The organism is Pseudomonas sp. BP8 (assembly GCF_017875955.1).
In the GTDB taxonomy this organism is placed as follows: Bacteria; Pseudomonadota; Gammaproteobacteria; order Pseudomonadales; family Pseudomonadaceae; genus Aquipseudomonas.
In genome coordinates this window covers 4,747,245-4,804,915 of sequence record NZ_JAGINK010000001.1, presented here as the reverse complement: position 1 = coordinate 4,804,915, position 57,671 = coordinate 4,747,245, and the positions used below count along the sequence as shown (strand labels likewise).

The following is a 57,671-nucleotide window of genomic DNA, read 5'->3' as shown; positions in this document are numbered from 1 at the left end:
CGCAACAGGTTGCGCGGGTCGTAGGTCGGAATTTCGCCGTCGGCGTCAGGCACCTTGGCTTCGCGGCCAATGGCATTGAGCCGTGGCACGGTGCCAAACAGCGCCAGGCACAGGGCGTCGAGCAGGGTGCTCTTGCCCGCGCCGGTGGGGCCGGTGATGGCGAACAGGCCGGCACTGGCCAGCGGTTCGGCGGTGAAGTCGATGTCGATCGGGCCGGCCAGCGAGGCAAGGTTTTTCAGGCGAATGGCGAGAATCTTCATGGCTGCTCCTCCTCCTGCTGGACATCCTGCAAGAGCAGGGCGAAGTCGCTCAGGGTCTGCGCGTCGACCGGGTTGCCGTAGGCCTGCTCCCAGACACGGCTGAACAGGTCCTGCGGGGTCATCTGGCTGAGCTCGACGAATTCCAGCTGGTCATCGTCGACACTGCCCCGGCCGGCATATTCGGCGCTGATCCGCACCAGGCGCACAGCCTTGCCGTGCAGCGCGGTCTCGATCTGCTGGCGCAGGTCGGGCTGCGGCTCGTCGAGGTGTACGCGCACCTCCAGCCAGGGTTGGCGGTTGGGGTCTTCAAGCAGGTCGACCACCGGCAGTTCGCTGAGTTGTTCGAGCAGTTCGGCCAGCGGTGCCGGGCCCATCCGCTGCAAGGCGACAGCACGCGGTACCAGGCGCGCTTCAACGCTGACCAGCTCGGCGCCGTCCAGCTCGACTTCGAGCACTTGATGCGGGTAGCCGATTTCGGCGAACGACAGCGGGATCGGCGAGCCACTGTAGCGGATGCGTTCTTCGCGATTGACCTTCTGCGGTTTGTGCAGGTGACCGAGGGCGACGTAGCTGATGGCCTTGTCGAACAGCTTGGCCGGCAGGGCCTCGGCGTTGCCGATGATCAGGCTGCGCTCGGAGTCTTCGGAGATCGAGCCGCCGGCCATGTGCGCATGGCTGATGGCGATCAACGCCTGGTCCTTCTTGCGCTTGGCCTGACCGGCGGTGATCAGTTGCTGGTGGACCTGGGTAATGCCTTGCAGGTAATCGTCGCCCAGCTGCGGGCCGGTGACTTCCGCTGGCCGCAGGAAGGGCAGGGCCAGGCACCAGGCGCTGACCTTGCCGCGCGCGTTGGTCAGGGGGATCAGCAGCCGTTCGGCGTCCAGCTGGCCCTCGTCGAGCCAGTGCACCCGGCCCAGGGCGTGGGTGCGCAGGCGGCGCATGAGGGCGGCGGGCAGTTCGATGCGCGAGCCGGAGTCATGGTTGCCGGCGATCATCACGATGTCCAGCTTGGGCTGTTGCTCGTGGGCCTGAACGATGAACTCGTAGAGCCGCTCCTGGGCTTTGACCGGTGGGTTGACCGTGTCGAAGATGTCGCCAGCGATCAACAGCGCGTCGGGCTGACGCAGTTTCAGTTGAGCCAGTAGCCAGTCGAGGAAGCAGGCGTGTTCGAAGTCGCGCTCCTGGCCGTGCAGGCTTTGGCCCAGGTGCCAGTCGGAGGTGTGAAACAGACGCATGAGGGACCTGTTGAGGTAGAATCAGGAAATTTTTTGCTTCACGTTTGATGAGCGTCACGCGGACGAGCCGCGTATGGTAACCCAACTTGCAGGGCTACGCCGTGAGTGGAGCAGGAGGGCGATCTACGGGGCGCGCGTACATTCAGATTTTGCTTTCGTCGTTGAAGGGGAAGGAGCTCGAACGTGTCAAAAATCAGGGCGTTATATACGGTTGTGTCGGTGCTCGGGCTGGTGCTTGCGTTCATTTACTACCCAAAGATAGTGGCGGAAAATACGGCGTTTAATACATTTTCCTATGTGGGTGGGGTGGCCACCTTTATCGGGTTGTTTATCGCGATCGCTGAGATATTCAATGAGTTGTGGCGTGCTCGCTCGATTCAGGAAGAAGCAGTGCGTTTGTTGGAGCGTGTTAAAAACATTGATCATGTCGCCGCGATCAGTCACTGCCTTTCTACGCTGGATGAAGTGGTTGTATGCTTTGAGCGTGAGGACTACCACGGCGCGTTAAAGAGTTTTCGTTATTTTCGGCGAATGGTCATTTCGCTCTACAAGCGGTTTGGCGTGCAACCGGATGACGTGAGAGTAGCGGCTTCGAAAAAAATGGGTGTGCTGGGCGAGCTGGAGGCCTTGCTCTCGTCTGCGACCCACACAACCGAAAAGGCTCCGCTGGGCAATGCACAAAGAATACTCTTCCGTCGGGACATGTTGCAGATAAAGCATCAAATTGAGACTCATATGCATGTAGAAGGTGAGAAATATGCTGCCTAGAAATGTCTATTCTATGCTGAGAACGTTGCTTGATCAGACCGAGGCTGGGCAGCTGAAGTGGGATTATGATGATGAGCGAGATCTTGTTTCAGTAGAGACAAGTAATGCCAGGATTTCGATATGTTACTCCTTTAATCCGATGGAGGATGTGGGTGAGTTTAAACTGCACTATTATGACAAGCTTGCAGGTAAGCAACATAGTTTCGTGACGAATCAGTTATACAATGATTATGAACAGGTACGCATTGTCTACGACTCGGCCCAGGCATCAAAGATGCAGTTCAGGCTTTGAAGTCATTCAGCGCCTGAATTGCGCGCATAGCCTCTGTGTTAGCTGGGGCTCTGCTATTTAGGGTAAAGCGGCGGTAGGCTGCTGCTATCACTGGTTGTTGTCAGTAACCTCTCTGCCGGCGGTATTGCGCCAATCGCGCGCCACAGGTCGTCGCCCTGCCAATACTGGCCAGTCTCGCTATACAAGGCGCCATTGAGCCCATCCAGCGCGTCGGACAACGGCACGAACCGCGCCGCCATCTCGGCCAAGGTTTCTGGTTGCTGGCGCGCCCAGGCATCCAGCGCCTGGCGTGTGGCGTGCGGGTCGTTGGCCTGGCACGCGCGCTTCAGATCATCCAGCAAGGTCCGCGGGCTCGGCCCGTTTTGCGCGGCGCGCAACACCGCCGGCTGCGAGCGTGCCCGCCACCACAGGGTGAAGCCGAGCACGGTGGTCAGGGCCAGGACCAGCGTCGCCAGCTGCCAGGGCCAGAGCACAGTGCTGGCCGAGCTGCTGTCGCCGACCGGTGTTTCCGCGCTCAACGCCGGGTTGTCCTGCACCTCGAGGCTGCGTGCCGGCAGGCTGCTCTGCTCCAGATGATCCTCGCGGGTGTTCCACCAGGTGACCTCCAGCGCCGGCAGGGTCAGCGCACCGCTGTGGGTCGGGACCAGCGCTTCGCGCTCTTCACGGTTGGCCGTCATGCCCCGCTCGTTGATCTCGTTACGCAGCAGCGGTTGGTCGGGGTAGCGGCGCAGGCCGAGGATTTCGGTGGCCGGCAGCGGCGGCAGCTGGGTGCTGGACAGGCCGTCCGCACGCAGGCTGACACTGCGCGTCAGCGAGTCACCAATCTGTACGCTCTGCTGGCTCGGCTCGGGGCTCCAATGCTCCTCCAGGGTCAGGCTGCGGGCCGGCAGCCAGGGCGTGCCCGGCGGGTAGTTGGCCGGGATCGGCCGCACCGCCAGGCGCAACGGCAGCGAGCTGACCTGTACCTGGCGACCCGCCCGGGTAGTACCGGGCAGTTGTTCGGCGGTGTCGGCGGCAGTCGCGGTGAAGGTCAGGGTAGGGATGTTCAGCTCGCCGCTGAGCTGCGGATAGAGCGCGTAGCGGGTTTCGATCACGCCGTGGCGCACACCGTTGATTTCTTTTTCATAGGTGCGCGACTCGCCCAGCGGCTCGACCTTGGCGTTGTCCAGCTGCAAGGCGCTGAGGCTGCTGTCGTCATACAGCGATACCGAGTGATAGATACGCACGGTCAGTACGGCCTGGGCCTGGACATAGACCTCGGGGCTGTCCAGGGTGGCTTCGATGAACACCTGCGAGGCGCTGTTCGGGCGGCTGGCGTCGGCTTGCAGTACTTGCACCTCGATCGGCTGGCTGCGTGACTGGCCGAGCTGCAGTTCGGGGATGTTCAGGCTGCCGCTGCGCCGCGGCAACAGGGTGATGATCCAGCGGGTGCTGGCGCGGGTCTCGCCGTCGAGGGTATGCAGGCTGTTCAGCTGGCGGGTGCCGCGCACTTCAAAGTCGGCGTCGAGGGCGCGCAGGTCAGGTTTGCCGAACTGGGTGACGTCCTGGCTTTCGAGGACCAGCTCGAGGGTTTCTCCAGCTTCCAGGCGCGTGCGATCGACGCTGGCTTGCAGGGTCGGTTGGGCCTGGACCTGGACGATCCACAGCAGGGTGAGAAGCAAGACGCCGAAGCGACTCATCGTGGGTTTTCCTGATGCAATTGCTGTTCATACCAGAATTTGCGCCGCAACAGCTGCGCCGGGTTGTCCGGGATCTCCCGTAGCCATTGTTCCAGCGCCTGGCGCTGTTCGGCATCCAGACTGGTAGAGGTCGGCCGTTGCGGCGGCTGGGTGAGGCTGTCGTCATCGCCTGCCTGGTTGCCGCCCGGGGGCTGGCCGCTGCTGGCACTGTCGCCCTGCTCTTGGCCGGCGCTCTGTTCATCGTTGCCAGGCGTGCCTTGCGCCTGGTTGGCAGCCGAGCTGCTGTTGCCCTCGGTTTCATTGCCAGGGGTGCCTTGGGCATCACTATTGGCTTGTTGTTCCTCGGCCTTGGCCTGACGTTGCAGCAACAGTTGCTGGACCAGCGCCTGGTTGTCCAGCGCCGGCTGCAGGTCAGGCTGACGTTCCAGTGCCTGTTCATAGGCGTCCAGCGCGGCTTCCAATTGATCGGCGCGGGCCAGCGCATTGCCTCGATTGTAGTGCGCCGCCGCGCTGCTGACTTGCGCGAAGGCCTTGGCGGCGCCTTCGTAATCGGCCGCCTGGTACAGCGCCATGCCGCGCCACTGCGGGTCTTCGAAGTGGCTGGCAGCCTCGGCGGGTCGCTGCTGTTCGAGCAGGCGCTGGCCTTGCTGGTCGGGACGCAGCCACAGGTCGTTGAACTCGAAGGCCTGGCTTGGCTGCGGCACGGCCAGCAGCAGCGGCAGGCAGAACAGCCAGCCGCGGCGCCCGGCGCAGGCCGCCAGCAGCAACAGTGGCAGCAGCAACCAGTAACCCTGGTCGGCCCAGCTGTCCAGCTGCACGGTCTGGCCGTCATTGCGCACGCCGCGCGGGTTGTCGAACAGGCCCAGGCCGCGCAGGTCGAGGTCGTCGATGCGGGCATGGCGGTAGCGCCCGCCGGTGCTGCTGATGAAGCGCTTGAGGCTGGCGTTGTCCAGGCGCGGCACGAGGATGCCACCCTGCTCGTCCTTGAGAAACTCGCCATTGGCCTGGCGTACCGGCGCGCCCTCGCTGCTGCCGACGCCGAGCATCAACAGGCTCGGCCCCTGGCGCCCGAGGGCGCGCAGGATGCCGTCGCGCTCAGGGTTGCTCAGGGCCGAGCCGATCAGCAGCAGGCGGCCCTGGCCGAGGCCGCTCTGGGCGAGCAGGGCGAGGCCTTTCTGTACGGCCAGGTCGGCGCGTTGGCCAACCTGCGGCATGATCGACGGGTCGATCGCCTCGAGCAGGTTGCGGGTGGTGCCGAGGTCGTCTGACAGCGGCACCAGGGTGTGCGCGCTGCCGGCGTAGACGATCAGCGCGGTCTGGCTGTCGCGGCGGTGCTCAAGCAGGTCGAGAACTTTGCGCCGGGCCTGCTCCAGGCGATTCGGCGGGCTGTCTTCGGCAAGCATCTGCGGGGTCAGCTCAAGCATGATCACCAGCGGATCGGCTGGCCGCTGGCGGGTTTCCTCGACCCGCTGCCAGCTGGTCCCGAGCAGCGCCAGGACGATCAGCAGCCAGGCCAGACCGAGGCTGATCCATGGCAGTTTGCTGTTGCTGCCACTGCCGCCGCCGAGGAGCACGGCATGAAACTGTGGCGGCAGGATCATCTGCCAGCGCCCGGCGCGTTTTTGCCGGTGCCAGAGCTTGAACAGCAACCAGCCGAGCAGCGGTACGACCAGCAGCCAGAGGGGGCGTAGCCAATGCGGCCAGAGATCGATCATCGCCGTTTCCTCAGGCGCAGGCGCTTCAGACGCTGGCGCCATTCCGGGTGCGGCTGGAGGAAGCCTGGCCGGCGCAGCACGCGCTGCAACAGGTTGTCTGGCCACTGCGTGCTGATCACCAGCAACACACTGAGCAGCAGTGCCAGGGCCAGCGGCCATGCATACAGCTCCTTGGCCGTGCGGGCCTGGGTCGGTTGCTGAGCCACCGGTTCGAGCTGGTCGAGGGTATCGCCGATCGCGCCGAGCTCGGCACCATCGTGGGCGCGGAAGTAGGCGCCACGGGTCAGGTCGGCGATTTCGCGCAGGGAGGCTTCGTCGAGGTCCAGGCTCGGGTTCAGCCCAAGCAGGCCGGGCGTGCCGCTGGCCTCGGGGTTGGCGCCGATGCCGATGGTGTAGATGCGCACGCCCTCCTGGGCGGCCAGGCGGGCTGCAGTCAGCGGGTGGATCTGCCCACCATTGTTGGCGCCGTCGGTAATCAGCACCAGTACGCGGCTCTGCGACGGGCGCTGGCGCAGGCGTTTCACCGCCAGGCCAATGGCGTCGCCGATGGCGGTATTCTTGCCGGCGATGCCGATCTGCGCCTCGTCGAGGAAGGTGCGCACGGTCCGTCGGTCGAAGGTCAGTGGTGCCTGCAGGTAGGCTTCGCTGCCAAACAGGATCAGCCCGACCCGGTCGCCTTCGCGGTCCTGTAGAAAATCGCCCATGAGCGCCTTGACCAGGTCCAGCCGGCTGATCTCGTCATCCTTCCACTGCATGTCGGGGAAGTCCATCGAGCCGGACACGTCGACTGCCACCAGCAGGTCTCGCCCGCTGGCTTCGTCCGGCACCGGATCACCCAGCCATTGCGGGCGGGCGGCGCCAATGAGCAACAACAGCCAGATCAGCACGTAGGGGGCCTGCTGGCGCCAGGTCGGCAGGTTGAGGCGGGCGCGCCGCCCGGCCAGGCCTTCCAGTTCGTCGAGAAAGCCGACCTTGAGCACCGGCTCGCCGCTGTCTGCGGCAGGCAGTACCAGGCGTGCCAGCCACGGCAGCGGCAACAGCGCGAAGATCCACGGCCAGGCCAGCTCAAACATGCTTGCGGATCCAGGTTTCGACCGCCTGGCTGAGCCCGGCGATCGCTTTGTCGTCGAGCTTGCACTCGGGTTTGTAAGTGCCTTCGACCAGCACCATCCAGCGCGTCAGGCCGGCGGCCGGGCAACGGTTGTCGAGAAATGCCAGCCACTGGCGACCACTGAGGGTATGGCTGTTGGCGCCCGGGTAATGGTTGCGGCACAGGCGTTTGAGCAAGGCGTTGATCTGCTGCAGCCAGGCCCCGGCCGGCGCCCCGTCATAGGGGCGCGGCAGGCGTGCGAGCTCGGCCAGGGCTTCCTGGCGGACCGGATCGAGCGGCTGCTCGGCGCGCACGATGCGCTGCTTGCCCGGGCGCCAGCGGCGCAGCCGCCACAGGCCCCAGCCGAGCACCGGCATCAGTCCGAGCACTACCCACCAGCCGGGCGCGGGTGGCCACCAAGCGATTGGCGCGGGAGCGAGCAAGGGCTGTAGCGAGTCCAGCGGGTTCATTTGGCGTGCCCCGGCCGCTGGGCATTGAGGTACTCGCGCAGTTGCTCGACCATCTCGCTCTGGGTACTCAGTGGCATCAGCACCACGCGCAGTTTTTGCGCAAGCAACTCCCAGCGTTCGATGCGCGCTTCGGCTTTTTGCCGGTAGGCCTGGCGCAGGTTGGCGTCCAGCGTGTCGAGTTCCAGCTGCGCGCCGCGCTGGGCGAAACGCAACAGGCCGGCGGCGGGCAGGGCATGGTCGAGTGGGTCGGAGACCGGCATCAACAGCACGTCGCAATGGCGCGAGAGCATCGACAGGTGCTGTTCGACGCCCTCGCTGAGGGCGCGCTCGTCACAGATGACGATCGCCAGGCTACCCGGGCGCAGCACCTCACGGGCCCGGCGCAGGGCCAGGGCCAGGCTGTCGGTCTGCGGCACGGCTTCGGTGTGCAGCGACTGGTTGATCTTGGCCAGGCGGTTGAGCAATTGCAGCAGGCTCTGCTTGCTGCGCCGCGGCTTGACCTCGTGGTGTTCGTTGTCGCCAAACACCAGGCCGCCGATACGGTCGTTATGGCCCAGCGCCGCCCAGCCGAACAGGGCGGCGGCTTGCGCTGCCAGTACCGACTTGAACATCAGCCCGGAGCTGAAGAACAGCCGCTGGCTCTGCTCGACCATGATGAAAATCGGCCGTTCGCGTTCTTCATGGAACAGCTTGGTATGCGGCTCCTGGGTCCGCGCGGTCACCCGCCAGTCGATGTTGCGCACATCATCGCCGGCCTGATAGACCCGCACCTGGTCGAAATCGACCCCGCGGCCACGCAGTTTCGAGTGATGCAGGCCGACCAGCGGGCTGCGCTGGCCGGGCCGTGCAAACAGCTGGATCTCGCGCACGCGGTGGCGCATGTCGATCAGCTCGCTCAGGCTGGTGCGGATGCCGGGCTCGGCCAACGAGGCAGTGGGCATGGGCTCAGGCGACTGCGACGACGTCGAGGATGCGCTGGACCACGCGGTCCTGGTCGACCCCGGCGGCTTCAGCCTCGAACGACAGGATTACCCGGTGGCGCAGCACGTCGAACAGCACCGCCTGGATATCCTCGGGGCTGACGAAGTCGCGTCCGGCCAGCCAGGCATGGGCGCGTGCGCAGCGGTCGAGGGCGATCGAGCCGCGCGGGCTGGCGCCGTAGGCAATCCAGTCGGCCAGCTCACTGTCGAACTTGGCCGGGGTGCGCGTCGCCATGACCAGTTGCACCAGGTATTCCTCCACCGCGTCGGCCATGTACAGGCCGAGGATTTCTTTGCGGGCGGCGAAAATCGCCTGCTGGCTGACCCGCCGCTCAGGTTTGGTCTCACCGTTGAGCGCTTCGCCGCGCGCCTGCTGAAGGATCCGTCGCTCGACGGCGGCATCCGGGAAGCCGATCTTGACGTGCATCAGGAAGCGGTCGAGCTGCGCTTCGGGCAGCGGGTAGGTGCCTTCCTGCTCGATCGGGTTCTGCGTCGCCATGACCAGAAACAGCGGCGACAGGTCGTAGGTGCTGCGCCCCACGCTGACCTGGCGCTCGGCCATGGCCTCGAGCAGTGCCGACTGCACCTTGGCGGGTGCGCGGTTGATTTCGTCGGCCAGGACCAGATTGTGGAAGATCGGCCCTTGCTGGAAGACGAAGCTGCCGGTCTCCGGGCGATAGATCTCGGTCCCGGTGATGTCGGCCGGGAGCAGGTCAGGGGTGAACTGGATGCGATGAAATTGCGCTTCGACGCCTTCCGCCAGTTCCTTGATGGCCTTGGTCTTGGCCAGCCCCGGCGCGCCTTCGACCAGCATGTGGCCATCGGCGAGGAGAACGATCAGCAGGCGTTCGACCAGCTTTTCCTGGCCCAGGATCTGGGTGGAAAGAAAGGTGCGCAGCGCGATCAGCGCTTCACGGTGTTCCATCAGTGGCGGTTCCTGGAAAGGGGCCGGGAGCGCTGCAAGCGTGTCGCCCGGGCAAGGGCTGATACTTTAATCCATCCGGCCCCATGCCGACTAATGGCGGCATGCAAATTTATCCGGTGTGCTTCGCCGAGGTCTGTAGCAATTTCCGGCAAACAACTGAAAAACCCCTGATATTCGTCTCGGCGCTCGCTGCCTTTACATGGTCGACTTTCGACCTCCAAGGTGAGCCAGATGAAAGATACATCCTCCGCAACCCTGCCAATCCTGCGAATCGGCGTGTTCTTCGACGGTACCGGCAACAATCGCCACAACAGCGCTCATGCGGGACCATCGGCGAGTGGCAGCTACGCCAACGCGCCGAGCAATATTGCCCTGTTGCACGACCTCTATCCCCAAGGGCCGGCTGAATTGCCAGACGGCTCGGCACGCACCTTCATCAAGCTGTACGTGGCAGGTATCGGTACTGCCGAAGGCGAATCAGACGCGACCTATGAGCAGATGACCGGGCGTGGCGCCACTGGCGTCGCGGCGCGCGCAGCACAGGCGCAGCAGGCCATCGCCGAGCACTTGCACAGTTGGCGCGAGGTCAATCCAGAGGCCAGCATGCTCACCCTGGAATTTGACCTGTTCGGCTTCAGCCGTGGCGCAGCGGCGGCCAGGCACCTGGCCAATGCGCTCTGCAGCGAAGGCCAGGGCAGGCTGAACTTCATCGGCCTGTTCGATACCGTAGCGGCCATTGTGGCCCCGTTGGAGGGCAATTTCAGCCCAGCCAATGCTCGCTATTCGGGGCTCAAGCTCGCCCTGGCGTCGAACATGGCCGCGCAGGTCGTGCAATTGGTGGCCGGCGATGAGCGGCGGCACAACTTCCCTTTGGTCCGAACCGATCAGGATATCGTCCTGCCGGGCGCTCATTCCGACATCGGCGGCGGTTATCCGCCGCGTGTTCAGGAGAAGGTCATGTTGTGCAAGCCAAGATCGAGCCGCGAGCCGCAGGGCCGTGCCCTGGAGCAGAGTGCTGCCTACAAGGCGCTATCAGCCCAGCCCGACAACAACTCTGCGCAGGTCATCACCTGGGAGGCGCCGCTCATCGGCACTGGCGCGAAGCCGGCGGAGCGTGAGAAAAGGGTGTTTGCCGCCTGGTACCGCGAGCGGGAGGTGCTCGGCGACTTGTCGCGGATCTACCTGAGCATCATGCGTGAGCTGGCCGTGCGCGGCGGGGTGCCATTTGCGCCGGTAGACCTGCGCAGCCTGCCGCAGGAACTGGACGACATCAGTCGCAAGCTGCATGACTTTGCCACGGGCCGTAACGCAGCGCTTGGCCTGACGGAGGCGGAACAGGCCTTGCTGCAGTCGCGCTACGTGCATGCGTCGGCGCACTGGAATCCGGCCGGCGGGCTACGGAGCAGCGAGCTGGATGTGCTGTTCATCAACCGCCCTGGTCAAGCGGGGCGCGTGCTGCACGGCAATTGTTGAGGCGTGGCAGTGACGTCAGGGCCGTCACTGCCACACCACTAATCAGAGCTCGCTGACATACGTCCCGGTACCATCAAGGATAATCCGCAGCGTTTCTTCGATCTCGGCCAGGTCACTGCCCTGGGTGGTGAAGACGACTTCCAGTGTCTCGTCACCCTTCAGTGCATCGGTATCCCCCGCCGCCACTTCGAGCAGCAGGCGGCTGGCACTGAGCGTGATCTTCAACCCGTCCAGCGTCGAGGGCTCATCGTCCAGGGTCAGGTCGACCGTGTCTTCGTCCGGATAACGGGTGAGCAGGAACATCTGACCCTGGTCGCTGTGGCAGCACAGGGTCGCCATGTTGTCTTCCTCGTCATCGCAAGGGGTGGCGAAGAGCAGGGCGGTTTTCAGTTGCATGAGCGGCTCGGATGAAAAGAAGTGAAATGGAATTCTGCCAGTCTTGCGGTGATCCATAAACGGAATGTTACCGGGCATTGACCGAATATGTCGCAGCGCTGCAAGCCGGGATGACCGCTCAGTCGTTAAGCTGCCCAGTCGATGGGTTCCCGTAAAGGCACAGCCACGGGCAGTCGCTTTTGCAGGTACCCAATGGATGAGTGTGCCGGTCACGCTCAACGCCTGGTTTCATCGTCCTGCTTTGCCGCGGGTTGACTATGGTTGATCCAGAGCAAAGCGAACGCGCACGACGCTTCACTACAAAACAAAGCCCAAGCGGAGTACCACAGATGGCGTTCTTCACCGCAGCCAGCAAAGCCGACTTCCAGCATCAACTGCAAGCGGCCCTGGCGCAGCACATCAGCGAACAGTCACTGCCACAAGTGGCACTGTTTGCCGAACAGTTCTTTGGCATCATCTCTCTGGACGAACTCACCCAGCGCAGGCTTTCTGACCTGGTTGGCTGCACCCTTTCTGCCTGGCGCATCGTCGAGCGCTTCGACCCGCAAACCCCGCAAGTGCGGGTGTACAACCCCGATTATGAGCGCAATGGCTGGCAGTCGACCCACACCGTGGTCGAAGTCCTGCACCATGACCTGCCGTTCCTGGTCGACTCGGTGCGCACCGAGCTCAATCGCCGTGGCTACAGCATCCACACCCTGCAGACCACCGTGCTCAGCGTACGCCGTGGCGCCAAGGGCGAGCTGCTCGAGTTGCTGCCCAAGGGCACTCAGGGCGATGGCGTACAGCATGAATCGCTGATGTACCTGGAGATCGACCGCTGCGCGAATGCCGCCGAGCTCACCGTGCTTTCGCGTGAAATCGAGCAGGTTCTGGCCGAAGTGCGCGTTGCCGTGGCCGATTTCGAACCGATGAAAGCCAAACTGCGCGAAGTCGCCGCCCTGGTCGAGCAGAGCCCGTACCCGCAGGCCCAGCATGAAAAAGCCGAGGTGACGGCCTTCCTTGAGTGGCTGCTGGACAACCACTTCACCTTCCTCGGCTATGAAGAATTCACCGTCGAGGGCGGTGCCGAGGGTGGGCGCATGGACTACGACGAGCAGTCGTTCCTCGGCCTGCCGCGGCGCCTGCGGGTCGGCCTGACGCCTGAAGAGCTGCGCATCGAAGACTACGCGGTTGCCTACCTCAACGAACCCCTGCTGCTGTCCTTTGCCAAGGCTGCGCTGCCTAGCCGCGTGCACCGCCCGGCGTACCCGGACTATGTGTCGATCCGCCAGCTGGACGCTGATGGCAAGGTGATCAAGGAGTGCCGCTTCATGGGCCTGTACACCTCGTCGGTGTACGGCGAGAGCGTGCATGCCATCCCCTATATCCGCGTCAAGGTCGCCGAAGTCGAGCGTCGCTCGGGCTTTGACGCCAAGGCGCACCTGGGCAAGGAGCTGGCGCAGGTGCTCGAAGTGCTGCCGCGCGACGACCTGTTCCAGACCTCGATCGACGAGTTGTTCAGCACTGTCATGTCGATCGTGCAGATCCAGGAACGCAACAAGATCCGCGTGTTCCTGCGCAAGGACCCGTACGGCCGCTTCTGCTACTGCCTGGCCTACGTTCCGCGTGAGATCTACTCCACTGAAGTCCGGCAGAAGATCCAGCAGGTACTGATGGAGCGCCTGAAGGCCAGTGACTGCGAGTTCTGGACGTTCTTCTCCGAGTCGGTGCTGGCACGCGTGCAGCTGATTCTGCGCGTCGATCCGAAAAACCGCATCGACATCGACCCACAGCAGCTGGAAAACGAAGTCATCCAGGCCTGCCGCTCGTGGCACGATGATTACTCGACCCTGGTCGTGGAAAACTTTGGCGAGGCGCAAGGCACCAATATCCTCGCCGACTTCCCCAAGGGCTTCCCGGCCGGCTACCGCGAGCGCTTTGCTGCGCACTCGGCCGTGGTCGACATGCAGCATGTACTGGCGCTGAGCGAGAGCAAGCCGCTGGCGATGAGCTTCTACCAGCCGCTGACCCAGCTCGGCGAGCGCCAGCTGCATTGCAAGCTGTACCATGCCGATACGCCGCTGGCGCTGTCGGACGTACTGCCGATTTTGGAAAACCTCGGCCTGCGCGTACTGGGCGAGTTCCCTTACCGCCTGCGTCATGCCAATGGCCGCGAGTTCTGGATCCACGACTTCGCCTTTACCTACAGCGAAGGCCTGAGCCTGGACATCCAGCAGCTCAACGACACCCTGCAGGATGCCTTCATCCATATCGTTCAGGGCGACGCCGAAAGCGACGCCTTCAACCGCCTGGTGCTTACCGCCGGCCTGCCGTGGCGCGACGTGGCGCTGCTGCGTGCCTATGCCCGCTACATGAAGCAGGTCCGCCTGGGCTTCGACCTGGGTTATATCGCCAGCACCCTGAACAATCACACCGACATTGCCCGCGAGCTGACCCGGTTGTTCAAGACCCGCTTCTACCTGGCGCGCAAGCTCTCTGCAGAAGACCTCGACGACAAGCAGTTGCGCCTGGAACAGGCGATCAACAGCGCCCTGGACGACGTTCAGGTGCTTAATGAAGACCGCATCCTGCGGCGCTACCTGGACCTGATCAAGGCCACCCTGCGGACCAACTTCTACCAGCCAGACAGCAATGGCCAGAGCAAGTCGTACTTCAGCTTCAAGTTCAATCCGAAGCTGATCCCCGAGTTGCCCAAGCCGGTGCCGAAGTTCGAGATCTTCGTCTATTCGCCGCGGGTCGAAGGCGTGCACCTGCGCTTTGGCAATGTCGCCCGTGGCGGCCTGCGCTGGTCGGACCGTGAAGAAGACTTCCGCACCGAAGTGCTCGGCCTGGTCAAGGCCCAGCAGGTGAAGAACTCGGTAATCGTGCCGGTCGGCGCCAAGGGCGGCTTCCTGCCACGGCGCCTGCCACTGGGCGGCGGCCGGGACGAGATTGCTGCAGAAGGCATCGCCTGCTACCGCATCTTTATCTCCGGTCTGCTCGACATCACTGACAACCTCAAGGACGGCGGCGTGGTGCCACCGGCCAACGTGGTTCGTCACGATGACGACGATCCGTACCTGGTGGTGGCAGCCGACAAGGGCACCGCGACCTTCTCCGATATCGCCAACGGCATCGCCATCGACTATGGCTTCTGGCTCGGCGACGCGTTCGCTTCGGGCGGCTCGGCCGGCTATGACCACAAGAAGATGGGTATTACCGCGCGCGGTGCCTGGGTGGGCGTGCAGCGTCACTTCCGCGAGCGCGGCATCAACGTGCAGGAAGATCCGGTCACGGTGATCGGCGTCGGCGACATGGCCGGTGACGTGTTCGGCAACGGCCTGTTGATGTCTGACAAGCTGCAACTGGTCGCAGCCTTCAACCACCTGCACATCTTCATCGATCCCAACCCTGAGCCGGCCAGCAGCTTCGCCGAGCGTCAGCGTCTGTTCGACCTGCCGCGTTCGGCCTGGACCGACTACGACAGCAGCCTTATCTCCGAAGGCGGCGGGATCTTCCCGCGTAGTGCGAAGAGCATCAGCATCAGCCCGCAGATGAAGCAACGCTTCGCCATCGAGGCCGACCGCCTGACCCCGACCGAGCTGTTGCATGCGCTGCTCCAGGCGCCGGTCGACCTGCTCTGGAACGGCGGTATCGGCACCTATGTCAAAGCCAGCAGTGAAAGCCACGCCGACGTCGGCGACAAGGCCAATGACGCCCTGCGCGTCAACGGCAACCAGTTGCGTTGCAAGGTGGTGGGTGAGGGCGGCAACCTGGGCATGACCCAGCTGGGCCGGGTCGAGTTCGGTCTCAATGGCGGCGCGACCAACACCGACTTCATCGATAACGCCGGCGGCGTCGACTGCTCCGACCACGAGGTCAACATCAAGATCCTGCTCAACGAGGTTGTGCAGGGCGGGGACATGACCGAGAAGCAGCGTAACCAGCTGCTCGGCAGCATGACCGACGAAGTCGCCACGCTGGTGTTGGGCAACAACTACAAGCAAACCCAGGCGCTGTCGCTGGCGGCCCGTCGCGCTCGCGAGCGGATCGCCGAATACAAGCGCCTGATGGCCGACCTCGAAGCACGCGGCAAGCTTGATCGGCCGATCGAGTTCCTGCCGTCCGAGGAGCAACTGGCCGAGCGTCTGGCGGCGGGCCAGGGGCTGACCCGGGCCGAGCTGTCGGTGCTGATCTCCTACAGCAAGATCGACCTCAAGGAGCAACTGCTCAAGTCGCAGGTGCCGGACGACGACTACCTGACCCGCGACATGGAAACGGCGTTTCCGCCGTCGCTGCTCAGTCAGTTCTCCGAGGCCATGCGTCGGCACCGCCTGAAGCGCGAAATCGTCAGCACGCAGATCGCCAACGACCTGGTCAACAACATGGGCATCACCTTCGTGCAGCGCTTGAAGGAGTCCACCGGGATGAGTCCGGCCAACGTTGCCGGGGCCTATGTGATCGTGCGCGACATCTTCCACCTGCCGCACTGGTTCCGTCAGATCGAAGCGTTGGATTATCAGGTGCCGGCGGAAATCCAGCTGACCCTGATGGACGAGTTGATGCGTCTGGGGCGGCGCGCCACGCGCTGGTTCTTGCGTAGCCGGCGCAACGAGCAGGACGCGGGGCGTGACGTCGCCCACTTCGGGCCGAAGATCGCCCAGCTTGGGCTCAAGCTCGACGAACTGCTGGAGGGGCCGACCCGCGAACGCTGGCAGGTGCGCTACCAGAGCTTTGTCGAGGCTGGGGTGCCGGAGTTGCTCGCGCGGATGGTTGCTGGCACTACGCATCTGTATACGCTGTTGCCGATCATCGAGGCGTCGGACGTTACTGGCCACGATCCGGCTCAGGTGGCCAAGGCGTTCTTCGCTGTTGGCAGTGCCCTGGACCTGACGTGGTACTTGCAGGAGATCAGCAACCTGCCGGTGGAGAACAACTGGCAGGCCTTGGCTCGTGAGGCGTTCCGCGACGATATCGATCTGCAGCAGCGCGCGATTACCATTTCTGTGCTGCAGATGGCTGATGCGCCGCAAGACATGGATGCCCGTGTGGCGCTGTGGGCTGAGCAGCATCGGGTGATGGTGGAGCGCTGGCGTGCGATGCTGGATGACCTGCGTAATGCTACCGGGACCGACTATGCGATGTATGCGGTGGCTAACCGTGAGCTGGTTGATCTGGCCATGAGTGGGCAGTCGGCGGTGGTGTCGTCCTGAGGTTGTAAAGCTGAAATGAACAAGCCCCGGCAGTGATGTCGGGGCTTTTTATTGGGGCTTCATGGGGGGTGGCTTGGATATTGTGGGCTTATCCATTTGATGGGGGGGCTTTTCTGGCCCCTTCCGCCCTTACGGCGGGTCACTTTTTTTCTTGGAAAAAAGTAACCAAAAACCGCTTGCTCCATCATACGGCCCTTCGCTGCGCTACGGGTTCCCTCGCTCCGGTCTTGCTCCGGGAGGACCGCGCTGTACGGCCCATCCTGGGCCTCAGCGCTTTCCGGCCATCCATGGCCTCCACCTCCCTGCGCAAGACCTGCGCTCGGCCTCCTGAAGTCGCTGGTAGATCAAGAGCAAGATCAAGAACAACAGCCAGGCAACGGCTGGCGAATCGCTGCGCTCTCGCTTTGTTTATTTACCAGCGGATTTGTGGGGTGGCTGGCAGGGCTGGGCCCTGCGATTAGCATTGGCTGTACCGGCCTCTTCGCGGGACAAGTCGGATCGCCGAACCGCCGCCCCTACAGGTATTGCGCCGAATCCGAAATCTGCGCCAACCCTGTAGGGGCGGCGGTGCGGCGATCCGACTTGCCCCGCGAAGAGGCCCGAATATCCACCACCCATGCCACTATCAAAAACAACGCCAGTCCAGACGCCACCCGTAACTTGGCGACTTCAGGAGGCCGAGTAGAGGTCTTGCGCAGGGAGGTGGAGGCCATGGATGGCCGGAAAGCGCTGAGGCCCAGGATGGGCCGCACAGCGCGGTCCTCCCGCCGTAAGGGCGGAAGGGGCCAGTGGCGCGACCACATAAAACGGATAAGCCCACAATTACAAGGCCCCTGAAGAACCCAGCACCTGCGCTACTTGAACCGCCGCTCCACGCCTTTCTCCACCAGAATCTTCGCCGAAATCTCCTCAACCGAAAAATGCGTCGAGTTGATATTGGCAATGTTCTCCCGACGGAACAGATTCTCCACCTCACGCACTTCGAACTCACACTGGGCAAAGCTCGCATAACGGCTGTTCGGCTTGCGCTCATGGCGAATCGCGGTCAACCGGTCCGGATCAATGGTCAGCCCAAACAGCTTGCTGTGGTGCTTCTTCAGCACCGCCGGCAACTGCAAGCGCTCCATGTCATCCTCGGTCAGCGGGTAGTTGGCCGCGCGAATGCCGAACTGCATGGCCATGTACAGGCAGGTCGGGGTCTTGCCACACCGCGACACGCCGACCAGGATCAAGTCGGCCTTGTCGTAGTAATGAGTGCGCGCCCCATCGTCATTATCCAAGGCAAAGTTGACCGCCTCGATGCGCTCCATGTAGTTGGAATTGCCGCCAATCGAGTGCGACTTGCCCACCGAATACGACGAATGGGCGGTCAATTCCTGTTCGAGCGGGGATAAAAACGTCGAAAAGATGTCGATCATGAAGCCGTTCGAGGTCGCCAGGATTTCCCGGATGTCCTGGTTGACGATGGTGTCGAAGATGATCGGACGCACCCCGTCGCGCTCGGCCGCAGCGTTGATTTGCAGGACCATGCTCCGCGCTTTGTCTGGCGTATCGATGTACGGACGGGTGAATTTATTGAAAGGAATGCTATCGAATTGCGCGAGCAAACTTTGACCCAGGGTCTCGGCAGTGATGCCGGTGCCGTCGGAGATGAAAAACGCGGTTCGTTTCATTTGCACCCTAGGCCTTAAGCTGATGACGTTTCTTGGATATGATAGGTTCGGTTTGCCGAATGCGGCTTTCGGCATTCTCACTTATTTTCCAGGTCCAGGCCACAAGCGCCCGGCCCAGTCTGAACCGGCAGGCGGGCGCCCTTGAGCTTTTCCAACACAGTTAGTGGAGAGATCACCTTGGTAGAGTACGTAGTTTCCCTCGATAAGCTCGGCGTCCATGATGTAGAGCATGTGGGGGGCAAGAACGCATCCCTCGGCGAGATGATCAGTAACCTCGCAGGTGCCGGCGTTTCTGTGCCGGGCGGCTTCGCCACTACAGCGCAGGCGTACCGCGACTTTCTCGACCAGAGCGGCCTGAACGAGCGTATCCACGCAGCCCTTGATGCGCTGGACGTCGATGACATCAATGCCCTGACCAAGACCGGCGCGCAGATTCGCCAGTGGGTCATGGAAGCTGAGTTCCCCGCCCTCCTTGATTCGGAAATCCGAACGGCGTTCGCCGAAATGGCCGCCGGCAACGACAACATGGCCGTCGCCGTGCGTTCCTCGGCCACTGCCGAAGACCTGCCGGACGCCTCGTTCGCCGGTCAGCAGGAAACCTTCCTCAACATCCGTGGCGTCGATAACGTGATCCGCGCGGCCAAGGAAGTGTTCGCCTCGCTGTTCAACGACCGTGCCATTGCCTACCGCGTCCACCAGGGCTTCGACCACAAGCTGGTCGCCCTGTCTGCCGGCGTGCAGCGCATGGTCCGTTCCGAAACCGGCACTGCCGGGGTGATGTTCACCCTCGACACCGAGTCGGGCTTCCGTGACGTGGTGTTCATCACCGGCGCCTATGGCCTGGGTGAAACCGTGGTGCAGGGTGCAGTCAACCCAGACGAGTTCTACGTACACAAGCAGACCTTGCAGGCCGGTCGCCCGGCGATCCTGCGCCGCAACCTGGGCAGCAAGGCGATCAAGATGGTCTATGGCGATGAAGCCAAGGCCGGTCGTTCGGTCAAGACTGTCGAAGTCGACCGTGCCGAGCGCGCGCGTTTCTGCCTGAGCGACGCTGAAGTCAACGAGCTGGCCAAGCAGGCCATGATTATCGAGCAGCACTACCAGCGCCCGATGGACATCGAGTGGGCCAAGGACGGTGATGACGGCAAGCTGTACATCGTCCAGGCGCGCCCTGAAACGGTGAAGAGCCGCGCTAGCGCCAACGTCATGGAACGCTACCTGCTTAAAGAAAAAGGCACCGTGCTGGTTGAAGGCCGTGCCATCGGCCAGCGCATCGGCGCCGGCAAGGTGCGGGTGATCAAGGACGTGTCCGAGATGGACAAGGTCCAGCCAGGCGACGTCCTGGTTTCCGACATGACCGACCCGGACTGGGAACCGGTCATGAAGCGCGCCAGCGCCATCGTCACCAACCGTGGCGGGCGTACCTGCCACGCGGCGATCATCGCCCGTGAACTGGGTATTCCGGCGGTGGTGGGTTGTGGCAACGCCACCCAGTTGCTCAAGGATGGCCAGGGCGTTACCGTCTCCTGCGCCGAAGGCGACACCGGCTTCATCTTCGAAGGCGAACTGGGCTTCGACATCCGCCAGAACTCGGTCGATGCCATGCCCGACCTGCCGTTCAAGATCATGATGAACGTCGGCAACCCGGACCGTGCCTTTGATTTTGCCCAGTTGCCCAACGCCGGTGTCGGCCTGGCGCGCCTGGAGTTCATCATCAACCGTATGATCGGCGTGCACCCCAAGGCACTGCTCAACTATGCCGGGCTGCCGCCAGAGCTCAAGGAAAGCGTCGACAAACGTATCGCCGGTTACTCTGACCCGGTCGGCTTCTACGTCGAGAAACTGGTCGAGGGCATCAGCACCCTGGCCGCGGCGTTCTACCCGAAAAAGGTCATCGTGCGCCTGTCGGACTTCAAGTCCAACGAGTACGCCAACCTGATCGGCGGCAAACTCTACGAGCCTGAAGAAGAGAACCCGATGCTCGGTTTCCGTGGCGCCTCGCGTTATATCAGCGAGTCGTTCCGTGACTGCTTCGAGCTCGAATGCCGCGCCCTCAAGCGCGTGCGCAACGAGATGGGCTTGACCAACGTCGAGATCATGGTGCCGTTCGTGCGTACCCTGGGCGAAGCCAGCCAAGTGGTCGACTTGCTCGCCGAAAACGGCCTGGCCCGAGGCGACAATGGCCTGCGCGTGATCATGATGTGCGAGCTGCCGTCCAACGCCATTCTGGCCGAGGAATTCCTCGAATACTTCGACGGCTTCTCGATCGGCTCCAACGACCTGACCCAGCTGACCTTGGGCCTGGACCGCGATTCGGGCATCATCGCCCACTTGTTCGACGAGCGTAACCCGGCCGTGAAGAAGCTGCTGGCCAACGCCATCCAGGCGTGTAACAAGGCCGGCAAGTACATCGGCATCTGCGGTCAGGGCCCGTCGGACCACCCGGACCTGGCCAAGTGGCTGATGGAGCAGGGTATCGAGAGCGTGTCGCTGAACCCGGACTCGGTGCTCGAGACCTGGTTCTTCCTGGCCGAAGGTCAAAGCCCGGCCTGATCCAGCCAATGCGCAGGCACGTCAAGCGTGCCTGCGCCCGTATTCTTCGGGGCGAGTTCCAGCGATGGTTCCCGCCCTTTTTTCGTACAAGTCCTTTATGCAAAGCAGCAGCACACTTTTCCCCGTGGCCTTGCAAAGTGCCGAGCGCCGCGGCGACCTCAGTGAAGACGTCTACCGGATCAAGGCTGGCAACAGCCCGGACCCCAGCGTCGAACTGGCCCTGACCCGCTTGGGTCTGGCCGACCGTGAGCGTGCCCCTGGGGTGCCGGTGATCCTCTTGCACGGCAGCTTTTCCAATCGGCGTTTCTGGTACTCGCCCAAAGGCATTGGCCTGGGGGCGTTTCTCGCCCGCGCCGGCTTTGACGTGTGGATCCCCGAAATGCGCGGCCACGGCCTGTCGCCGCGTAACCGCCATTGGCGGCACAATCGCGTGGGTGACTATGCCCGCTACGACCTGCCGGTGATCGCTGCGTTTGTCCATGAGCAAGCCGGCCAGGCCCCGCACTGGCTGGGCCATTCGCTCGGCGGGACGACCCTGGCTGCCGCTTTGGGCGGTGGCTATCTGCACGCCGAGTGGGTCGCTAGCGCGGCGTTCTTCGGCACCCAGGTCAGTCGCACGTACTGGCCGTTGAAGGTGCCAACGGTAGAGTGGGGGGCGCGTCAGCTACTCAAGCGGTTTGCGCATATTTCCGGTTCGCGGCTCAAGCGCGGGCCAGAGGATGAGCCGATCGGCCTGGCCCTGGAGAGCATGCGCTGGCACGGCCTGTTTGGTCGCTTTGGCGGCAAGGACGGCGACTGGTGGGCGGGCCTCGCCGACATCGATGTGCCAGTGCTGGCAGTGGCCGGTGCCGCCGATTTTCAGGATCCGGTGTGGGCCTGTCGCAAGCTGTTCGATCAGCTTGGCGGTGGCCGCAAGCAATTTTTGCGGCTAGGGCGCGAAGAAGGCTTCGACGCCTTTGGACATGTCGATATGTTGGTCAGCAAGGCTGCCCAGGCGCAGGTCTGGCCGTTGGTAGCAGGCTGGTTGCGTGATCCGCAGGCGCCGATCCAGGGCGCTGTTGCTGTGCCAGAGCCGCTGCCAGCGGTTTGAGCCTTGCCGGATGACTGCGACACCTTCGCCGGTGTAGCCTTGCAGTGAACCCTTGCTTTCGTTGTGCCTGACAGGAGCTTTCTCATGCAGCATTACGTAACGCCCGATCTGTGCGATGCCTACCCCGAGCTGGTCCAGGTGCTGGAACCGCTGTTCAGCAACTTCGGCGGTCGCGATTCGTTCGGTGGTCAGATCGTCACCATCAAATGCTTCGAAGACAATTCGCTGGTCAAGGCCCAGGCCGAGCTCGACGGCAAGGGTAAGGTGCTGGTGGTCGACGGTGGCGGCTCGCTGCGTTGCGCGCTGCTCGGTGACATGATCGCCGAGAAGGCCGCCAAGAATGGCTGGGAAGGCCTGGTGATCTACGGCTGCGTGCGCGACGTGGATGTGTTGGTGCAGACCGACGTCGGCGTGCAGGCCCTGGCCAGCCACCCGCTGAAGACCGAAAAACGCGGTTTGGGCGACCTCAACGTAGCCGTGACGTTTGCCGGGGTGACCTTCCGCCCGGGCGAGTACGTGTACGCCGACAACAATGGCGTGATCGTCTCGCCAAGCCCGCTGAAAATGCCGGAGTGATGCGCCTCGCGCGCTGATGGAGCTTTAATGTTCGAGGAAGACAACGCGCAGTGGGGGCTGGTCCATGCCCTGGTGCTCGATGGTAAAGGTGGCGCGCGTTCTATCGCTCGGACCGAACTGGACGACCTGCAGTTGCAGCCAGAGGAGAGCCTCTGGCTGCATTGGGATCGCAGCCATCCGCAGACGCGCACCTGGTTGTTGCGTGACAGTGGCCTGAGCGAGTTCAGTTGCGACCTGCTCCTGGAAGAGAACACCCGGCCACGCCTGTTGCCCCTGGCCAACGAGCAGATGCTGCTGTTTTTGCGTGGGGTCAACCTCAATCCGGGGGCCGAACCCGAAGACATGGTTTCGGTGCGCATCTTTGCCGAAGCCCAGCGGGTGATCTCGCTGCGCTTGCGGCCGCTGCGTGCCAGTGACGAGATTTTGCAGCTGCTGGACGAAGGCCGGGGGCCCAAATCGGCCTCCGAGCTGCTCCTGCTGATGGGGGAGCTGCTGACCGAGAAGGTTCAGGCGCTGGTCAGTGACTTGTCCGAGCTGGTTGATCTTGAAGAAGAAAAGGTCGAATCCGACGAACGGTATACTCCAGAGCACGACAGCCTGCAGCAGATCCGCCGGCGTGCGGCCGGGCTGCGGCGTTTCCTCGCCCCGCAGCGGGAAATCTACGTGCAACTGACCCGGCACAAATGGAGCTGGTTTGCCGACGCCGACGCCGACTACTGGAACGAGCTGAACAACAGCCTGATCCGTTACCTCGAGGAGCTTGAGCTGACCCGCGAGCGCGCGGCGCTGGTGCTGGAGAGCGAGGATCGGCGCCGTAGCGAGCGGATGAACCGGACCATGTACCGCTTCGGCATCATTACCTGCATCTTCCTGCCGATGAGCTTTGTCACCGGCCTGCTGGGGATCAATGTCGGCGGCATTCCAGGCTCATCCAGCCCCTACGGCTTCCTGTTTGCCAGCCTGCTGGTGCTGGGGCTTGCGGTGGGGCAGTGGTGGTTGTTCCGTCGACTGCGCTGGGTGTGACGCCGTGCATTTAGAAACACTTGCCCCGGCCAGCCGTGTGACCCATCGCCCGGCGCCCTCGTCTTTGACTGACATTGCGCGAGGTGCCTATGCACGATCCGTTTGAACAATCCTTGCGTGACCTGCTCAATGCGTCGCCGTCCGGCCAGGACCGGGACGATGCTGCGTGCCTGGGTCGCGTACTCAAGACCGCCAACCGCCAGGTTGGCGCGGGTGACCTGTTCAGCATGCTTGGCCGTTGGGGCCAGGCGCTGATGATTGCCGTCAACAATGGCTCGGCGCATGTTGCGCCGGTGCGCCGCAACCCTGCCGCTGGCAGCAAAGCTGATAAGGCTGATTGAATATGGAACTCGATCTCTGGACCCAGAGCCTGGTCACGGCCATGACCGCCCTATGGACCAAGGTAGCGAACTTCATCCCCAACCTGTTCGGCGCGCTGGTCGTGGTGCTGCTCGGTTTTGTGGTGGCCAAGCTGCTCGACACACTGCTCTCGAAACTGCTCGCCAAGTTCGGCCTCGACCGCCTGATGGCCGGCACCGGCATGACCAAGATGCTCAGCCGCGCTGGCATTCAGGTGCCGATCTCGACCCTGATCGGCAAGATCGTCTACTGGTTCGTGCTGCTGATCTTCCTGGTTTCGGCGGCCGAGTCGCTGGGCCTTGAGCGGGTTTCGGCAACCCTTGACATGCTTGCCCTGTACCTGCCCAAGGTATTTGGTGCAGCCCTGGTGCTGCTGGCCGGGGTGATGCTGGCGCAACTGGTCAATGGCCTGGTGCGCGGTGCTGCCGAAGGGATCGGCCTGGAGTACGCCGCTGGCGTCGGGCGCATTGCCCAAGGCCTGGTAATCATCATTGCGATCTCGGTGGCCATCAGCCAGCTCGAGGTCAAGACCGACCTGCTCAACCATGTAATCGTCATTGGCTTGATAACCGTTGGTCTGGCAATTGCATTGGCCATGGGGCTTGGAAGTCGGGAAATCGCCGGCCAGATCCTCGCCGGAATCTACGTTCGTGAACTCTATCAGGTCGGCCAGCAGGTGCGGATTGGAGAGGTCGAAGGGCAGATCGAAGAGATCGGCACGGTCAAGACGACCCTGCTGACCGATGATGGCGAACTGGTGTCGCTGTCTAATCGTGAGCTGCTCGAGCAGCGAGTCGATAGCCGCTAACCGCGCAAAAGCTGTTAATGTGTGTCGCCGCGAAAATCGGTCCCTGGGGGGCCGAGTGGCGACTTGACCTGACTGTCGGCCAGATCCGTTTTGAATAAAGTTCATTCGCCGCCCATGCGCTACGACCCCCACGAACTCACCGATGAGGAGTTGGTGGCGCGTTCGCATGAGGAGCTGTTTCACGTTACCCGCGCCTATGAGGAACTCATGCGGCGCTACCAGCGAACCCTGTTCAACGTCTGTGCGCGTTATTTGGGGAACGACCGGGATGCTGATGATGTCTGTCAGGAAGTGATGCTGAAGGTGTTGTACGGGCTGAAGAACTTCGAAGGTAAATCCAAGTTCAAGACCTGGCTGTACAGCATCACTTACAACGAGTGCATTACCCAGTACCGCAAGGAGCGTCGTAAACGAAGGCTGATGGATGCCCTGAGTCTTGACCCTATTGAAGAGGCGTCAGAAGACAAGGCTCCAAAACCTGAGGAGAAGGGCGGCCTGGACAAATGGCTGGTGCATGTGAACCCGATTGATCGGGAGATTCTGGTGCTGCGATTCGTCGCCGAGCTGGAGTTCCAGGAAATCGCGGATATCATGCATATGGGCTTGAGCGCCACGAAAATGCGCTACAAGCGTGCGCTCGATAAGCTTAGAGAGAAATTTGCCGGCGAGGTTGAAACTTAGTCGTCTGCAAATGTCTCTAACCACCGGCGAGTTCTGCTAGACTTGCCGTCGAGTTGTCCCCCGGTTTTAGGTGGGACCGCTTAACTATCACCAGATGGGGATTTAACGGATGAAATTGAAAAACACCTTGGGCTTGGCCATTGGTTCGCTCGTAGCCGCCACCTCGATTGGCGCTATGGCACAAGGCACAGGCGCTGTGGAAGTCGAAGGCTTCTACAAGAAAGAATTCTTCGACAGCCAGCGCGACTTCAAGAACGACGGCAACCTGTTCGGTGGCTCGATCGGTTACTTCCTGACCGACGACGTTGAACTGCGTCTGGGTTACGACGAAGTCCACAACGCTCGTGGCGAAGACGGTAAGAACATCAAGGGCTCGAACACCGCCCTGGACGCTCTGTACCACTTCAACAACCCGTACGATGCAATTCGTCCGTACGTTTCCGCTGGTTTCTCGCACCAGTCCCTGGGCCAGACCGGCCGTGGCGGTCGTAACCACTCCACCTTCGCCAACGTTGGCGCCGGTGCCAAGTGGTACATCACCGACATGTTCTACGCCCGTGCTGGCGTTGAAGCCCAGTACAACATCGACCAAGGCGACACCGAGTGGGCGCCAAGCGTTGGTATCGGCCTGAACTTCGGCGGTAGCCCGAAGCAAGCCGAAGTCGCTCCAGCTCCAGTTGCTGAAGTGTGCTCCGACAGCGACAACGATGGCGTGTGCGACAACGTCGACAAGTGCCCAGACACCCCGGCCAACGTTACCGTTGACGCCGACGGCTGCCCGGCTGTTGCCGAAGTCGTACGTGTTGAGCTGGACGTCAAGTTCGACTTCGACAAGTCGGTCGTCAAGCCTAACAGCTACGGCGACATCAAGAACCTGGCTGACTTCATGAAGCAGTACCCGTCGACCACCACCACCGTGGAAGGTCACACTGACTCCGTCGGTCCAGACGCGTACAACCAGAAGCTGTCCGAGCGTCGTGCTGGCGCTGTCAAGCAAGTCCTGACCCAGCAGTACGGTGTTGAATCCAGCCGTGTTGAATCGGTTGGCTACGGTGAGACCCGTCCGGTTGCTGACAACGCTACCGAAGAAGGTCGCGCTGTAAACCGTCGCGTTGAAGCGCAGGTTGAAGCTCAGGCCAAGTAATTGGTTTGAGATTCATGAAAAACCCGGCTTAGGCCGGGTTTTTCTTTGCCTGCGATTTGTCGTATCAGTGCCGGCCTCATCGCGAGGCAAGCCCCAATTTCAGCCCGCCACCCTCATCAACGTCTCTTCAAGCATCCCAGCCGCAGCACGTCCAGCCACCTCGCCAATCACCAGCACGGCAGGGCTGCGCAGACCAAACGCCGCTGCGTCCCGGCCCATCCACTGCAGTTGGCTGCGGCACTCCCGCTGGCTCGGCAGCGACGCATTTTCGATCATCGCCACCGGGGTATGCTCGGCCATCCCGCCAGCCAGCAAGCCCTGGCGAATATCCTCTAGCCGCGCCACGCCCATATACACCACCAATGTCGTCCCGCCCTGAGCCAAGCCTGCCCAGTTCAGCTCGCTGTCATCCTGGGTATGCGCTGTCACCAGCGTCACGCCGCGGCTAACCCCGCGCAAGGTCAGCGGTATGCCGCACTGGGTAGCGCCCGCCAGCCCTGCGGTGATGCCATTGACCAACTCCACCTCGACGCCATGCCCCTGCAACCACAGCGCTTCCTCACCGCCGCGGCCAAAGATGCACGGGTCGCCACCCTTGAGCCGAACCACGCAACGCCCTTGCCGTGCGTGGCGCAACATCAAGCGCTGGATGAACGCCTGCGGCGTCGAGCGACAGCCGCCGCGCTTGCCCACCGCAATTACCCGCGCACCCGGACAGTGTTCGAGGACCGCCGGATTGACCAGGTCATCGATCATCACTACCTGGGCCTCGCGCAAGGCACGCACGGCCTTGAGCGTGAGCAGTTCGGGATCGCCAGGGCCGGCACCCACCAGCCAGACTTTTGCACTCATACGGTATTCCTCATCAGCGGCGCCGCTCAGCCCTTGAACAGGGCGTACAGCACTATCAGGTTGACTATCAAGGAGAGCAGGGCCAGGGTCCGCCAGACCTTTACAGGCTCGCGCTCCAGCAGTGGCCGAGGACGGCCAGCAGGCTCTTGGCGCTCGCCACGTTCAAGCAGCAGCAACCACTGCTCGGCGGTTTCGAAACGCTGAGCAGGGTTGGCCGCCACGGCCTGTTCGAGATTGTGTTGCAGCCACTCCGGCAGGTCGGGGCGGTAGCGCGCAGGGCTTACCGGGGCGGCGAAGCGCGGTCGCTGGAACGCTTCGATTTCGCCGTAGGGGTAGTGCCCGGTCAGCAGGTAATACAACGTCACCCCGGCGGCGTAGAGGTCCTGGCGTGGGCTGGGTGACAGCCCTTCGAAGGCCTCCGGGGCGATGAACGAGGGTGTGCCGGGCAACTCATGCGCGGCGTCTTCGCAAAGCCCCGGGCAATAGGCCAGGCCGAAGTCCAGCAAGCGCAGCTGGCCGTCGTCACCCAGGTGCAGGTTGTCGGGCTTGATATCGCGGTGCAGCAGGTTGCGCCGATGCAGCACACCGACTGCCTGGAGCAGCTGCCGAGCGATCTCCAGCCACTGCGCCAGTGGCAGCGGGCCGTGCTCTGCAAAAATCTGGGCAAGCGTGCGCCCGGGGTACTCTCGCATCAGGTAATACAAGTGCTGGCGGTGACTGGCCGGATGCACCTCGGGGAAGTGCCTGCCAGCGACTCGGCGCAGGAACCATTCTTCCTGGAGCAGCCGTTGCGTGGCGCCGGGTTCGCTCACGTGCGCGGCAGGCAGGGTCTTCAGCAGCCAGGGTTGGGCCTGAGCATCATGCACGCGATACAGCAGTGACTGGCGGGTGTGCGATAGCTGGGCGCTGACCTGCCAGCCATCGATCCGCTGGCCTGGGCGCAGCGCACCTGGCACCGGCCATTGCTGCAGTTGCGCCAGGGTGTCACCGAGATTGGCCGGGCCGAGCTGGTCGACGCGCACCAACAGGGCGCTGGCGTTGTCCTGGCTGCCACAGTGATGGGCGCTGGCCACCAGGGTGTCGGCGGCGACCTGCAGGTCGCAGTGTTCGCGAAGTATCGACAGGATGCCTTGTTCACCGAGGCTGGCCCAGACGCCGTCGCTGAGCAACAGGAACGACTCGCCGGCGAGCAGTTCACCCTCCAGGTAATCGACCAGCAGGTGCTGGTCGAGCCCCAGCGCTCGCTTGAGCACATGCTGCATGCCGGGCTGGTCCCACACGTGGTCTTCGCTCAGGCACTGCAAGCGGCCGTCGTGCCAGCGATAGGCACGACAGTCGCCGACATGCGCGAGGGTGAAGCGCCGCCCGCGCATCACCAACGCGCTTAGGGTGGTCAGCAGGGGCTGGCCACTGCCTTGGGCGCGTAGCCAGCGGTTCTGCGCCAGCAACAGGCGATCCAGCGCCTGGGCCACGGCCCAGGTTGCCGGCGTGGCGTAGTAGTCCAGCGCCAGTGCCTGCAGGCTCGCCCGTGCTGCCAGGCCGCCGTCGGCGCACTGGCTGACGCCATCGGCCAGGGCGAACAGATAGCCCTTGCTGGCGGCCAGCTCCGGCGCAGGCGTGACCAGGCGCATGGCGTCCTGGTTTTCGCTGCGCGGGCCGGTGGCGGTCGCTTCGGCAAAGCTCAGTTGCAGGCTCATCAGGTGCCCTCAGACCCGCGCTGCGGTAACCGCAGCCGAGCCCCAGGTGGTGCGCCAGCGCTGCTTGACGCCATGCAGGCCGAACCAGGCCAGCAGGCCCAGGCTGGCGAACAGCCACAAGCCCAGTTGATAGTCGCCGCTGTGTTGCTTGATCATGCCCAGCCCGGCGGCAAGGAGGAAACCCCCGATCCCGCCGGCCATGCCGATGAGCCCGGTCATCACGCCGATCTCCTGACGGAAGCGCTGTGGCACCAGCTGGAACACCGCGCCGTTGCCAGCGCCCAGGCCGAGCATGGCGCTGACGAACAGGGCCAGCGCCGCGGCGGCACTGGGCAGGTTGAAGCCGACGGCGGCAATGCACACCGCTGCCACGCTGTACATGCCCAGCAGGGTGCGGATGCCGCCGAAGCGGTCGGCCAGGGCACCGCCGAGCGGGCGCATCATGCTGCCGCCAAATACGCAGGCAGCGGTGTAGTAACCGGCGGTGACCGGGCTCAGGCCATACTGGTCGCTGAAGTAGCCGGGCAGGGCGCTGGCCAGGCCGATGAAGCCGCCGAAGGTCACGCTGTAGAAGAACATGAACCACCAGCTGTCGCGGTCGCCGAGTGCCTTGAAGTAGTCGGCCATGGCTTTCGGTTTGGGTCGCTGGGGTGCATTGCGCGCCAGCAGCGCAAACACCACCAGGGTCAGCAGCAGCGGGATCAGGGCGAAGCCGAACACGTTGTTCCAGCCATAAGCCGCTGCCAGGGCTGGGGCCAGCAGTGCGGCAAACACAGTGCCGGAGTTGCCGGCGCCAGCGATACCCATCGCCTTGCCTTGATGCTGGGGTGGGTACCACTGCGAGGCCAAGGGTAGCGACACGGCAAAGGAGGCCCCGGCGAAACCGAGGAACACGCCGAGCAGCAGTGCCTGTTCATAGCTGTGCACGCCCAGGTACCAGGCGCAGGCCAAGGCGCCGATCACCACCACCTGGCCCATCAGGCCGGCGGTCTTTGGCGACAGGCGATCGACCAGCATGCCCATGCCGAACCGCAGCAGCGCGCCGGCCAGGATCGGCGTCGCCACCATCAGGCCGCGCTCTTGTGGGCTCAGTTGCAGGTCGGCGGCGATCTGCACCGCCATGGGGCCAAGCAGGTACCAGACCATGAAGCTCAGGTCGAAATAGAGAAACGCGGCGAACAGGGTGGGCACATGCCCGGACTTCCAGAAACTGGTACTCATCGAACACCTCGCGCGGCTTGCAGCGGTAGTCATGCCCTGTCTGTGCAGGGCCGGAACGAAAAAGACGCCGCTACCCGATCCACGTGTGTGGAGGGGGAGCGACGTCTTTGTCGGTAAGTGGGGCAACCGCCGTTGGCTACCTGTGGGATTTACTGAGCAAGAGCCGGGCCAATATGTTCGGCCGAGTGTTTATGTTGATACGGCGGGCCTCTTCGCGGGGCAAGCCCGCGAAGAGGCCCGCTGCATCACCCCAGCATTTCGTGCATGGCGATGATCTGCTCGGCAACCTGCACCAGCTTCTGCTGTTTGCTCATGGCCTGACGGCGCATCAGGGTGTAGGCCTGCTCTTCGTTGCAGTCTTTCATCTTCATCAGCAAGCCCTTGGCCTGCTCGATGCGCTTGCGTTCGGCCAGTTGCAGGTCGCGCGCGAGCAGCTGCGCCTTGAGCGCCTGGTCGCTTTCGAAGCGGGCCATGGCGACGTCGAGAATCGGCTGCAAGCGGGTGGTCTGGATGCCTTCGACGATGTAGGCGCTGACCCCGGCCTGGATTGCCTGGCGCATCACGTCCGGGTCGTGTTCATCGGTAAACAGCACGATCGGCCGCGGCCGGTCGCGGCTGACCAGCACCACTTGCTCCATCACATCCCGGCCCGGTGACTCGGTATCGATCAGGACCACGTCAGGGCGCACCGTTTCGACGCAGGCGGGGAGGTCGATGGTCAGTCCGCCGGCCTCGATCACTTCAAAGCCGGCCTCGATCAGTGCGGCCTTGAGACGGCCAACTTTTTTCTCGGTGTCGTCGATCAGCAGGATACGCAGCATGGTTGTCCCCTCACAGACCGATACGGGCGCCTGGCGCCTCAGCCATGGCGTGCAGGCGGAAACTGCGGGCGTAGCCATGGGGATCGCTGCCATCCCAGCGGATGCCGTCGATCAGTTGGCTGCTACGCATGGGCGGGTCTGCGCACGGCACGCCGAGCGCTGCGGCAGCGTCGCGATAAAGGGCCAGCTGCTGGACCTGGCGGGCAACCTCGAGGTAGTCAGGGTCTTCGCGCAGCAGGCCCCAGCGGCGGAACTGGGTCATGAACCACATGCCGTCGGAAAGATAGGGCAAGTTGCTGCGGCCCTCGTCGAACACGCGCAGGGCGTGAGGGTCTTGCCAGTGGTTGCCGAGCCCGTCGTGATAGTCGCCCAGCAGCCGCGGTTCGATGTTGTTCAGGGACGTGTCCAGGTACGCCTGGCCGCTGAGCAGTTGGGCGGTGCTGCGGCGATTTTCCGGGCTCTGTTCGATAAAGCGGCTGGCGGCGAGAATCGCCTTGATCAGGGCGCGGGCGCTGTTGGGGTACTGTTCGGCAAAGGCGCGGGCGCAGCCGAGGACTTTCTCCGGGTGGTCTGGCCAGATCGACTGGCTGGTGGCCAGGGTGAAGCCTTGGCCCTGGGCTACGGCATCGGCCGACCAGGGTTCGCCGACGCAGAAGCCGTCGATACGTCCGGCCTGAAGGTGCGCAACCATCTGCGCGGGTGGCACCACCACGCTGTTGACGTCGTGCAACGGGTGGATGCCCTGGCTGGCCAGCCAGTAATACAGCCACATGGCATGCGTGCCGGTGGGAAAGGTCTGGGCAAAGGTCAGGCGTGAGCCTTTTTGGTGCACCAGTTTGGCCAGTGCTTCAGGGTTGGTCACGCCCTTGCGTTGCAGTGCCGGGGACAGGTTGATGGCCTGGGCGTTCTGGTTCAGGCCCATCAGCACCGCCATGTTGCTGGCCACCCCGCCACCAATGCCCAGGTGCACCGCGTAGATCAGGCCATACAGGCAATGGGCGGCATCCAGCTCGCCGCTGACCAGTTTGTCGCGCAGGCCCGACCAGGACGCCTGGCGCTTGAGGTTGAGGGTCAGGCCTTGTTGCTGGGCGAAGCCTTGGGTGGCCGCGACCACAATTGATGCGCAATCGGTCAGGGCCATGAAACCGATGTTCAGGCTGGGCTTTTCCGGTGCGTCACTGCCGTTGACCCAGGCCAGGGGTGTTGCGCAGGTGGGGGTATTCACGACTGTATTCACCAATCCTCGCCCGTACTGAACAGGCTCTGTGCCTCGAACGAAGCAAGCCATATGCCAGAGACGCTGCAAAGGCCTGTCGCGGCAGCGACGCGCTGGCTATAATCGCACCCTCACTCACCCCCGAGTCTTGCCCGCCCATGTATAACCTGGCCCGCCAGCTGCTGTTCAAGCTTTCTCCGGAAACCTCCCACGACCTGTCCCTCGACCTGATTGGCGCCGGTGGCCGGCTGGGGCTCAATGGCCTGCTGTGCAAACAGCCGTCGGCGTCGCCGGTGACGGTCATGGGCTTGAACTTCGCCAATCCGGTCGGTCTGGCCGCTGGCCTGGACAAGAACGGCGCTGCGATCGACGGTTTTGCCCAGTTGGGTTTCGGCTTCGTCGAGATCGGCACGGTGACGCCGCGCCCGCAGCCGGGCAATCCCAAGCCAAGGCTGTTCCGCCTGCCGGAGGCCACGGCGATCATCAACCGCATGGGCTTCAACAACCTGGGCGTTGATCATCTGCTGGCGCGGGTGCGCGCTTCGCGCTTCGAGGGCGTGCTGGGGATCAATATCGGCAAGAACTTCGATACCCCGGTCGAGCGTGCGGTCGACGACTACCTGATCGGCCTGGAAAAGGTCTACAACGACGCCAGCTACATCACCGTCAACGTCAGCTCGCCAAACACCCCGGGCCTGCGCTCGCTGCAGTTTGGCGACTCGCTCAAGCAATTGCTCGATGCCCTCGCGGTGCGCCGCGAACAACTGGCTGTCGAGCATGGCAAGCGTATTCCGCTGGCGATCAAGATCGCCCCGGACATGACTGATGAAGAAACCGTCCTGGTTGCTGCGGCGTTGCTGGAGTCCGGGATGGATGCGGTAATCGCGACCAACACCACGTTGTCGCGTGAGGGTGTCGAGGGGCTGGCGTTTGGCGGTGAAGCGGGTGGCCTGTCAGGTGCGCCGGTACTGGAAAAAAGCACCCACACGGTGAAGGTACTGGCGGGCGAACTGGCCGGCCGGATGCCGATCATCGCCGCGGGCGGGATCACCGAAGGCCGTCATGCCGCCGAGAAGATCGCCGCCGGGGCCAGCCTGGTGCAGATCTACTCGGGCTTCATCTACAAGGGCCCGGCGCTGATTCGTGAGGCGGTAGACGCCATCGCGGCCATGCCTCGGCGGTAATCGCCGGGCATAAAAAAGGGCCCCTTGAAGGGGCCCCTGGGCCGTAGCCCGCCGCCCGGATGGGGCGTGCATGGTGACTCGGAATTCAGTGTCCTCGTTCAGCCAACGGCGTGATTTTCGTTGAGTCTATGGATGCCAGCAGTGCCGGTCATGCCGTCCCAGTTATCTCCGCGGCCTTCCCGCCAGCCGTTAATCCAGGCTTGGCGAACAGAGGGAAGAGTGAAGGGGCAAAGTTCGCGAGATTTGCCGGTGACCCCGTACTGGTAGCCACGTGAATATGCTCTTTCCAACGGATCACGCTTAAGTCTTCTCATAGGGTGTTGCCCTCACTTGTTGACTGTAATGTCCCGTCGGCCTCGTGGAGGCCGGGCAGAATCTTTCTGCCGGTTTGCGCTCGCTGCCGGCGTGGCGAGCTAGAAGTGTCGTCCCGTTGCGAAACGACCTGAGGTCAGTTCTAACGAATGCAGGTCACAGTGGGAATGATCGATTTGTCATAAGGACGTAACCTTTCCAAAGGTGAAGTGATAAGTAAATAAATGCGACTCAACTCGGTTTGGGCTTTAGCCCGCTATTATCAGGGTTTAGTCGCGATTGACGTCAAAAGGCCAGCGTTGTGGCCAGATGACAGAAATAATTGGTAATGCGACGAAGGGTCATACGCGAGCGTGACTCGCACGAAATTTTCACACTGCCAGACGATCCAAGCTTCTTTGCCTCCCGGCGAGGGCTACTCTGTCGGGCGGCCTGGCCCTTGCGATACGCGCGAGGCCACCCGAGCGCCTGTGAAAAGGGCGCTCGGGCAAACATCGGCGGGACGATGCGTCGACCCGTCACTCAAATAGCCAAAAAGGCACTGGATTACTCATGTCGGACCGTTTCGAACTTTATCTCACCTGCCCCAAGGGCCTCGAAGGCCTGCTTGCCGAAGAGGCCCGTGGCCTCGGCCTTGAGGAGGTGCGTGAGCACACCTCGGCCATTCGTGGCGAGGCCGACATGGAAACCGCCTATCGCCTGTGCCTGTGGTCGCGTCTGGGCAACCGCGTGCTGCTGGTGCTCAAGCGTTTCTCGATGAAAAACGCCGATGACCTGTACGACGGCGTCAATGCCGTTGAGTGGCAGGATCACCTGACCGCCGACGGCACTCTGGCGGTGGAATTCAGCGGCCATGGTTCAGGCATCGACAACACGCACTTTGGTGCCTTGAAGGTCAAGGACGCCATTGTCGACAAGCTGCGCGACCGCGAGGGCCTGCGCCCTTCGGTAGACAAGCTCAACCCTGACCTGCGCGTGCACCTGCGCCTGGATCGCGGTGAGGCAATCCTGTCTCTTGACCTTTCTGGCCACAGCCTGCACCAGCGCGGTTACCGCTTGCAGCAGGGTGCTGCGCCGTTGAAGGAAAACCTGGCAGCGGCGGTGCTGATCCGTTCCGGTTGGCCGCGTATCGCCGCCGAGGGTGGCGCGCTGGCTGACCCGATGTGCGGTGTCGGTACTTTCCTGGTCGAGGCGGCAATGATCGCCGCCGATATCGCCCCTAACCTCAAGCGCGAGCGCTGGGGTTTCAGCGCCTGGCTCGGTCACGTGCCGGCGTTGTGGCGCAAAGTGCACGACGAGGCTGCTGCTCGCGCCGAAGTGGGCTTGGCCAAGCCACCGCTGTGGATTCGTGGTTACGAGGCCGACCCACGGCTGATCCAGCCGGGCCGCAATAACGTCGAGCGTGCGGGTCTGAGCGACTGGATCAAGATCTACCAGGGCGAAGTCGGCAGCTTCGAGCCGCGCCCTGACCAGAACCAGAAAGGCCTGGTCATCAGCAACCCGCCGTACGGCGAGCGTCTGGGCGATGAAGCCAGCTTGCTCTACCTCTACCAGAACCTCGGCGAACGCCTGCGCCAGGCGTGCCTGGGCTGGGAAGCGGCGGTGTTTACCGGTGCGCCGGAACTGGGCAAGCGCATGGGCATCCGTAGCCACAAGCAGTACGCCTTCTGGAACGGCGCGCTGCCGTGCAAACTGCTCCTGTTCAAGGTCCAGCCGGATCAGTTTGTCACTGGTGAGCGCCGTCCTGCCGACGCGCAAGAAAGCGACAGCCCGCGTCAATTGCCGGCGGCCAGCGAGCCGGCGCGCCTCTCGGAAGGTGCGCAGATGTTTGCCAATCGCCTGCAGAAGAACCTCAAGCAGTTGGGTAAATGGGCCCGCCGCGAACAGGTCGACTGCTACCGCCTGTATGACGCCGACATGCCCGAGTACGCCTTGGCGGTCGATCTCTACCAGGATTGGGTCCACGTCCAGGAATACGCCGCGCCGCGCTCGATCGACCCCGACAAAGCCCAAGGGCGTCTGCTCGACGCACTGGCGGCAATCCCGCTGGCCTTGAATATTGATCCGCAGCGCGTGGTTCTCAAGCGTCGTGAGCGCCAGAGCGGCACTCGCCAGTATGAGCGCCAGGCAACCGAAGGGCGCTTCCAGGAAGTGCAGGAAGGCGGCGTCAAGTTGCTGGTCAACCTCACCGACTACCTGGATACCGGTCTGTTCCTCGACCACCGGCCGATGCGCATGCGCATCCAGCGCGAGGCTGCTGGCAAGCGTTTCCTCAACCTGTTCTGCTACACCGCCACGGCTACCGTGCATGCAGCCAAGGGCGGCGCACGCGACACCACCAGCGTCGACCTGTCCAAGACCTACCTGGACTGGGCGCGGCGCAACTTGTCGCTAAACGGCTACTCCGATCGCCACCGCCTGGAGCAGGGTGATGTGATGGCCTGGCTGGAGAACTGCCGCGAGAGCTACGACCTGATCTTTATCGATCCGCCGACGTTCTCCAACTCCAAGCGCATGGAAGGTGTGTTTGACGTGCAACGCGACCACGTGCAACTGCTCGACCTGGCGTTGGCCCGTCTGGCCCCGGGTGGGGTGTTGTACTTCTCTAACAACTTCCGCAAGTTCCAGCTCGACGAGAGCGTGAGCGCGCGTTACGCAGTAGAGGAAATCAGCGCGCAAACGGTCGACCCGGACTTTGCCCGTAACAGCAAGATTCATCGGGCATGGCGTCTGCAGCTGCGATAAAGCGACGAGCTACGTTGCGTCCCTGATGGCCAATAGCTATAACTGCTTAAGGCCAGATAACTCGCAGGACGCTGACGTGATGAGAATGCTCTATGTCGAAGTATGGCGTGCGTGCGAAGGTAGTTGGCCTGTGCAGCGAGGCCCTGTCGGCTTGGGCGGTGGCGCTGGTGGCTTTGGTTGCCGGCGGCCTGCTCACCGTAGCGCTGGTGATCGCCGCGCAGTCCTTCTACAAGCAGCAGTTGCGCCAGCGCTTCGAGCTGCTGGCCAATGAGCGCCACAGTCGCATCGCCGAACGTTTCGATGACCAGGAGCAGCGCCTGGATGGGTTGCGGCGGTTTTTCAGCTACTCCAGCGAAATCACTGCGCGTGAGTTCGATGGCTATGTAAAACCGCTGCTGCAGCGCACTCAGGCGTATTCCTGGGCACCGCGGGTCGCTGCGGCGCAGCGCGACGACTTCGAGCGCCAGGCCAGCGCCACGCTGGGCCAGCCTTTCCAGATTTGTGATCAGGACGCGCAAGGTGTCCTGCAGCCAGCAGCGGCGCGCGACTATTACTACCCGGTACTCTTTACTCAGGCCGCCAGCCTTGAGCGGCAGCCCTATGGCCTGGACATAGTCGGCCAGGCGCAGCGTGCCATGACCCTCGCTCGGGCCTCCTCGCCGGGGAGCATGGCGGTGTCTGCGCCGCTGGACCTGCTCAATGTCGAGCCGGCCTATGCGCGCGGCCTGCTGATGGTTGCGCCGTTATTTGCCACGGGGGAGCCACGCAGCACACCCAGTGGGTATGTGATGGCCCTGCTGAGCATGCGTCAGTTGGTTGCCGAGGGCCTGCCCGTGGCGCTCGACGACAACCTGGTGGTGCGTATCTTCGATGCGTCGGGGGGCGATGGTCAGGAGGTAGTCTACGACTCGCAGAATCAGGTCGCGCAGATACCGATGGTCAGTAATCACCTGCTGCACCTGGCCGACCATCAGTACCAGCTGGCGATCCGCCCCAGTCAGGCGTTTCTGGCAGCCAACCGCTCCTCGGCCGCGATTGGCCTGGCCTGGCTCGGTGGGCTGTTGAGTGTGCTGCTCAGCACCTTGCTCTACAGCCTGTTCAGCCAGCGTCAGCGCGCCTTGACCCTGGTCGAACAGCGCACCGCCGAATTGCGCGTCAGTGAACAGTCGCTGCGCGACACCCATAATCAGCTGCGCAGCGTGCTCGATGCTGCCACCCAGGTGGCGATCATCGCCACCAGTCTCAGAGGCGTGATCAGCACGTTCAACGCGGGCGCCGAGCGCATGCTGGGTTACTCCGCCAGCGAGGCGATCGGCTGCCGGGACCTGGCCGACATGGTCGAGGCCGACGAATTGAGGCAGCGCGCGCATGCCCTGAGCGTGCGCTACGGACGCGAGATCAGCGGCGGCCAGGCAATGTTTGCCGAGACGGTTCAGGAGGCGGGCAGTGGGCCTGGCGAGTGGACCTTGGTGCGCAAGGACGGCAGCCATCTGCTTGCCAACATGCTCGTCACTGCCGTGCTCGACGAGCAGGGATTATGGGTTGGCTACCTGGCGATCTGCATCGACGTGACCGAGCGGCGCAGGGTGCACGAAGCGCTGGCGGCGCGTGACCGTTTGCTCGAGAAACTCAGCGCCGAGGTGCCGGGGGGTATCTATCAGTACCGTCTGGATGCAGATGGACGGTCGTGTTTCCCCTATGCCAGCCAGGGACTGTACGACATCTATGAGGTCGATCTGCAGCTGTTGCGCGAGGATGCCACGCGGGTGTTCGAGCGCATTCATCCCGATGACCTGGAGCGGGTGCGGCGCTCGGTGCGCTACTCGGCTGAGCATCTCTCACCGTGGCGCGAAGAGTATCGGGTGATCTTGCCGCAGGCGGGGTTGCGCTGGGTGCGTGGTGAGGCCACGCCGGAAATCGGCGAGGACGGCTGCACCCTGTGGCACGGTTACCTGACGGACGTTTCTGACCCGAAACGGGTCGAGGAAGAGCTGCGTACCTTGTCGATCACCGATGTACTGACCGGGATCCACAATCGGCGTTATTTCCAGGAGCGGCTGAAGAGCGAGCTCGACCGGGCGCAGCGCGATGGCCTGGATCTGGCGGTGATCATGCTCGACCTCGATCATTTCAAACGGATCAACGATGAGTACGGGCATGCGGTGGGGGATCACGTGCTGCGCAGCCTCTGTCAGCACATCGGCCATCGGTTGCGCCGTACCGACGTGTTTTGCCGGCTTGGCGGGGAGGAGTTCATGGTGCTGTGTCCAGGCAGTGATGTTGAGCAGGCGCGCACGCTGGCGCTGGAGCTGTGGCAGGGCGTGCGTAGCTTGAACATCGATGGCGTGGGCAGGGTGACGGCAAGTTTCGGCGTGGCCGGGTGGCGGTCGGGGGAGGGTGCTGATTCGTTGCTGTTGCGAGCGGATGCAGGGGTGTATGCAGCCAAGCAGGCGGGGCGTGATCGGGTTGAGGTGGAGGTGCCTTGAGCGGGAGCCAAAGCGTCTTGCATAGGCAGTGCCGGCCTCTTCCGCGGGTCAAGCCCGCTCCATCGATTACATGTTCAGCGCCAAGCTTTCAACCGGCGCTGAACCTGTAGGAGCGGGCTTGACCCGCGAAGAGGCCCGCAAGTGCACCCGTAGATCAGCGCCCGGAAGCCGCCGTCCCGTTGTTCACCTTTGGCTGCCGATACAGCTCCAGCAACACCTGATCCAGCACCTGCGAGGCGCCCCAAGGCTTCGGATCATTGAGAATCGCTGCCACCGCCCAGGTATGCCCATTACTGTCGCGGCTGAACCCGGCAATTGCCCGCACGGTGTTCAGCGTGCCGGTCTTGATATGCGCTTCACCGGTCATCGCGGTGCGCTTGAGTCGCTTGCGCATGGTCCCGTCCATCCCCACCAACGGCATCGAGCTGATGAATTCGGCGGAGTAGGGGCTCTTCCAGGCTGCCTGCAACAGGGCCGCCATCTCGCGCGTGCTGACCCGTTCGGCGCGTGACAGGCCCGAGCCGTTCTCCATGACCAGATGCGGCGCGGTAATGCCCTTCTTCGCCATCCACTGCCGCACCACCCGTTGTGCGGCACGGGCATCATCGCCATCGGCGTCGGTCCGGAACTGCGCACCGAGGCTGAGGAACAGCTGCTGGGCCATGGTGTTGTTGCTGTACTTGTTGATGTCGCGGATCACTTCAACCAGGTCGGGCGAGAACGCCCGGGCCAGCAGGCGGGCACTCTTGGGCACGTTCTCGATGCGGTCACGGCCCTGGATGCTGCCACCCAGCTCGTTCCAGATCGCCCGCACGGCGCCGGCAGCGTAGGCCGGGTGATCGAGCAGGGCGAGGTAGGTCTGCGAGTTGCAGCCTTCACCCAGCTGGCCACTGACCACCACGCTGACGCCATCCGGTTGCACCTGCGGGTTGTAGCGGACTTCGCCGGTGCACTGTTTGGAAGCCACGGCCTTGACCTGATTGTTGATGCGGATACTGGCAATCGGCGGTTCGACCGCAACCGTGACGTTGCCGCCATCGTTGCGGGCGACAAAGCGCAAGGCTTTCAGATTGACCAGCAACGAATCCGGCTTGACCAGGAACGGCTTGTTGGTATCGCCGCCGTCATCGTCGAAGTGCGGCAGGTTGGGCTGGACGAAATGGCTGCGATCAAGCACCAGGTCGCCAGTGACCGTGCGCACGCCGTTGGCGCGCAGGTCGCGCATCAGCAGCCAGAGTTTTTCCATGTTCAGCTTGGGGTCGCCGCCGCCCTTGAGGTACAGGTTGCCGTTGAGCACACCGTTGCTCAGGGTGCCGTCGGTGTAGAACTCGGTCTTCCATTGGAAGGTCGGGCCGAGCAGCTCAAGTGCGGCGTAGGTGGTAACCAGCTTCATGGTAGAGGCCGGGTTGACCGAGACATCGGCGTTGAACACCGTCGCCGTGCCTGGGCCGTCGAGGGGCAACATCACCAGGGACAGGGCGGAGTCCTGCAGCTTGTTGCTCTTCAGCGCCTGTTGCACCTTCGGTGGCAGGCTGGTGTTGACGGCAGCCGCTTGGCTGGGCATGGCGACCGGCAGCATCAGGCCGGCGAAAATCAGTGGGCGGAGCGCTTTGATCATAGTGCTGAAACCCTGCGGACGAGGGGAAAGACAACGGGGCTGTAAAAGATGGTGGCCCCAGATGAAATACAGTGCGCATTATGCCCCAAGCGTGCCATTTTTGGGCCCCGTTCGACACAAATGCGCCGCTTGGGCGCGGAAACTGGTAAAGTGCCGCCGGTAATTTCTCAAGAGGATTGTTTCATGGCTACCAACCGTTCCCGCCGTCTGCGCAAGAAACTCTGCGTGGATGAATTCCAGGAGCTGGGTTTCGAACTGAACCTGGGGTTCAAGGAAGACCTGTCTGATGAAGCCATCGATGCCTTCCTCGACGCATTCCTGGAAGAAGCCATGGATGCCAACGGCCTGGACTATGTCGGCGGTGATGATTTCGGTCTGGTCTGCCTGGCCAACCGTGGCTCGGTCAGCGAAGAGCAGCGCGCTGCTGTTGAAGCCTGGCTCAAAGGCCGCGACGAGCTGACCAAGATCGAAGTCAGCCCTCTGCTGGATGCCTGGTATCCGGAAAAGCCGATCAACTCGGCTTCCTGATCCCATCTGAGCGGGTACGTCCAGTACACCGCTCTGCCAAGGCCCTGTACAGTCAGCCCAGTTGACTGGCCAGGGCCTTTTCAATTCTGCGCATCTGCCGCGCCAGTACCTGCCGCCGCAGCTTTAGCTGCGCCAGTGGCAACCCTTGCACTGCCAATGCCTCGCACGCCGCCATCAACTCCCGGGCATCCAGCATCCGTGCCGCGCTGAGGATCTTGTGTGCCTGCTCGCCGATGACCTGCGGGGCATGCCCAGGGTCGATGGCCATCAACGCAGCAAAGTCGTCCTTCAGGCTCTGATGCAGGGTGGTGAGAAAAAGCCGGTGTGCCTCAGGCACGTCGCCGAGCACCGAGGTCAAACCTTCAAGGTTGAAGCCTGGATGCTGCGTGTTGCGCTGCGGGACTACCTGGGCCAAGTGCTGGCTCAGGGTTGGCAGGCTGATGGGTTTGAGCAGGCAATCATCCATCCCCGCATCCAGGCATTTCTGCTGGACTTCGGGTTGGGCATTGGCGGTGTATCCCAGGATGATGCAGCGTGGACGCCCGCTGACCCGCTCTGCGCGACGCACCGCTTCGGTGAGCTGATATCCGTTCATGTTCGGCATGTTGCAATCCAGCATCAGCACATCGAAGTGTTGTTCGCGCCAACGTGCCAACGCCTCGCGACCATCGCACGCACTGCTGTGACGCAACCCCAGAAAGCTCAGTTGCTGTGCCATCAGCATCAGGTTTGCCGGATGATCGTCGATCACCAGCACGTTCAGCTGCTTGTCGGGTACTTCCACATCGCGGATCACTGGCTTGGGCTCAGCTGGCGCGGCGATCCGCTGCAGGGGCATCTGCAGGCGCACCTGGGTGCCGACCCCCTGCAGGCTCTTCAGGCCAAGGCTGGCCCCCATCATGTCGCACAGGCTGCGGCTGATCGCCAGACCCAGTCCGGTGCCTGCGCGTGCGCCTTCGCTCTGCGGGTTGGCCTGGACGAAAGGGTTGAACAGTTGCTGCAGTTCACGCTCGGCGATGCCGATGCCGCTGTCACGCACTTCCAGGTCGAGCTTCGGCTCGGCCGACGGTGCAGCATGGGTGACAGCGACGCAAATGCGCACCTGGCCGTGCTCGGTAAACTTGATGGCGTTGCTGAGCAGATTGCACAGCACCTGCTTGAACCGTAACGGGTCAAGCAAGACGTGGCAGCGGGCGGCGGGGGCAATCACCAGTTCCAGGCTCAGGCCCTTGGCCCGGGCCTGGCCCTCGAACACCCGTGCCACCGACTCGATCAGGCCAGCCAGCTCCACCGGCTCAGGTACCAGGCTCAGATGCCCGGACTCGATGCGCACGATGTCGAGGATGTCGCCGATCAGGCCGAGCAGGTCATTGGCGGACTGGTAGGCAACTTGCAGGGCGGGTTTGTCCAGGCGTCCTTGCTCGGCATGCCTGACCGCGAGTTCGAGCATGCCGATCACCGCGTTCATCGGTGTGCGGATTTCATGGCTGATGGTCGCCAGGAAGGTACTTTTCGCGCGATTGGCCTCGTCGGCCTGCTGCTTGGCCAGGCGTAGCTCCTGGACCAGCTTGCGGCGATCGCTGATATCGATCCAGCCGCCGATGATCCCTTGTACTTCACCGAGCGAATCGCGGTAGGGCAAGACCCAGTGGTAGATGGTCAACTCCTGGTTGTTGATGCGTAGCTGGCGATCACGGATCAGGGGTACCCCTCCCTCCATGACCTGTTGGTAATCGGTGTGTATGTGGCAGCTCAACCCGCACTCGCCACACAGGCTTTCCGCCAGGCGCTTGCCTATGACGTCTTCCGGCTGCGCCTGCATCGCCTCGAGGTAGCTGTCGTTGCAGCTCTGCAGTCGCCCGTCACGGTCACGTACGAAAATTGGGTGAGGCGTGCCGTTGAGCAGGGCGCGCATGAACTCCAATTGGTCATTCAGGGCCTTCTCGGCGCGTTGGCGCTGTTTGATCTGACCGCGCAAGCGGGCATTCCAGCCGAGCACCAGCAGCAGGAGCACGCCGCCGCCCAGGGTTATCTGCAGGAGACGTTGGCGTAGTTTGCTCCAGTAGACCTCCTCTTGCGTGCCATGCCCGCGCCAGCGGTTGTTGATCACGCCCAGTTCTTCAGGGGAAACGCTGAGCAACGCCTTGTCGAGAATGCTTGCGGGTACCTGCGCTTGCCAGGCGGTGGCCATCGCAAAGCTGGCCGGCTCGCCGTCTACCGTGCTGCGGATGACCAGGTCGGTACCGTTGGCCAGTGCGTGGTTGGCATCGATCAGGGTAGTCACCGCAGCATCAACTGCGCCGCTGGCCAGCAGCGCCAGGGAGAAATACGGGCTTTCGGTTTCGATGGCCATAACCTTGGGGTAACGCTGGGCGAGCATCTGCGCGGTTGGGCTGTCGCGCGTGACGGCCACGCGCTTGCCGTGCAACCGCTCGAACGAGACCGCCTGATCAGCGCCGCGCCGGGTAACCAGAACCAGCGAACTTTCGAGGTACGGACGGGTAATGCGCAGTGCGCCGTCAAGCGGTTCTTGCGGGGTAATGGCTGCGATGGCGTCGGCGCTGCCATCCTCCAGGCGGGCAAGCATGTCGCTGATACTGCCTGCGCGCTGGATATCGAAGCGCAGTCCGGTGCGCAGCCGCAGCAGCTCCAGCAGGTCGGCGGTAATCCCGCGAAACTGCCCATCGGTATCAAAGTAGGACATCGGTGCGGCAGTTTCGTTGACCACTACACGCAGCACCGGATGGTCGCGCAGCCATTGCTCCTCAGCGGTTGAAAGCTGCAGCTTGCGCTCGCTGAGGAGAATTTCGCTGCCTGGACTCCAGCGTTTGAGAATGTTGGCATGCACGGCGTGGGTCTGGCTGTGCAGTGCGGTGTCGACCAGTGCCTTGAGGATGAGGTCGTCCTGGCGCATGGCAAAGCTGAAACCCACGTCCTTGTGCTTGCTGAAATTGGCCATGCGCAGGCGTGGCAAGTGGCCTTGCTTGAGCTGGTAGTAAGTGGAAATGGTGTCGCCGATGAACACATCGGCCTGGCCAAAGGCGACGGCGTTGAGTGCCTGGGTTGAAGAGCCAAAGGTCAGCAGGACCGATTTCGGATAAGCTTCCTGAACGTCCTTGGGCGGCAGGTAGTGATTGAGCATGCTCAGGCGCAAGCCGTCGAGGCCTTGCTCCAACGAACGGTTATCGTCCTCGCGAGTGACCAGCACCGGCTGGTCGACCGCATAAGGCTGAGAAAGCACCAACCCGCCGACTGCGGCTTCATAACCATTGGCGCTGCCCAGCAAGTCGATTCGTCCTGACTTGAGTGCCTCGACGGCGGTGTCGCGGCTGGCGAAGCGCACAACGCGGACCGGCACCTCCAGCGCCTTGCCGATCACGGCGGCATATTCGGCGCTGATGCCCTGGTAGTCCCGGCCACCGCTGCTGATGTCGAACGGGGCATTGTCGGGAAAGGACGTACCCAGGATCAGCGCCTGCTTGCCCTCGAGCCATTCGTGCTGGTCGGCTGTGAGCATTGGACGGACCGGCGCCACTGTCAACCGAGCGAGGACATTGAGCGAGGTGACATCAGTGGTTACGGCTAGCGCCTGACCGTTGAACAGGGTCAAGGCGTACAGCAGGCAGGCCATGTACCGCCTCATGTGCTACCTCAGACCAGCGCGTTGCGTTTGGCAATGTCGATCAAGTCGACCAAGGTGCCGACCTGAAGTTTTTGCATGAGCCGTTTCTTGTAGGTGCTGACTGTCTTGTTACTGAGGAACATGCCCTTGGCGATTTCCTTGTTGCTTCTTCCTTGGGCGAAAAGTTGCAGCACCATCAGTTCGCGGTCATTGACCAGGCGGAATAAATGTATCTCGCTATTGGTGTTGTCCGGGTCACTTTGCAGGGCCTGGCTGGGGAAATAATTGTAGCCAGCAAGTACCGCCTTGATGGCGCTGATCAGCTCGCTCAAATCCTCTTGTTTGCACACATAGCCCGAGGCGCCGGAATGCATGCAGCGCACTGCAAACAATTCGGGTGACTGCGCGGTAAGCACCAGCACCTTTGCTGGGAACGCCATGCTCTGAAATCGCGAAAGGACCTCGAGACCGTCTAGCTTGGGGATCGCAATGTCAAGGATGACCAGGTCTGGGCGAGTGTCGCGAATCATCTGCATGGCATCGACGCCGTTGTCCGATTCGCCAACAATCCGGTAACTCTGGTTTTCCAATAACATACGCACAGCCAATCGTATTACGGGATGGTCGTCGACAATGAATACGGAATGCATGGTTAATTTTCCCACTGAGGCCGGTGTCTTAAACAGTGCGCACCTTAACTCAGATGGGCGGCATGGGGCAGGCGAGAAGAGCTCTGGAGTGGGATATGGGAAATGGACTACAGTAAAGGACTACCTTTCTACACATATTTAATCATGATGTTTAATGTCAATGCGTGACCGGTAACTTTATATGAGCGGATATTTGTAAATGTAGAGTGGAAAGGGGAGAAGTAGGCAAATTCCTACAATACAGCCCGCCCTTGATGAGCGGGGTGTACCGGGTTGGATTAACGCGGGCTGGAGCGACCGGTCATTTCACTGGCCATCTCACTGGCATAGCTGTCGGTCATGCCGGCAATGAAGTCGATCATGCGCAGGAAGGCGTTATGCAAGGAGCCTTGCGGGTCTGGGGCATGATTGCCAATCAGGTCGAGCACTCGCCGGCTCTTGAACGAGGGCGTGCGCCCACCGTGCTGTTCCAGGGCTGCGCCACAGAAGGCGTTGAGGAGGATTTCCAGGGTGGTGTAGGCGCCGATCTCATGCAGGGTCTTGCGCTTGTCCTGGAAGATCTTCTTGCGCGCCATGTCCTTGGCCTGCAGTACGCAGCGTTTGGCCGGGCCATGCATGTGCTCGACCAGATCGCCTGGCAGTTGACCGCTGAGCAGGGCCTGCTGTTGCTCGACGAAGGCTACCGCGGCAGCGTTGGTCAGGTGTTCGATGGCCTTGCCGCGCAGGATCGCCAGCTTGCGCCGACGCGAGTCGCCCGCGCCAAGCTGGCGGTAGGTTTCGGGCAGGTCGTCGCCAACCAGGTCGAGCAGCAGCATCTCGACTTCGGCGTAGTCCAGCAGCTCCATCTCCAGGCCGTCTTCGAGGTCGATCAGCGCGTAGCAGATGTCGTCCGCTGCCTCCATCAGGTACACCAGCGGATGGCGTGCCCAGCGTTGCTCTTCGAGCAGCGGCATGCCGAGCTTGCCGGCAATCTGCTCCATCAGGGCCAGTTCGCTCTGGTAGCAGCCGAACTTGTGCTTCTTGTAGCCGAGGGCGTCCGCATGGCGGGAGCTCCAGGGGTACTTGAGGTAGGTGCCGAGGGTCGCGTAGGTGAGCCGGGTACCGCCGTCGAACTGGTGATATTCCAGTTGGGTCAGGACGCGAAAGCCTTGGGCATTGCCTTCGAAATTGAGGAAGTCGGCCCGTTCTGCGTCGCTCATGTCATCCAGCCAGCCGCGCCCAGCGGCCTGCTGGAACCACGAGCGAATGGCGTCTTCGCCGGAGTGGCCAAACGGTGGGTTGCCGATGTCGTGAGCCAGGCAGGCTGACTGGACGATCATGCCCAGGTCGCTGGGGTCGCACCAGTCCGGCAGGCTCTCGCGCAAGGTTTCACCCACGCGCATGCCGAGTGAACGGCCGACGCAACTGACTTCCAGCGAGTGGGTGAGGCGGGTATGAATGTGGTCGTTGCTCGATACCGGGTGCACCTGGGTCTTGCGTCCCAGGCGGCGGAAGGCGCCGGAGAAGATGATCCGGTCGTGGTCCTTGTGGAAGGGGCTGCGGCCCATTTCTTCAGGGCTGTAGAGGGCTTTGCCCAGGCGTTCGCGGGTCAGCAGGGTGTGCCAGTCCAAGGCGCTTCTCCGGTCGGATGATCGTCATAGCTTCCGGTTTTGGCCGCGCCCGCGCAAGCGCCGGGCGCGGTTGATCAGTGACGGCGAGTGTTCTGCAGGAACAGGCGGACCAAAGGCACCAGGCTGCCGCCCAGGCGCACCAGGCGGGAGAGGTTGCCGTTGCGTGCGCCCTTGCCGGTCAGGAAGCCCATCGCAACGACCGCACCCAGGCCCCACAGCGGCGCGTGCTTGATACCGAGGCCCTCCTGCAACGAGCCGCCCATGCCACGCAGGCGCCTGACCGGTTCGAGCAGTTGCGACGATTCGTGGCGGATTTCCTGGCGGTGCATTTCCATTCGCAGGCGCAGAAGCGCCTTGCGCAGCTCGCGTGGATTACGTGTGTTGGGCAGTTCTGGCAGGCTCATGGCAACAGGCGCTCCCGGTCCTTGGCAAGCTCCTCGAGGGTGGAGCTGAAGGGTGACGATTCGTCGAACACCGCTGCTTTCAGGCGCAAGCCGCAATAGACCGTGGCAAGTCCGTAGAACACGCACAGGCCAATGATCCCGGCCAGGCGATAACTGTCCCACAGCATTACCAGCAGCAAACCCGACAGGGCGGTCAGCAGCAACAGCGCGAACACCAGCGCCAGCCCGGCGAACAACAGCAGCTTCAGCGTGCGGCCTTTCTGCTCCTGCAACTCGATGCCGAACAGTTCGATATGACTGTGCAGCAGGCCAAGCATGGCAGCGCCTAGGCGCTTGCCGGTGGCGCCGGTGGTGAGGGCGTCATTTTCCATGGGGTTTCCTCAGCGCCGATTGGCCAGCAAGCCGATCAGCAGGCCGACCCCAGCGGCAATGCCGATGGCCTGCCACGGATTGTCCTGCACGTACTGCTCGGCGTCGCCCAAGGCTTGTTGGCCGCGAGCACGCATGGAGTCCTGGGTCAGTTGCAGGTTCTCGCGGGCTTCTGACAAGCGCTCGTGAATCTGCTCACGCAATTCGTCAGCCTGGTCACCGGCGAGGTTGGCGGTGTCTGCGAGCAACTTCTCGGTATCGCGCACCAGCGCCTGGAAGTCAGCCATCAATATCTCTTGAGCAGTCTTTGCCGATTTGCTGGCCATGGTGTCTCTCCCTGTTGGTGTGTGTGGCTATTTCGAGTAATGGCGGGCGATGAAGGTTCAGTATCTGTCGCTGGTATGGCGTTTGCTTTGTCTCGGGGCATGGCCGTCGATGTGTGCGCCGAAGCCGTGCGCCCATCACGCGGACATCGATAAACCTTAACCCAATCCACGACAAACCCAAGAAAAAACCACGCAGGCTTCATTTGCCTCACCGAAACGGGGCAGGGGGCTGGGCACCACTTCGGTGCAGGGATGCAGGTTCTTGAACTGTCCTGGTGCCTTTTCAGCAGGTCTGCCTACTTCTATGGAAAACATGCACAGCGCAATGGACTCATTGGTCCATGGCTCCAATACTCTGTTTTTGCTCATGGGTGCCATTCTGGTGCTCGCCATGCATGCCGGCTTTGCCTTCCTCGAGGTCGGCACGGTGCGCTACAAGAATCAGGTCAATGCGCTGTCGAAGATCCTCAGTGACTTTGCCGTGTCGGCTCTGGTGTACTTATTCATCGGTTACTGGATCGCCTATGGCGTCACCTTCTTTCAACCGGCCGCAGTCATTGCAACCGATCATGGCTATGCGCTGGTCAAGTGCTTTTTCCTGATCACCTTTGCCGCAACGATCCCGGCGATCATTTCCGGCGGGATTGCCGAGCGTGCGCGGTTTGTCCCGCAGCTGTGCGCGACGGCGCTGATCGTGGCGTTCATCTACCCGTTTTTCGAGGGCCTGGTGTGGAATGGCAACTACGGCGTGCAGGCCTGGCTTGAGGCGCGTTTCGGGGCGCCGTTCCATGACTTTGCCGGTTCGGTGGTGGTGCACGCGATGGGCGGCTGGCTGGCGCTGGCCGCCGTGCTGCTGCTCGGCGCGCGGCGCGGTCGCTACCGCGATGGCCGCTTGGTGGCCTTTGCCCCGTCGAGCATTCCGTTTCTGGCACTGGGCTCGTGGATTCTGATCATCGGCTGGTTTGGCTTCAACGTGATGAGTGCGCAGAGCCTGCAAGGGGTCAGCGGCCTGGTCGCGATCAACTCGTTGATGGCGATGGTCGGCGGCACCTTGGCGGCATTGCTGGCGGGACGCAACGACCCGGGCTTTCTGCACAACGGCCCGCTGGCCGGGTTGGTGGCGATCTGTGCCGGCTCCGACCTGATGCACCCGATTGGCGCATTGGCCACCGGCCTGGTGGCGGGTGTGCTGTTCGTCTGGTGCTTCACTGCGGCGCAGAACCGCTGGAAGATCGACGACGTGTTGGGCGTTTGGCCGCTGCATGGGCTGTGTGGGGTCTGGGGTGGGATTGCCTGCGGCATATTCGGCCAGATCAGCCTGGGCGGTCTGGGCGGGGTGAGCCTGATCAGCCAACTGCTGGGCAGCCTGGCAGGGGTGCTGGTGGCGTTGCTGGGCGGTTTTGTCGTGTATGGCCTGATCAAGGCGGTGCATGGCTTGCGCCTGAGCCATGAGCAGGAATTCGAGGGTGCGGACCTTTCCCTGCATCGGATTGGTGCGACCAGCCAGGATTGACGGAGGTCGACTGCCCTTTAAAATAAAGGCTTCTCCACAGCTTGCGCGGGACTAGCCATGCTGCCTGAATGCCAACTGTTCGGCACCCTCGGGTGCCATTTGTGTGAAGTAGCCGAAGCCGTGCTGATGCCCTTTGTCGAGCACGGCTTGCTGGTTGAGCTGGTCGACATTGCCGATGAACAATCGCTGTTCGAGCGTTACGGGCTGGTCATTCCGGTGCTGCGTCGATGCGACACCGGGGATGAGCTGGCCTGGCCATTCGATGCTGAACAGGTGGTGGCTTTTCTTCAGTAAAGGCATTGCCTGGGCCGGCCTCGGTATCTGCCGAGAGTGACTGGCGATTTGACGAAGCCTCGCTCCAGTTCGTATGCTGTATATAAATACAGTGTCGAGGTGGAACGATGCTCAATGTCGAGCAACTGAAATACAGCATCAATCGGATGTCGCCCGAGCGGGTGGGTGAAGCCGTAGTGGAGCTGCGCCTCGAAGGCCTGGTTACCGACGACCGCACGCCGTTTGGCAAGGTCCACTTCAATACCTGCTTTGCCGAGATAGAAGCACTGTTCCAGCGCGCCGGCTTTCACCGCTCACTGGATGTAGTGGGCTATAACGGCCTGCTGTATGCCCTGTACGACCCTGGCCGCTGGGACGCAGTGCAGGTATTGCGCTGGCTCAAGGCGCGCTGCGAGCCGGCTGAGGCTGGTTGAGCCGCGGGGCATGGGCGATAATGCCTGCTTCCTGACTGTCCGAGCCGCACATGAGCGCAACGTTCGACCCCGCACGCCAGCAAGCCAGCACCGTCTGCCTGCCGCCCGGCAACTGGAGCACAGTGCTCGACTGCCTGTGTGAGCATTTCAAGGGCATTGACCGCGAGCAATGGCTCGACCGTTTTGCCAGGGGCAGGGTGCTCGACGCCGCCGGTCAGCCCATCAGTGCCTATCTTGCTTACCGCCGCGGCATGCGCCTGCATTACTTTCGTGAAGTACCTAACGAGAAGCCGATTCCGGTGCTGGAGACCATCCTGCACAGTGACGAGCATCTGGTGGTGGCCGACAAGCCGCACTTTCTCCCGGTAACGCCCACAGGCGAGTACGTCGAGCAGACGCTGTTACGCCGCCTGATCCGCCGGCTGGACAACCCTCATCTGGTACCCCTGCACCGGATTGACCGGCATACCGCCGGGCTGGTGCTGTTTTCTGCCAACCCGCAGACCCGTGGTGCTTACCAGCGGTTGTTCCCCGAGCGCAGGATCGACAAGCGATACCAGGCGATTGCTGCGGCGCTTCCGGCGCTTGAGTTTCCGTTGGTACGGCGTAGCCGGCTGGTACATGGCGAACCGTTTTTCCGCATGCACGAAGTGCAGGGCGAGGCCAACAGTGAGACCTTGGCCGAGGTGTTGGAGAAGAATGGCGAGCTATGGCGCTATGGGCTGTCGCCGGTGACGGGCAAGACTCACCAGTTGCGTGTGCACATGGCGGCACTGGGCGCGGGGATCAGCAATGACCCGTTCTATCCGCAGTTGCTCGAGGTCGAAGATGATTATCAGCGACCGTTGAAATTGCTGGCGCAGAGTTTGCGGTTTGAAGATCCGTTGACGGGCGAAGAGCGCTATTTCGAAAGTCGCCTGTCGCTGGATTGGTGACATGGCCTGTAACAGGGTTTCAAGGATCAGGCCTTTCAAGGTCTTTCAGATTTAGTCTGGCTTGAGTGGGCCGGGGCTGCCTTGCACAAAACCTAAACGTTAGCGCAATCACTGTGGGAGCGGCCTTGTGTCGCGAAATGAGGACGCAGCCCTCACCGGCAGTACATCCAGATACGATCCTTTCGCCTACTGAAATCCGCTCACGACTGTCTTAGGTTCATCCCACCAACCGCGCCGAAGAAAACCTGCAGGCCTGGTAAGGAAAACCGGCGATTACCCGCATTGGAATTGTGCGTGGTTTTGAGTCAGCGGGTGAGGGCTTCGCCCTCATTTCGCGACACAAGGCCGCTCCCACAGAGGCCGCTCCCACAGAGGCCACGCCGGACCAGGCTCAAATTCAGCGGTTGAAGCGCTCCACCAGCGAGTACTGGCTCCCCGCCGTGCTGGTCAGCTCCTCACTCAGCAATGCCGAATGCTGCGCCTGCTCAGCCGTTTGATCAGCCAGCTCGGCAATGGTGCTGATATTGCGGCTGATCTCGTCGGCCACCGCTGTCTGTTCTTCGGTAGCAGCGGCAATCTGCGTGGTCATGTCGGTGATGTTGGCAACCGCGTCGCTGATTCCCATCAGCGCCTGGTCAGCTTCCATGACCCGATCGACACCTTCCTGGGCCTGGCGTCGGCCGGATTCCATGGTCAGTACAGCGTTGCTTGCGGTTTGCTGCAGCTTGGCGATCAGGGTGTGGATCTGCCCGGTGGATTCAGCGGTGCGCTGCGCCAGTTGACGCACTTCATCAGCCACAACGGCAAAGCCGCGGCCCATCTCACCGGCACGCGCGGCTTCGATCGCGGCGTTCAGCGCAAGCAGGTTGGTCTGGTCGGCAATGCCTTTGATCACATCGACCACGCCGCCGATCTCGTCGCTGTCCTTGGCCAGTTGGGTCACGGTATGGCCGGTCTCGCCCACGGCGGTCGACAAGCGCGCGATGGCATCTCGGGTTTCTCCGGCAATCTGCCGGCCCTGACTGGTCAGGCGGTTGGCTTCCTGGGTGGCATCGGCGGTGCGCTGCACGTGGTTGGCCACTTCCTGGGTGGTGGCGGCCATCTGGTTGACGGCGGCGGCGACCTGTTCGGTCTCCACCCGCTGACGCTCCAGCCCCGAGGAGCTCTTGTGCGCCAGTGCGTCGGACTGCCGCGCCTGGTCGCTCAGGTGTTCGGCACTGTCCTGCAGCCGGGTCAGGCAGGTTTTCATCCGTGCGTCCTGGCTGAGCATGGCCATCTCCAGGCGGGCCTGGACGCCGCGGCTGTCGGTGTACATCTGCGCGATCAGTGGGTCCGACGTGGTTTGTTCGGCCAGACGCAGCAGGCGCTTGAGCCCACGCTGCTGCCAACCCAGGCCGAGCAGGCCAAGCGGTACCGACAAGGCGGCAGCCAGCGCAAAGCCCCACGAGTGGCCCAACCAGTTACCGATCAGGAAACCGACCTGGCTGACCAGGATGAACGGCAGCCAATCCTGCAGTACCGGCAACCACTGGTCGCGGCGCGGCACCGCCGACTTGCCCTGGTTGAGGCGCTGGTAGAGGGCCTCGGCGCGGCGGATCTGCTCGGCGGTGGGCTTGACCCGCACCGATTCGTAACCCACCACCTGGTTGTTATCGAAGACTGGCGTCACGTAGGCATTGACCCAGTAGTGGTCGCCCGATTTGCAGCGGTTCTTGACGATGCCCATCCATGGCAAGCCTTGCTTGAGGGTCTGCCACATGTGGGCGAACACTGCGGCTGGTACGTCGGGGTGACGGACCAGGTTGTGCGCAGCACCGATCAGTTCGTCGCGCGAGAAACCGCTGATATCGACGAAGGCATCGTTGCAGTACGTGATCACACCCTTGGCATTGGTGGTCGAGATCAACCGCTGTTGTGCAGGGAAAGTCCGTTCTCTCTGGGTAATCGGTTGGTTGTTACGCATGGCTCGTCAGATCCGCAAGGCTTTGATGAGGTATCGGCATGTTTGTGGATTTATTGAATGAATATTTGCCGGGTTGCTCTGGCGTAGAGGGCCCAGCCGCGACACACGAATCAGGCTGTGCTGCCCGCCACCAGCGGAGAGTTGAAACCGGCAAAATGCACCAGGCTGACCAGCCATAGCCAAACCTGGTCTGGCCAATTCGCCGACCAGGTCACCAGCCCAAGTGACCACGCGCCGCCAAGGCAAGCAATGAGGCTCGCGGGCACGATCAGCAGCAGTCGAGAGGCGCGTTTCCAATTGCGCCGCACGATGAACAACGGACCCGCCAGCAGCATCCAGAAGCCACTCAAGGGTTTATCCAGGTTCAACAACCTCGTGAAGGGCAGGGCGCCGGCGCTGAGCACTGCTTTATCAATCACCTTTGCCCCGTGCAGGCCGGGCAACCAGTGCGCAGTCAAGGCCAGCGCCAAGGGCAGAAACAGGGCGTGCCCGGTCAGGCGTTGCCAGGTTTTCTTGCGTGTGACCAGCAGGCCGGTGCCGAGCAGGGCGATCAGGGTCGGCAGGGCGGGTAGGGTAACGCTGCCGTAGGCCAGGGCCAGGCAGTAACCCACGACGAGTAGGGGCGTCCAGCGATGTTTGAGCACGGTGAGCCTTAGCGGAATGAATCCAATCCGCCTTGGACTCACTCCGCAGGCCCCGGGACACTTCGGCTGCGTGACCGCCGAGGCGGCCACGCAGGTCGATCAGCCGGCAATCAACTGGCGCAGCACGTAATGCAGAATTCCCCCGCTCTTGAAGTACTCGACCTCATTGAGGGTATCGATCCGGCACAGTACCTCGATCTCTTGCTGCTGGCCGTCTTCGCCAGTGATGCGCAAGGTCAGGCTCATGCCCGGGCGGATCTGCGCGCCCGTCAGCCCCAGCACGTCAATCCGTTCCTTGCCGGTCAGGCCAAGGCTCTTGCGGTTCTGGCCGGGCTTGAACTGCAACGCCAGCACGCCCATGCCGATCAGGTTGGAGCGGTGAATCCGTTCGAAACTCTCCGCCAGCACCGCCTTGACGCCCAGCAGGTTGGTGCCCTTGGCCGCCCAGTCGCGGCTGGAGCCGGTGCCATACTCCTGGCCGGCGATCACCACCAGCGGCGTCCCCTCCGCCTGGTAGCGCATCGCCGCATCGTAGATCGGCAGCTTTTCGCCAGTGGGCACATACAAGGTATTGCCACCTTCTTCGCCGCCAAGCATCTCGTTGCGGATGCGGATGTTGGCGAAGGTACCGCGCATCATCACTTCATGGTTGCCACGGCGTGAGCCGTACGAGTTGAAATCGCGAGGCTCCACGCCCTTGTCGCGCAGGTAGCGTCCGGCCGGGCTGTCGGCCTTGATATTGCCAGCGGGTGAGATGTGGTCGGTGGTCACCGAGTCGCCGAGCAGGGCCAGTACGCGGGCACCCTCGACATCCACGATTTGCGGCAAGGGACCGCTGATGTCATCGAAGAACGGTGGATGCTGGATGTAGGTCGAGTCGTCCTGCCAGACGTAGGTGGCTGCCTGTGGCACCTCGATCGCTTGCCACTGTGCATCGCCAGCGAACACTTCGGCGTATTCCTTGTGGAACATCGCCGTGTCGACCTTGGCCACGGCCTCGGCAATCTCTTTCTGGCTGGGCCAGATGTCGCGCAGGTAGACCGGTTTGCCGTCCTTGCCGGTGCCCAGCGAGTCGCGGGTCAGGTCGACGCGCACGCTACCGGCCAGCGCGTAGGCGACCACCAGCGGCGGCGATGCCAGCCAGTTGGTCTTCACCAGCGGATGGACCCGGCCTTCGAAGTTGCGGTTGCCCGAGAGCACCGAAGCGACGGTGAGGTCGGCCGCACCAATGGCCTTCTCGATGGCTTCATCCAGCGGGCCGGAGTTGCCGATGCAGGTCGTGCAGCCGTAGCCGACCAGGTCAAAGCCGAGCTGGTCCAGATACTGTGTGAGGCCAGCGGCGTTGTAGTAGTCGGTCACCACCTTGGACCCTGGCGCCAGCGAGCTCTTGACCCAAGGCTTGCGGCTCAGGCCCTTTTCCACGGCCTTCTTCGCCACCAGGCCGGCAGCCATCATCACGCTGGGGTTGGAGGTGTTGGTGCACGAGGTGATCGCCGCGATCACCACCGCGCCATCGCGCAGGGTGTGCGTCTGGCCCTCATGGCTGTAGTCGATCTCGCCGGCCTGGTCGGCATTGCCGACGGCGACGCCGCCACCGCCTTCGCTTTCCAGCCGGCCAACTTCCTTGGCCTGTGGCTTGGGCTGCAGGTCGATGAAGCTGTTGAAGGCCTTGCTGACTTCGGCCAGGGAGACCCGGTCCTGTGGGCGCTTGGGCCCGGCCAGGCTGGCTTCGACTTCGTTCATGTCCAGCGAAAGGCTGTCACTGAACAGTGGCTCCTGGCCCGGCAGGCGCCACAGGCCTTGCTCCTTGCAATACGCTTCCACCAGCTGCACGGTCTGCTCCGGTCGGCCCGACAGGCGCAGGTAGTCCAGCGTGACCTGATCGACCGGGAAGAAGCCACAGGTCGCGCCGTACTCAGGCGCCATGTTGGCCAGGGTGGCGCGGTCGGCCAATGGCAGTTCGGCCAGACCGTCGCCGTAGAACTCGACGAACTTGCCCACTACACCCTTCTTGCGCAGCATCTGCGTCACGGTCAGCACCAGGTCGGTGGCGGTGATGCCTTCGCGCAGCTTGCCGGTGAGCTTGAAACCGATCACTTCGGGAATCAGCATCGACACCGGCTGACCCAGCATGGCCGCCTCCGCCTCGATGCCGCCCACGCCCCAGCCGAGCACGCCGAGGCCGTTGATCATGGTGGTGTGCGAGTCGGTGCCGACCAAGGTGTCCGGGAAGGCATAGGTGCGGCCATCTTCTTCGCGCGTCCACACGGTGCGGCCGAGGTATTCCAGGTTGACCTGATGGCAGATACCGGTGCCCGGCGGCACCACGCTGAAGTTGTCGAAGGCGCTCTGGCCCCAGCGCAAGAAGGCATAGCGCTCGCCATTGCGTTGCATTTCGATATCGACGTTTTCGGCAAAGGCGCCTGGGCTGGCGTAGTGGTCAACCATGACCGAGTGGTCGATCACCAGGTCCACCGGCGACAACGGGTTGATCCGCTGCGGGTCGCCGCCGGCCTTGGCCATGGCCGCGCGCATGGCGGCCAGGTCGACCACCGCAGGTACGCCGGTAAAGTCTTGCATCAGTACCCGTGCCGGGCGGTACTGGATCTCGCGGTCCGAACGGCGATCCTGCAGCCACTGGGCCAGCGCCTGCAGGTCATCGCCGGTAACGGTCTTGCCGTCTTCCCAGCGCAGCAGGTTTTCCAGCAGCACCTTGAGCGACATGGGCAGGCGCTGCAGGTCGCCCAACTGGCGGGCCGCCTCGGTCAGGCTGTAATAGTGGTAGGCGCGGTCGGCCACGTGCAGGGTCTTGAGGGTGTTCAGGCTATCGAGCGAGGGCATTGCCAACTCCTTGTGCACCGGTGCCCGGCCTCTCGTGAATGCCGGTGTCACCGCTCTGAGGGTCCGCACGGTACGGACCTTGGCTGAGTGGTCAGGTTAGAACCGATTTGTCGGCCCCGACCCAGTACTGGACAGGCGGGGCGTGTCGCTGGTTCCGATCTTCCTTTATCATCCCCGCCCTGCCGGTGCGTGACATGCGCTGGATCAAGGCTGGCGGCCCGCGCCAGCGATGTGGAGTGAGAAATGAATACCCTGTTCATGCATTGCCGGCCCGGTTTCGAGGGCGAGGTCTGCGCCGAGATCAGCGAACACGCTGCCCGCTTGGGGATTGCCGGCTACGCCAAAGGCAAGCCTCAGAGCGCCAGTGCCGAGTTCGTCTGCAGTGAGCCGGACGGTGCCGCGCGCCTGATGCGTGAACTGCGCTTTGCGCAGCTGATCTTCCCGCGTCAGTGGGCGCGTGGCGCCTACCTTGAACTGCCGGAAACTGACCGTATCAGCGTGCTGCTCGAGTACCTGGCCGACGCCCCGGTGGCCGGCAGCATGTGGCTGGAAGTGCTCGACAGCAACGATGGCAAAGAGCTGTCGACCTTCTGTCGCAAGTTTGAAGTGCCCCTGCGCAAAGCGCTGGAGAAGGCTGGGCGGTTGCTTGAAGACGCCAATCGGCCGCGCCTGTTGTTGAGCTTTATCAGTGGCCGGCGGGTATTTGTCGGTTTTGCCGAGGCGAACAACTCCGCGCTGTGGCCGATGGGTATTCCGCGCCTGAAGTTCCCCCGTGAAGCGCCCAGCCGCTCGACGCTCAAGCTCGAAGAAGCGTGGCACCAGTTTATCCCGCGTGATCAATGGGAGCAGCGCCTGCACGACGACATGACCGGGGTCGACCTCGGTGCATCGCCAGGTGGCTGGACCTATCAGTTGGTCAAGCGCGGCATGTTGGTCACTGCCATCGACAATGGTCCGATGGCCGAGAGCCTGATGGACACTGGCCTGGTCCAGCACCTGATGGCCGATGGCTTTACCTGGC

The 57,671-nt window shown here is 62.8% G+C and carries 47 protein-coding genes (2 of these 47 cut by a window edge); 21 read left to right on the top strand and 26 right to left on the bottom strand.

Annotation, left to right across the window (positions count from 1 at the left end):
- Together J3B00_RS21055 and J3B00_RS21050 are read right to left on the bottom strand one after the other, a co-directional pair.
- Positions 1-260 carry the beginning of an AAA family ATPase gene (locus tag J3B00_RS21055; RefSeq protein WP_209871373.1) on the bottom strand. It extends 3,385 nt beyond the left edge of the window, so the window shows 260 of its 3,645 coding nt (coding positions 1-260); the start codon lies at positions 258-260; its stop codon lies beyond the left edge, outside the window.
- The gene (locus tag J3B00_RS21050) at positions 257-1,495 is read right to left on the bottom strand and encodes an exonuclease SbcCD subunit D C-terminal domain-containing protein (RefSeq protein WP_209871370.1); all 1,239 of its coding nucleotides are present in this window, start codon (positions 1,493-1,495) and stop codon (positions 257-259) included. The genes J3B00_RS21055 and J3B00_RS21050 overlap by 4 nt, the downstream gene beginning before the upstream one ends.
- Positions 1,496-1,678: 183 nt before the next feature.
- Between J3B00_RS21050 and J3B00_RS21045 the strand changes: the two genes are divergently transcribed.
- Together J3B00_RS21045 and J3B00_RS21040 are read left to right on the top strand one after the other, a co-directional pair.
- Complete coding sequence (locus J3B00_RS21045; RefSeq protein WP_209871367.1) at positions 1,679-2,263, top strand: hypothetical protein; 585 nt, start codon at positions 1,679-1,681, stop codon at positions 2,261-2,263.
- Complete coding sequence (locus J3B00_RS21040) at positions 2,253-2,555, top strand: hypothetical protein (protein ID WP_209871364.1); 303 nt, start codon at positions 2,253-2,255, stop codon at positions 2,553-2,555. Before J3B00_RS21045 ends, J3B00_RS21040 begins: the two co-directional genes overlap by 11 nt.
- 53 nt (positions 2,556-2,608) lie before the next feature.
- Here the strand turns inward: J3B00_RS21040 and J3B00_RS21035 are convergent, their stop codons facing one another.
- The 6 genes from J3B00_RS21035 to J3B00_RS21010 are packed head-to-tail and all read right to left on the bottom strand — an operon-like array spanning position 2,609 to position 9,414.
- Positions 2,609-4,234, bottom strand: a complete 1,626-nt coding sequence (locus J3B00_RS21035; RefSeq protein WP_209871361.1) for a BatD family protein — start codon at positions 4,232-4,234, stop codon at positions 2,609-2,611.
- Positions 4,231-5,949 carry a tetratricopeptide repeat protein gene (locus tag J3B00_RS21030; protein ID WP_209871358.1) on the bottom strand — a complete coding sequence of 573 codons (1,719 nt, stop codon included), beginning with the start codon at positions 5,947-5,949 and terminating at the stop codon, positions 4,231-4,233. The genes J3B00_RS21035 and J3B00_RS21030 overlap by 4 nt, the downstream gene beginning before the upstream one ends.
- A complete protein-coding gene (locus tag J3B00_RS21025; protein WP_209871354.1) occupies positions 5,946-7,022 on the bottom strand; it encodes a VWA domain-containing protein in 1,077 nt (358 codons plus the stop codon). Before J3B00_RS21025 ends, J3B00_RS21030 begins: the two co-directional genes overlap by 4 nt.
- Positions 7,015-7,509, bottom strand: coding sequence for a DUF4381 domain-containing protein (locus J3B00_RS21020; RefSeq protein WP_209871351.1), 495 nt, complete (start codon positions 7,507-7,509; stop codon positions 7,015-7,017). Before J3B00_RS21020 ends, J3B00_RS21025 begins: the two co-directional genes overlap by 8 nt.
- Positions 7,506-8,450, bottom strand: coding sequence for a DUF58 domain-containing protein (locus J3B00_RS21015; protein ID WP_209871348.1), 945 nt, complete (start codon positions 8,448-8,450; stop codon positions 7,506-7,508). The genes J3B00_RS21020 and J3B00_RS21015 overlap by 4 nt, the downstream gene beginning before the upstream one ends.
- A 4-nt stretch (positions 8,451-8,454) precedes the next feature.
- The gene (locus tag J3B00_RS21010) at positions 8,455-9,414 is read right to left on the bottom strand and encodes a MoxR family ATPase (RefSeq protein WP_209871345.1); all 960 of its coding nucleotides are present in this window, start codon (positions 9,412-9,414) and stop codon (positions 8,455-8,457) included.
- Positions 9,415-9,645: 231 nt separating this feature from the next.
- Here J3B00_RS21010 and J3B00_RS21005 point away from each other — a divergent pair, with 231 nt between their 5' ends.
- Positions 9,646-10,887, top strand: coding sequence for a DUF2235 domain-containing protein (locus J3B00_RS21005; protein WP_209871342.1), 1,242 nt, complete (start codon positions 9,646-9,648; stop codon positions 10,885-10,887).
- A 42-nt stretch (positions 10,888-10,929) separates the two neighbouring features.
- Here J3B00_RS21005 and J3B00_RS21000 read toward each other — a convergent pair whose 3' ends face one another.
- Positions 10,930-11,283, bottom strand: coding sequence for a hypothetical protein (locus J3B00_RS21000; protein WP_209871339.1), 354 nt, complete (start codon positions 11,281-11,283; stop codon positions 10,930-10,932).
- Positions 11,284-11,612: 329 nt separating this feature from the next.
- Here J3B00_RS21000 and J3B00_RS20995 point away from each other — a divergent pair, with 329 nt between their 5' ends.
- Positions 11,613-16,478: an NAD-glutamate dehydrogenase gene (locus tag J3B00_RS20995; RefSeq protein ID WP_209871336.1), complete on the top strand. Its 4,866-nt coding sequence runs from the start codon at positions 11,613-11,615 to the stop codon at positions 16,476-16,478.
- Positions 16,479-17,332: 854 nt separating this feature from the next.
- Here J3B00_RS20995 and J3B00_RS20990 read toward each other — a convergent pair.
- Positions 17,333-18,151: a pyruvate, water dikinase regulatory protein gene (locus tag J3B00_RS20990; RefSeq protein ID WP_209871333.1), complete on the bottom strand. Its 819-nt coding sequence runs from the start codon at positions 18,149-18,151 to the stop codon at positions 17,333-17,335.
- A 177-nt stretch (positions 18,152-18,328) separates the two neighbouring features.
- On the opposite strand from J3B00_RS20990, the gene ppsA reads away from it, so the two are divergent.
- The 8 genes from ppsA (at position 18,329) to J3B00_RS20950 (ending at position 26,386) form a co-directional block, all read left to right on the top strand.
- Positions 18,329-20,704: a phosphoenolpyruvate synthase gene (ppsA, locus tag J3B00_RS20985; RefSeq protein WP_209871331.1), complete on the top strand. Its 2,376-nt coding sequence runs from the start codon at positions 18,329-18,331 to the stop codon at positions 20,702-20,704.
- A gap of 64 nt (positions 20,705-20,768) precedes the next feature.
- Positions 20,769-21,794 carry an alpha/beta fold hydrolase gene (locus J3B00_RS20980; protein WP_209871328.1) on the top strand — a complete coding sequence of 342 codons (1,026 nt, stop codon included), beginning with the start codon at positions 20,769-20,771 and terminating at the stop codon, positions 21,792-21,794.
- Between the two features lie 84 nt (positions 21,795-21,878).
- Positions 21,879-22,370 carry a ribonuclease E activity regulator RraA gene (gene rraA, locus J3B00_RS20975; RefSeq protein WP_209871325.1) on the top strand — a complete coding sequence of 164 codons (492 nt, stop codon included), beginning with the start codon at positions 21,879-21,881 and terminating at the stop codon, positions 22,368-22,370.
- 27 nt (positions 22,371-22,397) lie between these two features.
- Positions 22,398-23,393, top strand: a complete 996-nt coding sequence (locus J3B00_RS20970; RefSeq protein WP_209871320.1) for a zinc transporter ZntB — start codon at positions 22,398-22,400, stop codon at positions 23,391-23,393.
- An 89-nt stretch (positions 23,394-23,482) separates the two neighbouring features.
- Positions 23,483-23,734 (top strand): CrfX protein, encoded by a 252-nt coding sequence (locus J3B00_RS20965; RefSeq protein WP_119138603.1) that lies wholly within the window; start codon positions 23,483-23,485, stop codon positions 23,732-23,734.
- 2 nt (positions 23,735-23,736) lie between these two features.
- A complete protein-coding gene (locus J3B00_RS20960) occupies positions 23,737-24,561 on the top strand; it encodes a mechanosensitive ion channel domain-containing protein (RefSeq protein WP_209871317.1) in 825 nt (274 codons plus the stop codon).
- A gap of 114 nt (positions 24,562-24,675) precedes the next feature.
- Positions 24,676-25,242, top strand: coding sequence for an RNA polymerase sigma factor SigX (sigX, locus tag J3B00_RS20955; protein ID WP_101321319.1), 567 nt, complete (start codon positions 24,676-24,678; stop codon positions 25,240-25,242).
- Between the two features lie 109 nt (positions 25,243-25,351).
- Entirely contained in the window at positions 25,352-26,386 is a 1,035-nt protein-coding gene (locus J3B00_RS20950) for an OmpA family protein (protein WP_209871314.1), read from the top strand.
- 99 nt (positions 26,387-26,485) lie between these two features.
- Here J3B00_RS20950 and cobA read toward each other — a convergent pair whose 3' ends face one another.
- The 5 genes from cobA to J3B00_RS20925 form a co-directional block, all read right to left on the bottom strand.
- Positions 26,486-27,238 (bottom strand): uroporphyrinogen-III C-methyltransferase, encoded by a 753-nt coding sequence (cobA, locus tag J3B00_RS20945; protein ID WP_209871311.1) that lies wholly within the window; start codon positions 27,236-27,238, stop codon positions 26,486-26,488.
- Positions 27,239-27,264: 26 nt separating this feature from the next.
- Complete coding sequence (locus J3B00_RS20940) at positions 27,265-28,935, bottom strand: bifunctional protein-serine/threonine kinase/phosphatase (protein WP_209871307.1); 1,671 nt, start codon at positions 28,933-28,935, stop codon at positions 27,265-27,267.
- 9 nt (positions 28,936-28,944) lie between these two features.
- Complete coding sequence (locus tag J3B00_RS20935; protein WP_209871304.1) at positions 28,945-30,156, bottom strand: nitrate/nitrite transporter; 1,212 nt, start codon at positions 30,154-30,156, stop codon at positions 28,945-28,947.
- Between the two features lie 245 nt (positions 30,157-30,401).
- The gene (locus J3B00_RS20930; RefSeq protein WP_209871300.1) at positions 30,402-30,977 is read right to left on the bottom strand and encodes an ANTAR domain-containing protein; all 576 of its coding nucleotides are present in this window, start codon (positions 30,975-30,977) and stop codon (positions 30,402-30,404) included.
- A gap of 10 nt (positions 30,978-30,987) precedes the next feature.
- The gene (locus J3B00_RS20925) at positions 30,988-32,202 is read right to left on the bottom strand and encodes a CmpA/NrtA family ABC transporter substrate-binding protein (protein ID WP_209871297.1); all 1,215 of its coding nucleotides are present in this window, start codon (positions 32,200-32,202) and stop codon (positions 30,988-30,990) included.
- Between the two features lie 149 nt (positions 32,203-32,351).
- On the opposite strand from J3B00_RS20925, the gene J3B00_RS20920 reads away from it, so the two are divergent.
- Complete coding sequence (locus J3B00_RS20920; protein WP_209871294.1) at positions 32,352-33,377, top strand: quinone-dependent dihydroorotate dehydrogenase; 1,026 nt, start codon at positions 32,352-32,354, stop codon at positions 33,375-33,377.
- A 98-nt stretch (positions 33,378-33,475) separates the two neighbouring features.
- Here the strand turns inward: J3B00_RS20920 and J3B00_RS20915 are convergent, their stop codons facing one another.
- Positions 33,476-33,691 (bottom strand): ribosome modulation factor, encoded by a 216-nt coding sequence (locus tag J3B00_RS20915; RefSeq protein ID WP_079227119.1) that lies wholly within the window; start codon positions 33,689-33,691, stop codon positions 33,476-33,478.
- Between the two features lie 550 nt (positions 33,692-34,241).
- On the opposite strand from J3B00_RS20915, the gene rlmKL reads away from it, so the two are divergent.
- Both rlmKL and J3B00_RS20905 read left to right on the top strand, forming a co-directional pair.
- Positions 34,242-36,434 (top strand): bifunctional 23S rRNA (guanine(2069)-N(7))-methyltransferase RlmK/23S rRNA (guanine(2445)-N(2))-methyltransferase RlmL, encoded by a 2,193-nt coding sequence (gene rlmKL, locus J3B00_RS20910; RefSeq protein WP_209871291.1) that lies wholly within the window; start codon positions 34,242-34,244, stop codon positions 36,432-36,434.
- A 92-nt stretch (positions 36,435-36,526) separates the two neighbouring features.
- A complete protein-coding gene (locus J3B00_RS20905; protein ID WP_209871288.1) occupies positions 36,527-38,920 on the top strand; it encodes a diguanylate cyclase in 2,394 nt (797 codons plus the stop codon).
- Positions 38,921-39,074: 154 nt separating this feature from the next.
- Here the strand turns inward: J3B00_RS20905 and dacB are convergent, their stop codons facing one another.
- Positions 39,075-40,538 (bottom strand): D-alanyl-D-alanine carboxypeptidase/D-alanyl-D-alanine-endopeptidase, encoded by a 1,464-nt coding sequence (gene dacB / locus J3B00_RS20900; protein WP_209871285.1) that lies wholly within the window; start codon positions 40,536-40,538, stop codon positions 39,075-39,077.
- 183 nt (positions 40,539-40,721) lie between these two features.
- Between dacB and J3B00_RS20895 the strand changes: the two genes are divergently transcribed.
- On the top strand, positions 40,722-41,066 hold the full coding sequence (locus J3B00_RS20895; protein ID WP_209871282.1) for a YggL family protein: 345 nt from the start codon (positions 40,722-40,724) through the stop codon (positions 41,064-41,066).
- A gap of 52 nt (positions 41,067-41,118) precedes the next feature.
- Here J3B00_RS20895 and J3B00_RS20890 read toward each other — a convergent pair whose 3' ends face one another.
- From J3B00_RS20890 to J3B00_RS20865, 6 genes are all read right to left on the bottom strand, one after another.
- Positions 41,119-44,709 (bottom strand): transporter substrate-binding domain-containing protein, encoded by a 3,591-nt coding sequence (locus tag J3B00_RS20890; protein ID WP_209871280.1) that lies wholly within the window; start codon positions 44,707-44,709, stop codon positions 41,119-41,121.
- 8 nt (positions 44,710-44,717) lie between these two features.
- Positions 44,718-45,338, bottom strand: a complete 621-nt coding sequence (locus tag J3B00_RS20885; RefSeq protein ID WP_209871278.1) for a response regulator transcription factor — start codon at positions 45,336-45,338, stop codon at positions 44,718-44,720.
- 278 nt (positions 45,339-45,616) lie between these two features.
- The gene (locus J3B00_RS20880; RefSeq protein ID WP_209871275.1) at positions 45,617-46,948 is read right to left on the bottom strand and encodes a deoxyguanosinetriphosphate triphosphohydrolase; all 1,332 of its coding nucleotides are present in this window, start codon (positions 46,946-46,948) and stop codon (positions 45,617-45,619) included.
- 74 nt (positions 46,949-47,022) lie between these two features.
- A complete protein-coding gene (locus J3B00_RS20875; protein WP_209871272.1) occupies positions 47,023-47,352 on the bottom strand; it encodes a hypothetical protein in 330 nt (109 codons plus the stop codon).
- Positions 47,349-47,723: a phage holin family protein gene (locus J3B00_RS20870; protein WP_209871268.1), complete on the bottom strand. Its 375-nt coding sequence runs from the start codon at positions 47,721-47,723 to the stop codon at positions 47,349-47,351. Before J3B00_RS20870 ends, J3B00_RS20875 begins: the two co-directional genes overlap by 4 nt.
- Before the next feature lie 9 nt (positions 47,724-47,732).
- Entirely contained in the window at positions 47,733-48,047 is a 315-nt protein-coding gene (locus tag J3B00_RS20865) for a YqjD family protein (RefSeq protein ID WP_209871265.1), read from the bottom strand.
- Positions 48,048-48,351: 304 nt separating this feature from the next.
- Here J3B00_RS20865 and J3B00_RS20860 point away from each other — a divergent pair, with 304 nt between their 5' ends.
- The 4 genes from J3B00_RS20860 (at position 48,352) to J3B00_RS20845 (ending at position 51,202) form a co-directional block, all read left to right on the top strand.
- Positions 48,352-49,560 (top strand): ammonium transporter, encoded by a 1,209-nt coding sequence (locus tag J3B00_RS20860; RefSeq protein ID WP_209871262.1) that lies wholly within the window; start codon positions 48,352-48,354, stop codon positions 49,558-49,560.
- 57 nt (positions 49,561-49,617) lie between these two features.
- The gene (locus tag J3B00_RS20855; RefSeq protein ID WP_209871260.1) at positions 49,618-49,854 is read left to right on the top strand and encodes a glutaredoxin family protein; all 237 of its coding nucleotides are present in this window, start codon (positions 49,618-49,620) and stop codon (positions 49,852-49,854) included.
- A gap of 107 nt (positions 49,855-49,961) precedes the next feature.
- Entirely contained in the window at positions 49,962-50,267 is a 306-nt protein-coding gene (locus tag J3B00_RS20850) for a transcriptional regulator (protein WP_209871257.1), read from the top strand.
- A gap of 50 nt (positions 50,268-50,317) precedes the next feature.
- The gene (locus J3B00_RS20845; RefSeq protein ID WP_209871254.1) at positions 50,318-51,202 is read left to right on the top strand and encodes a pseudouridine synthase; all 885 of its coding nucleotides are present in this window, start codon (positions 50,318-50,320) and stop codon (positions 51,200-51,202) included.
- A 397-nt stretch (positions 51,203-51,599) separates the two neighbouring features.
- On the opposite strand, the gene J3B00_RS20840 is transcribed toward J3B00_RS20845, so the two are convergent.
- The 3 genes from J3B00_RS20840 to acnA all read right to left on the bottom strand — a co-directional run bounded on the left by J3B00_RS20840 (position 51,600) and on the right by acnA (position 56,650).
- Entirely contained in the window at positions 51,600-53,165 is a 1,566-nt protein-coding gene (locus J3B00_RS20840; protein ID WP_209871250.1) for a PAS domain-containing methyl-accepting chemotaxis protein, read from the bottom strand.
- 110 nt (positions 53,166-53,275) lie between these two features.
- Positions 53,276-53,809, bottom strand: coding sequence for a hypothetical protein (locus J3B00_RS20835; protein WP_209871247.1), 534 nt, complete (start codon positions 53,807-53,809; stop codon positions 53,276-53,278).
- Between the two features lie 99 nt (positions 53,810-53,908).
- Entirely contained in the window at positions 53,909-56,650 is a 2,742-nt protein-coding gene (acnA, locus tag J3B00_RS20830; protein ID WP_209871245.1) for an aconitate hydratase AcnA, read from the bottom strand.
- 243 nt (positions 56,651-56,893) lie between these two features.
- Between acnA and rlmM the strand changes: the two genes are divergently transcribed.
- A protein-coding gene (gene rlmM, locus J3B00_RS20825; RefSeq protein WP_209871243.1) for a 23S rRNA (cytidine(2498)-2'-O)-methyltransferase RlmM crosses the window boundary here: on the top strand, positions 56,894-57,671 show its 5' portion. 296 nt of this gene lie beyond the right edge of the window; the window shows 778 of its 1,074 coding nt (coding positions 1-778); it begins with the start codon at positions 56,894-56,896; the stop codon falls past the right edge of the window.

Bases quoted from the DNA above. Each gene is read 5' to 3' on its own strand.
- J3B00_RS20895 (WP_209871282.1), top strand. From the start codon at position 40,722: ATGGCTACCAACCGTTCCCGCCGTCTGCGCAAGAAACTCTGCGTGGAT.
- J3B00_RS20965 (WP_119138603.1), top strand. From the start codon at position 23,483: ATGCACGATCCGTTTGAACAATCCTTGCGTGACCTGCTCAATGCGTCG.
- J3B00_RS21025 (WP_209871354.1), bottom strand. From the start codon at position 7,022: ATGTTTGAGCTGGCCTGGCCGTGGATCTTCGCGCTGTTGCCGCTGCCG.
- J3B00_RS21005 (WP_209871342.1), top strand. From the start codon at position 9,646: ATGAAAGATACATCCTCCGCAACCCTGCCAATCCTGCGAATCGGCGTG.
- J3B00_RS20885 (WP_209871278.1), bottom strand. From the start codon at position 45,338: ATGCATTCCGTATTCATTGTCGACGACCATCCCGTAATACGATTGGCT.
- J3B00_RS21035 (WP_209871361.1), bottom strand. From the start codon at position 4,234: ATGAGTCGCTTCGGCGTCTTGCTTCTCACCCTGCTGTGGATCGTCCAG.
- rlmKL (WP_209871291.1), top strand. From the start codon at position 34,242: ATGTCGGACCGTTTCGAACTTTATCTCACCTGCCCCAAGGGCCTCGAA.
- J3B00_RS21010 (WP_209871345.1), bottom strand. From the start codon at position 9,414: ATGGAACACCGTGAAGCGCTGATCGCGCTGCGCACCTTTCTTTCCACC.
- J3B00_RS20915 (WP_079227119.1), bottom strand. From the start codon at position 33,691: ATGAGAAGACTTAAGCGTGATCCGTTGGAAAGAGCATATTCACGTGGC.
- J3B00_RS21040 (WP_209871364.1), top strand. From the start codon at position 2,253: ATGCTGCCTAGAAATGTCTATTCTATGCTGAGAACGTTGCTTGATCAG.
- acnA (WP_209871245.1), bottom strand. From the start codon at position 56,650: ATGCCCTCGCTCGATAGCCTGAACACCCTCAAGACCCTGCACGTGGCC.
- J3B00_RS20920 (WP_209871294.1), top strand. From the start codon at position 32,352: ATGTATAACCTGGCCCGCCAGCTGCTGTTCAAGCTTTCTCCGGAAACC.
- J3B00_RS21020 (WP_209871351.1), bottom strand. From the start codon at position 7,509: ATGAACCCGCTGGACTCGCTACAGCCCTTGCTCGCTCCCGCGCCAATC.
- rraA (WP_209871325.1), top strand. From the start codon at position 21,879: ATGCAGCATTACGTAACGCCCGATCTGTGCGATGCCTACCCCGAGCTG.
- J3B00_RS20855 (WP_209871260.1), top strand. From the start codon at position 49,618: ATGCTGCCTGAATGCCAACTGTTCGGCACCCTCGGGTGCCATTTGTGT.
- J3B00_RS20845 (WP_209871254.1), top strand. From the start codon at position 50,318: ATGAGCGCAACGTTCGACCCCGCACGCCAGCAAGCCAGCACCGTCTGC.
- cobA (WP_209871311.1), bottom strand. From the start codon at position 27,238: ATGAGTGCAAAAGTCTGGCTGGTGGGTGCCGGCCCTGGCGATCCCGAA.
- J3B00_RS20990 (WP_209871333.1), bottom strand. From the start codon at position 18,151: ATGAAACGAACCGCGTTTTTCATCTCCGACGGCACCGGCATCACTGCC.
- J3B00_RS21000 (WP_209871339.1), bottom strand. From the start codon at position 11,283: ATGCAACTGAAAACCGCCCTGCTCTTCGCCACCCCTTGCGATGACGAG.
- J3B00_RS21015 (WP_209871348.1), bottom strand. From the start codon at position 8,450: ATGCCCACTGCCTCGTTGGCCGAGCCCGGCATCCGCACCAGCCTGAGC.
- J3B00_RS20950 (WP_209871314.1), top strand. From the start codon at position 25,352: ATGAAATTGAAAAACACCTTGGGCTTGGCCATTGGTTCGCTCGTAGCC.
- J3B00_RS20840 (WP_209871250.1), bottom strand. From the start codon at position 53,165: ATGCGTAACAACCAACCGATTACCCAGAGAGAACGGACTTTCCCTGCA.
- J3B00_RS20940 (WP_209871307.1), bottom strand. From the start codon at position 28,935: ATGAGCCTGCAACTGAGCTTTGCCGAAGCGACCGCCACCGGCCCGCGC.
- J3B00_RS20865 (WP_209871265.1), bottom strand. From the start codon at position 48,047: ATGGCCAGCAAATCGGCAAAGACTGCTCAAGAGATATTGATGGCTGAC.
- J3B00_RS20930 (WP_209871300.1), bottom strand. From the start codon at position 30,977: ATGCTGCGTATCCTGCTGATCGACGACACCGAGAAAAAAGTTGGCCGT.
- J3B00_RS20890 (WP_209871280.1), bottom strand. From the start codon at position 44,709: ATGAGGCGGTACATGGCCTGCCTGCTGTACGCCTTGACCCTGTTCAAC.
- J3B00_RS21030 (WP_209871358.1), bottom strand. From the start codon at position 5,949: ATGATCGATCTCTGGCCGCATTGGCTACGCCCCCTCTGGCTGCTGGTC.
- J3B00_RS20995 (WP_209871336.1), top strand. From the start codon at position 11,613: ATGGCGTTCTTCACCGCAGCCAGCAAAGCCGACTTCCAGCATCAACTG.
- J3B00_RS20875 (WP_209871272.1), bottom strand. From the start codon at position 47,352: ATGAGCCTGCCAGAACTGCCCAACACACGTAATCCACGCGAGCTGCGC.
- J3B00_RS20905 (WP_209871288.1), top strand. From the start codon at position 36,527: ATGTCGAAGTATGGCGTGCGTGCGAAGGTAGTTGGCCTGTGCAGCGAG.
- J3B00_RS20980 (WP_209871328.1), top strand. From the start codon at position 20,769: ATGGTTCCCGCCCTTTTTTCGTACAAGTCCTTTATGCAAAGCAGCAGC.
- J3B00_RS20860 (WP_209871262.1), top strand. From the start codon at position 48,352: ATGGAAAACATGCACAGCGCAATGGACTCATTGGTCCATGGCTCCAAT.
- J3B00_RS21050 (WP_209871370.1), bottom strand. From the start codon at position 1,495: ATGCGTCTGTTTCACACCTCCGACTGGCACCTGGGCCAAAGCCTGCAC.
- J3B00_RS20870 (WP_209871268.1), bottom strand. From the start codon at position 47,723: ATGGAAAATGACGCCCTCACCACCGGCGCCACCGGCAAGCGCCTAGGC.
- dacB (WP_209871285.1), bottom strand. From the start codon at position 40,538: ATGATCAAAGCGCTCCGCCCACTGATTTTCGCCGGCCTGATGCTGCCG.
- J3B00_RS20970 (WP_209871320.1), top strand. From the start codon at position 22,398: ATGTTCGAGGAAGACAACGCGCAGTGGGGGCTGGTCCATGCCCTGGTG.
- J3B00_RS20850 (WP_209871257.1), top strand. From the start codon at position 49,962: ATGCTCAATGTCGAGCAACTGAAATACAGCATCAATCGGATGTCGCCC.
- J3B00_RS20960 (WP_209871317.1), top strand. From the start codon at position 23,737: ATGGAACTCGATCTCTGGACCCAGAGCCTGGTCACGGCCATGACCGCC.
- J3B00_RS20935 (WP_209871304.1), bottom strand. From the start codon at position 30,156: ATGAGTACCAGTTTCTGGAAGTCCGGGCATGTGCCCACCCTGTTCGCC.
- sigX (WP_101321319.1), top strand. From the start codon at position 24,676: ATGCGCTACGACCCCCACGAACTCACCGATGAGGAGTTGGTGGCGCGT.